The sequence below is a fragment of the Pseudomonas sp. UBA6276 genome, assembly GCF_002438365.1.
GTDB lineage: Bacteria > Pseudomonadota > Gammaproteobacteria > Pseudomonadales > Pseudomonadaceae > Aquipseudomonas > Aquipseudomonas coleopterorum.
Map to the genome: position 1 here is coordinate 1 of NZ_DJUS01000163.1, position 57,671 is coordinate 57,671.

36 protein-coding genes (1 of these 36 running past the window's edge) are annotated in these 57,671 nt (G+C 63.8%); 8 read left to right on the forward strand and 28 right to left on the reverse strand.

The window, feature by feature from the left end; all coding sequences use genetic code 11:
* From B2V21_RS18760 to B2V21_RS18860, 21 genes are all read right to left on the reverse strand, one after another.
* On the reverse strand, nt 1–746 hold a 746-nt coding region (locus B2V21_RS18760; RefSeq protein WP_286917681.1), incomplete at its 3' end, for a histidine kinase dimerization/phospho-acceptor domain-containing protein.
* 227 nt (nt 747–973) lie between these two features.
* A complete protein-coding gene (locus B2V21_RS18765) occupies nt 974–2,455 on the reverse strand; it encodes a sigma-54 dependent transcriptional regulator (RefSeq protein WP_056843548.1) in 1,482 nt (493 codons plus the stop codon).
* 150 nt (nt 2,456–2,605) lie between these two features.
* Complete coding sequence (locus B2V21_RS18770; protein WP_049858802.1) at nt 2,606–2,899, reverse strand: flagellar protein FliT; 294 nt, start codon at nt 2,897–2,899, stop codon at nt 2,606–2,608.
* 10 nt (nt 2,900–2,909) lie between these two features.
* The gene (fliS, locus tag B2V21_RS18775; protein WP_049858803.1) at nt 2,910–3,317 is read right to left on the reverse strand and encodes a flagellar export chaperone FliS; all 408 of its coding nucleotides are present in this window, start codon (nt 3,315–3,317) and stop codon (nt 2,910–2,912) included.
* A gap of 205 nt (nt 3,318–3,522) precedes the next feature.
* Nucleotides 3,523–4,986 carry a flagellar filament capping protein FliD gene (gene fliD, locus B2V21_RS18780; RefSeq protein WP_286917682.1) on the reverse strand — a complete coding sequence of 488 codons (1,464 nt, stop codon included), beginning with the start codon at nt 4,984–4,986 and terminating at the stop codon, nt 3,523–3,525.
* Nucleotides 4,987–5,066: 80 nt separating this feature from the next.
* Nucleotides 5,067–5,411 carry a flagellar protein FlaG gene (locus B2V21_RS18785; protein WP_082484643.1) on the reverse strand — a complete coding sequence of 115 codons (345 nt, stop codon included), beginning with the start codon at nt 5,409–5,411 and terminating at the stop codon, nt 5,067–5,069.
* A 71-nt stretch (nt 5,412–5,482) separates the two neighbouring features.
* Nucleotides 5,483–6,913, reverse strand: coding sequence for a flagellin (locus B2V21_RS18790; protein WP_286917683.1), 1,431 nt, complete (start codon nt 6,911–6,913; stop codon nt 5,483–5,485).
* 477 nt (nt 6,914–7,390) lie between these two features.
* Complete coding sequence (locus tag B2V21_RS18795; protein WP_049858805.1) at nt 7,391–8,317, reverse strand: ketoacyl-ACP synthase III; 927 nt, start codon at nt 8,315–8,317, stop codon at nt 7,391–7,393.
* Between the two features lie 275 nt (nt 8,318–8,592).
* Complete coding sequence (locus tag B2V21_RS18800; RefSeq protein ID WP_286917684.1) at nt 8,593–10,194, reverse strand: flagellar hook-associated protein 3; 1,602 nt, start codon at nt 10,192–10,194, stop codon at nt 8,593–8,595.
* Nucleotides 10,195–10,207: 13 nt separating this feature from the next.
* A complete protein-coding gene (gene flgK / locus B2V21_RS18805; protein ID WP_286917685.1) occupies nt 10,208–12,250 on the reverse strand; it encodes a flagellar hook-associated protein FlgK in 2,043 nt (680 codons plus the stop codon).
* Between the two features lie 11 nt (nt 12,251–12,261).
* A complete protein-coding gene (gene flgJ / locus B2V21_RS18810; RefSeq protein WP_049858808.1) occupies nt 12,262–13,464 on the reverse strand; it encodes a flagellar assembly peptidoglycan hydrolase FlgJ in 1,203 nt (400 codons plus the stop codon).
* 11 nt (nt 13,465–13,475) lie between these two features.
* Nucleotides 13,476–14,585, reverse strand: a complete 1,110-nt coding sequence (locus B2V21_RS18815) for a flagellar basal body P-ring protein FlgI (protein WP_049858809.1) — start codon at nt 14,583–14,585, stop codon at nt 13,476–13,478.
* A 12-nt stretch (nt 14,586–14,597) separates the two neighbouring features.
* Nucleotides 14,598–15,293 carry a flagellar basal body L-ring protein FlgH gene (gene flgH, locus B2V21_RS18820; protein ID WP_049858810.1) on the reverse strand — a complete coding sequence of 232 codons (696 nt, stop codon included), beginning with the start codon at nt 15,291–15,293 and terminating at the stop codon, nt 14,598–14,600.
* Nucleotides 15,294–15,363: 70 nt separating this feature from the next.
* The gene (gene flgG, locus B2V21_RS18825; RefSeq protein ID WP_049858811.1) at nt 15,364–16,149 is read right to left on the reverse strand and encodes a flagellar basal-body rod protein FlgG; all 786 of its coding nucleotides are present in this window, start codon (nt 16,147–16,149) and stop codon (nt 15,364–15,366) included.
* Between the two features lie 49 nt (nt 16,150–16,198).
* The gene (locus B2V21_RS18830; RefSeq protein WP_049858812.1) at nt 16,199–16,936 is read right to left on the reverse strand and encodes a flagellar basal body rod protein FlgF; all 738 of its coding nucleotides are present in this window, start codon (nt 16,934–16,936) and stop codon (nt 16,199–16,201) included.
* Between the two features lie 432 nt (nt 16,937–17,368).
* On the reverse strand, nt 17,369–18,679 hold the full coding sequence (gene flgE / locus B2V21_RS18835; protein WP_049858813.1) for a flagellar hook protein FlgE: 1,311 nt from the start codon (nt 18,677–18,679) through the stop codon (nt 17,369–17,371).
* 28 nt (nt 18,680–18,707) lie between these two features.
* Nucleotides 18,708–19,409, reverse strand: a complete 702-nt coding sequence (flgD, locus tag B2V21_RS18840; RefSeq protein ID WP_049858814.1) for a flagellar hook assembly protein FlgD — start codon at nt 19,407–19,409, stop codon at nt 18,708–18,710.
* Nucleotides 19,410–19,424: 15 nt separating this feature from the next.
* Nucleotides 19,425–19,868, reverse strand: coding sequence for a flagellar basal body rod protein FlgC (gene flgC / locus B2V21_RS18845; RefSeq protein ID WP_049858815.1), 444 nt, complete (start codon nt 19,866–19,868; stop codon nt 19,425–19,427).
* Nucleotides 19,869–19,871: 3 nt separating this feature from the next.
* Nucleotides 19,872–20,279 (reverse strand): flagellar basal body rod protein FlgB, encoded by a 408-nt coding sequence (flgB, locus tag B2V21_RS18850; RefSeq protein ID WP_049858816.1) that lies wholly within the window; start codon nt 20,277–20,279, stop codon nt 19,872–19,874.
* A 225-nt stretch (nt 20,280–20,504) separates the two neighbouring features.
* Nucleotides 20,505–21,332, reverse strand: coding sequence for a protein-glutamate O-methyltransferase CheR (gene cheR / locus B2V21_RS18855; RefSeq protein WP_049858975.1), 828 nt, complete (start codon nt 21,330–21,332; stop codon nt 20,505–20,507).
* A gap of 48 nt (nt 21,333–21,380) precedes the next feature.
* Entirely contained in the window at nt 21,381–22,307 is a 927-nt protein-coding gene (locus B2V21_RS18860) for a chemotaxis protein CheV (RefSeq protein WP_192001486.1), read from the reverse strand.
* Between the two features lie 58 nt (nt 22,308–22,365).
* Here B2V21_RS18860 and flgA point away from each other — a divergent pair, with 58 nt between their 5' ends.
* From flgA to B2V21_RS18880, 4 genes are all read left to right on the forward strand, one after another.
* Nucleotides 22,366–23,118: a flagellar basal body P-ring formation chaperone FlgA gene (gene flgA, locus B2V21_RS18865; protein ID WP_056843556.1), complete on the forward strand. Its 753-nt coding sequence runs from the start codon at nt 22,366–22,368 to the stop codon at nt 23,116–23,118.
* Nucleotides 23,119–23,267: 149 nt separating this feature from the next.
* A complete protein-coding gene (gene flgM / locus B2V21_RS18870) occupies nt 23,268–23,573 on the forward strand; it encodes a flagellar biosynthesis anti-sigma factor FlgM (protein WP_049858819.1) in 306 nt (101 codons plus the stop codon).
* A 49-nt stretch (nt 23,574–23,622) separates the two neighbouring features.
* Entirely contained in the window at nt 23,623–24,090 is a 468-nt protein-coding gene (locus B2V21_RS18875) for a flagella synthesis protein FlgN (protein ID WP_056843558.1), read from the forward strand.
* Between the two features lie 308 nt (nt 24,091–24,398).
* A complete protein-coding gene (locus B2V21_RS18880) occupies nt 24,399–25,145 on the forward strand; it encodes a flagellar brake protein (protein WP_049858976.1) in 747 nt (248 codons plus the stop codon).
* A 36-nt stretch (nt 25,146–25,181) separates the two neighbouring features.
* On the opposite strand, the gene B2V21_RS18885 is transcribed toward B2V21_RS18880, so the two are convergent.
* Both B2V21_RS18885 and B2V21_RS18890 read right to left on the reverse strand, forming a co-directional pair.
* Nucleotides 25,182–26,474 (reverse strand): MFS transporter, encoded by a 1,293-nt coding sequence (locus tag B2V21_RS18885; protein ID WP_082223528.1) that lies wholly within the window; start codon nt 26,472–26,474, stop codon nt 25,182–25,184.
* A gap of 114 nt (nt 26,475–26,588) precedes the next feature.
* The gene (locus tag B2V21_RS18890; protein WP_177327936.1) at nt 26,589–27,830 is read right to left on the reverse strand and encodes a glutamine synthetase family protein; all 1,242 of its coding nucleotides are present in this window, start codon (nt 27,828–27,830) and stop codon (nt 26,589–26,591) included.
* Nucleotides 27,831–28,140: 310 nt separating this feature from the next.
* Here B2V21_RS18890 and B2V21_RS18895 point away from each other — a divergent pair, with 310 nt between their 5' ends.
* Complete coding sequence (locus B2V21_RS18895) at nt 28,141–28,866, forward strand: winged helix-turn-helix domain-containing protein (protein WP_286917686.1); 726 nt, start codon at nt 28,141–28,143, stop codon at nt 28,864–28,866.
* A gap of 108 nt (nt 28,867–28,974) precedes the next feature.
* A complete protein-coding gene (locus B2V21_RS18900; protein ID WP_049858823.1) occupies nt 28,975–29,415 on the forward strand; it encodes a winged helix-turn-helix domain-containing protein in 441 nt (146 codons plus the stop codon).
* On the opposite strand, the gene B2V21_RS18905 is transcribed toward B2V21_RS18900, so the two are convergent.
* The 4 genes from B2V21_RS18905 to B2V21_RS18920 all read right to left on the reverse strand — a co-directional run bounded on the left by B2V21_RS18905 (nt 29,412) and on the right by B2V21_RS18920 (nt 53,449).
* A complete protein-coding gene (locus B2V21_RS18905; RefSeq protein WP_056843561.1) occupies nt 29,412–30,662 on the reverse strand; it encodes an HlyD family type I secretion periplasmic adaptor subunit in 1,251 nt (416 codons plus the stop codon). The two genes, B2V21_RS18900 and B2V21_RS18905, sit on opposite strands and share 4 nt — an antisense overlap.
* Nucleotides 30,663–30,680: 18 nt before the next feature.
* Nucleotides 30,681–32,858, reverse strand: coding sequence for a type I secretion system permease/ATPase (locus tag B2V21_RS18910; protein WP_090359239.1), 2,178 nt, complete (start codon nt 32,856–32,858; stop codon nt 30,681–30,683).
* On the reverse strand, nt 32,855–34,312 hold the full coding sequence (locus B2V21_RS18915; protein ID WP_376787036.1) for a TolC family outer membrane protein: 1,458 nt from the start codon (nt 34,310–34,312) through the stop codon (nt 32,855–32,857). Before B2V21_RS18915 ends, B2V21_RS18910 begins: the two co-directional genes overlap by 4 nt.
* A 135-nt stretch (nt 34,313–34,447) precedes the next feature.
* Nucleotides 34,448–53,449: a BapA/Bap/LapF family large adhesin gene (locus tag B2V21_RS18920; RefSeq protein ID WP_286917687.1), complete on the reverse strand. Its 19,002-nt coding sequence runs from the start codon at nt 53,447–53,449 to the stop codon at nt 34,448–34,450.
* A 612-nt stretch (nt 53,450–54,061) separates the two neighbouring features.
* On the opposite strand from B2V21_RS18920, the gene B2V21_RS18925 reads away from it, so the two are divergent.
* Together B2V21_RS18925 and zapE are read left to right on the forward strand one after the other, a co-directional pair.
* Complete coding sequence (locus B2V21_RS18925) at nt 54,062–55,204, forward strand: M14 family metallopeptidase (protein ID WP_286917688.1); 1,143 nt, start codon at nt 54,062–54,064, stop codon at nt 55,202–55,204.
* Between the two features lie 27 nt (nt 55,205–55,231).
* Nucleotides 55,232–56,335: a cell division protein ZapE gene (gene zapE / locus B2V21_RS18930; RefSeq protein ID WP_376787032.1), complete on the forward strand. Its 1,104-nt coding sequence runs from the start codon at nt 55,232–55,234 to the stop codon at nt 56,333–56,335.
* A gap of 8 nt (nt 56,336–56,343) precedes the next feature.
* Here the strand turns inward: zapE and B2V21_RS18935 are convergent, their stop codons facing one another.
* A protein-coding gene (locus B2V21_RS18935) for a propionyl-CoA synthetase (protein WP_286917689.1) crosses the window boundary here: on the reverse strand, nt 56,344–57,671 show its 3' portion. 550 nt of this gene lie beyond the right edge of the window; the window shows 1,328 of its 1,878 coding nt (coding positions 551–1,878); its start codon lies beyond the right edge, outside the window; the stop codon is at nt 56,344–56,346.

A 57,671-nucleotide genomic window follows, 5' to 3' on the forward strand; every position in this document is an offset into this window, starting at 1 on the left:
CGGGCGAACACCAGCATGTCGCGCACCTGATGCTCCAGCTCGTGCAGACGCTCCTTGAGGCGGCTGGCGAAACGCTGCTGGGTCTGGACCGGTAAAGGCTTATCGGTCAGGTGGCTGGCGTACAGCAGCGCAGCCGACAGCGGCGTGCGAATCTGGTGGGCGAGCGAAGCCATCATGCGGCCCAGCGACGACAGGCGCTCGCTGCGCGCCACCTCACTCTGCAGCCGACGTGTTTCGGTCAGGTCGGTGAGCAACACCAACTGGCCAGGCTCGGCATCCAGCGAGCGCGTGGCAATCGACAGGCGTCGCCCGTCGATCAAAGAGATCTCGTGGCCGTCATCCCGGCGCGGCGCGAAACTGCGCACGATCACCTCACGCCACAGCTCGCCTTCCAGCGGTGCACCCAGCATTTCCAGGGCTGCCGGGTTGGCCTCGCGTACGTGACCTTGACCATCGATGACGATGACCCCGCCAGGCAACAGATCGAGCAGGTTCTGCAGGCGATTGGCGAGGCGTTCCTTTTCCGCGAGCTCGGCCAGGCGCTGCGCGCTGACCACTTCCAGCTCACCCTTGAGCGCTGCCACACGCTCTTCGAGCAGGCTGTAGGAGTCGCTCAGGCGATCGGACATCTGGTCGAACAGAGCGAAGGCCTGATTCAGACCCTGGCGGCTGTCAGGCTGCGCTGCTGATGCGCTAACGTCGCGATGGGGCTGGGCAGCGGACGGCTGGATAGCGGCCTGTGGCATGGCTCTCTCTCACTTGGCTCACCGTCAAAAACGGTATCGTGACAGGGGCAAAAGCAATAGCCGTGCCGAATGGAACTCCAAAGGCGCAAGTCAGGGGAAAGAATGAGGCGGATGCGCTGGGTTAAAGCCCGCGATTTCAGCGGCTTGGCGCGGTTGACACGAAGTAGCAGATGGGGTGTAAAGCGCGGCCGCTGTCTTGCAAGCAGCGGCCGTTGCAGCCACAGGCGTCAATCGTCTGCCTGTTGCTCTTCGCCCTCACCTTCGCGCCGGCTCATGCCGTACTTGCGCATTTTTTCCACCAGCGTGGTGCGGCGGATGCGCAGGCGCTCGGCAGCCCGGGCGACGATACCGTTGGCATCGTCCAGCGCCTGCTGGATCAAGCCTTGCTCCAGGCCGCCGAGGTAATCCTTCAGGTCCAGGCCTTCAGGCGGCAGCATGGCACTGGAAGCGAAGTCGGGGGTATGGCCGTTGATTGCCACCCGCTCTTCCAGGTCGCTGCGCAGGCTGTCGACCAACTGCTCGTCTTCGTCGTCCACGTAGCGGAATTTCTTCGGCAACTCGACCACGCCGATGACGCCGTACGGGTGCATGATCGCCATGCGCTCGACCAGATTGGCCAGCTCGCGTACGTTGCCCGGCCAGCCGTGGCGGCACAGCGACATGATGGCCGCCGAGTTGAAGCGGATCGACCCGCGCTTCTCATGTTCCATGCGCGAGATCAGCTCGTTCATCAGCAGTGGAATGTCTTCCACACGCTCACGCAACGGTGCCATCTCGATGGGGAACACGTTCAGGCGGTAGTACAGGTCTTCACGGAACGTCCCGACCTCGATCATGCTTTCCAGATTCTTGTGGGTGGCAGCGATGATGCGCACGTCAATACTTTGGGTCTTGTTGCTGCCCACCCGCTCGAATGTCCGTTCCTGTAACACTCGCAGCAGCTTGACCTGCATCGGCAACGGCATGTCGCCGATCTCGTCGAGGAACAGGGTGCCACCGTTGGCCAGTTCGAAACGGCCGGCGCGACTGGTGATCGCCCCAGTGAAAGCGCCTTTTTCATGGCCAAACAGCTCGCTTTCGAGCAACTCGGCGGGAATGGCGCCGCAGTTGACCGGCACGAACGGCGCGTCGCGACGCTTTGAGTGGTAATGCAGGTTGCGCGCGACGACTTCCTTGCCGGTACCCGATTCGCCAAGGATGAGCACACTGGCGTCGGTATCGGCCACTTGCTGCATCATCTGCCGAACGTGCTGGATCGCGCGGCTGGTGCCGACCAGGCTGCGGAACAGGTTGGGTTCACGCTGACGGCCGCGTTCGCGGGCCTGGTCGTACATCTCGCGATAGACCTGGGCGCGGTGCAGGGAATCGAGCAGCTTGCTGTAGCTGGGCGGCATTTCCAGGTGGGAGAGCACGCGACGACGCAGGTCGTCGGGAAGCTCGACGGCGCCTGGATCACCCAGCAACAGCACCGGAAGGAATTCATCCCAGTTGGCAAGGGTCTTCAGCAGCCCGGCCAGATTGCCCGAAGACACGTCCCCCACCAGAACGCAGAGCGCCTCGCGGCTGGACGACAGCGAGTCGACCGACATCTGCCAGTCGCCGCTGCCGCAGGCCAGGTTCTCTTCGCCAAGAAAGTTCAGGATGACCGCCAGATCCCGGCGGCGAACGCTATCGTCATCGATCAGCAGAATTTTCGTTTCACGCCACATGCAATAGCAACTTCCCTAGTCAACTCGAAGCCCGGAGGGCGCTCTCGACGTTTTTGGCCATGGTTTCAGCTAACAGACGCCAGACGAATCACAACAGCCACTAGTAAAGGCAAAAAAATCGACTTAGTCAAATTTATGGCGCAATGGCTGTCAACGGAACAGATGGTAAACCTTTGCAGCGTTCTTCGCTTGGTTGAACTGTGACATTTCGTCGACAACCGACTGACGCGCTAAACGAGTGACGTTGAGTAATTGACGGTAGACCTCGAGCAGATCTTCCAGGTGGCTGCGCAACTGGGAAGGGTCTTCCGGGACTTCCTGCAGCACGCTGTCGACGCAGGCACGGCACTCGATGTCCAGCACGCCGATCGCATCCCAGTCTCCGGCTTGCATGGCGTCTACCAGAGCGTGGCGAGTCTGCTGAATCCGCTGTAGTGCACTCATGACGAACTCCTCAGGCCGGCAGTGCCGATTCGTGGCTGGCGATGGCATCCCAGCCGCTCTTGACGGTGATCATCAGGCGAGCGACTTCGTCGATCAGCTGTGGATCGTTCTTGATGTTGGCTTCGGTCAGGCGTCCAGACATGTAGGCGTACAGATCATCGAGGTCCTTGACAGACTGTTCGTTAGCCGCCTTGGTGGCATCCAACCCCTGGCGCAGACCGCCAATGATGGCGACGGCCTTGCCGAGCATCTCGCCCTTCTGTGCAACCTGACCACGGCTCAGCGCGCCCTTGGCCTGGGCCATGCGATCGAGGCTGCCCTGCATCAGCATCTGCACCAGCCGGTGCGGCGTGGCTTCGGATGTCTGGGCATGGGAATCGACCTTCTGGTATTGGCTCAGCGCTCTCATGGCGTTCATTGCGGTGGACCTCGTCACACAGTATTTGATGTTGTATCGCTTGGTTACTATGTCGTCGCGGGCGGGGAAAACTTTAGCGGGCTTGGGGGAATATGCGCATGAAACTGAGATCAGGCCGATAACGTCGGCGATATGGTGGCATTCGTGAAAAGGCTGGACACGCAAAAGCCCGGTATGAACCGGGCTTCTGGATGTTCACGAAGCATCAATCGCTGTCGGTTTTGTTCAGCGCATTGAGCGTGGTCATGATGCTTTTACTGGTGGCGTTCAGCTGCGCGACAAGGGTGTCCATCGCGGTGTACTTGGCATTCAAGGTGTCCGTGAGGTTCTTGATCCGGCGATCCAGGGCTTGCTGCTGCTCGGTCAGCTTGGTCAGCGTGCCGGAGAGCGAGTCCGAGCGCGCGGCAAGAATACCGCCCTTCACCGCGTAGGAATCAGTGGCGCTGGTCATGCGCGCAAGCAGGCCGTCCTTGCCGGTGAACATGTCCTGGATGGCAGCCACGTTCGCGGTATCGCCCATAGCCTTGGTCCACTTGGCGTCGTCCATTACCAGCAGGCCGGTCTTCTGGTCGGTGTTGATGCCGAATTGAGACAACGTCAGCTTGCTCGACCCCGAGGAAGTGACCAGCTCGTTGCGCATCGACTGGATCAGGTGGCGCACGGTGGAATCGCCGGTCAGCCCTCCCCCGCTGGTCGTGCCGTCGGCCGCTGTACTGACCTTGGTCAAGGTGTTGAGCTGGGTCATGAGCGCGTTGTAGGCGTCCACAAATCCGGTGGTGGCTTTTTTCAGGGTGTCGGTGTTGGTGGTGACGCTGATGGTCGATTTGCTGTTGGCCTCGAGCAATTTGATCGAGACACCACTGATAGCGGCCGCAACGGTGTTGGTCGACGACTCCATCTCGATGCCATCGATCTTGTAGGTCGCGTTGGTCGGTTCATTCACAGTGGTGGAAGCGGTCAGTTTGTCGAGCCCACTGGCCGCGTCGGCGCTCATGGAAATTTCGGTATCCTTGCCAGTGGTCGAAGAACTCAGAACCAGGCGCGAACCACTGGCATCGGTAAGGATGTTGGCACTGATGCCACGACCGACCAACTGGGTGTTGATCAGATCACGCGTCTGCGCCAGGGTCGCACCTGCGGGGATAGTGACCTTGCTATCCTTGTAGGACTGGGTGATCGTGAGAATCTGCGGCGACCCCGTGCTATTGACCACCGCCGTGCTCTTGTCGGCATAGACGCCGGAAGAAATCTTCGAGGCAGTGGCCAGAGTCGTCACTTCCAACGAATAGGTCCCGTCGGAAGCAGAGTCGGTCACCGTCATCGACGCTGACTTCTCATTGGACGAGGCACCGGTCAAACCACTGAAGGTCGAAGCCTTGTTCATCGCCGCGACGGCCGTGCGGTAGGTTTCCAGCGCGCTGGTGACGGTACCAACAGCAGTCAACGTCGTTGTCGTGGTTAGCGTCTGGGTATCGATCTGCTTTTGCTTGGGCGCTTTCTCGGCGTTCACCAAGGCTTTGACGATGGCATCGGTATCGATGCCCGAGCCCACGCCGCTGGATTTGATCGCACCGCTGGTACTGGTCGAGCTGGTGGTGCTGCTGGTACTTGCGGTGCTGGCAGCGGTGGTAGCGGCCGTGGTGCCAGTGGTGGAGGAAACAGTAGCCATCGCAATCTCCTAGAATCGAGTCAGGCGTGTTTTTGACGGATACCGCCCCAAGCACACCCAGCTACATTTTTCGTGCCAGTTCAGATCTTCGCGTCGAGCAGACCGCTACGACCGTCCGCGAGGCTCTGCGCTAGCTTGAGCGCGGCCTCGGTCGGCAACTGACGAATGATTTCACCGCTGTCCGTAGCGATGACCTTGACCACGACGTGATGCGTCGAGTCGTCGATGGAGAATTCCAGGTTGCGCTGTGAGGTGTTCACGTGCGCCTGGATATCCTTCACCGCTTGTTCCAATTCGGCCCGCTCGGGTGCAACGGGTTGCGCCGCGGGTTCGTCTTGCGTGACCTGCCGGGCAGGCAGGGAGGCGGCGCCGGCTGGCGCTGACGTGACGGCAAGAGGCGGTCTCGCTGTAACGCTCATGTCCATGTTCATCACCCCGGAAATCAAAAAACGGAAGGGTGCGTGGGCACCCTTCCGTCAGTCAGCCAAGTGGCGAATTACTGAAGCAGCTTCAGTACCGACGATGGCAGCTGGTTGGCCTGGGACAGGATCGCGGTGGATGCCTGCTGCAGGGTCTGCTGCTTGGTCAGCTCAGCGGTTTCCGAAGCGAAGTCGGCGTCCTGGATGCGGCTACGAGCGGCCGAGGAGTTCTCGGAGATGCTCTGCAGGTTGGCCACGGTGCTGTCGAAGCGGTTTTGCACAGCACCCAGGTCAGCGCGCTGGGAGTCGATGTTGGAAATCGCCTTGTCGATCGCGGCGAGTGCCTTCTGAGAATCCTCGGCAGTCGTGATCTTCGAGTCGCTGATGGTTTTCAGCTCGGAAGTCGTGGAAGTCCCGAAGTAGCTGGCAACCGTTGTACCGGTACCTTTTTCCAAAAGGGCGAATGATTTGGAAGAGTCAAGCTGAACCGAACCAGTTACTGCCACATCGTCGGCAATGGTCACAGCGGTTTTGGTAGTGTCGGCGCCGTTGGTTACCTTGATGTCGCCAGCAGTGCCCAAAGTGACGTTATCAAACGAGATGTTCTCGCCTGTAGCCGAGGTTATGCTCAGGCTGCTCTTGCTTTCGTCGTAGTTGACGGTTACGCCCAGCTTCGCAGCGTTGGACGAGAGCTGCTCCGCCAGACCACTCAGGGATGTAATGCCCTGAAGGCTAACTGTCGAGTCGCCAACCTTGATATCCATCTTCGAGGACGTCGTCAGGTTCTCAGAAGCCAGAGTGAAGGACGCAGTGGTTGTCGCCTTGGCGGACAAGCCTGGAACTGCCGAATTCAATGCCTTGGCAACGTCCTTGGCAGAGGCGCCAGCAGCGATGTCGACTTCTTTCTCTTGACCGTTACCCGTTACAACCATTGAGCCTGCTGCAGCGGTTACCGGAGTAGCCGAAGGAACGATGCCCTTGCTGGAAATCTGGTTGGTACCAATCTTGTTGGCCGAGATGTTGCCCAGCGTGACGTTGATGGTTTCGTTGGCATTCGAACCGATCTGGAAAGCGGTGGTGCCGAAAGAACCGTCAAGCAGGTTACGACCACCGAAGGTGGTGGTGGTAGAGATCCGAGTCAGTTCGGTGGTCAACTGCGAGTATTCGGACTGCAGGGAAGTACGGTCATCATCGCTGTTCGAACCGTTCGCCGATTGCAGGGCCAGTTCACGCATACGCTGCAGGATGTTGGTGGATTCCTGCATCGCGCCTTCAGCGGTCTGGGCGATGGAGATACCGTCGTTGGCGTTCTTCACTGCAACCGACAGGCCGTTGATCTGGCTGGTCAGACGGTTTGAGATCTGCAGGCCGGCGGCGTCGTCCTTGGCACTGTTGATTTTCAGGCCCGAGGAAAGACGGGTCATCGAGGTGCTCAGCGCATCGGAAGCCTTGTTCAGGTTTTTCTGAACGGTCAAGGAAGCGGTGTTGGTGTTTACGGATAAGGCCATGACAAATTCCTCGGGGTTGTTAGCTGTGGCTTCCGGCCCTGGCGAGCGCCGGGTGTGGCCTAGAGAACCTTCGTAGTAGTTATCGTCGGTTCAGCGCTTTGCTTGAGGGTGATTGCAATGTTTTTTCACCTTCGAGCCGCTGTAGCCGGAAAAAGCAAGCGTTGGCTTGATCTCTCTTGATAACTATTTCGTCCGGGGAAGGGGGAACTTGAGGGGGATGCATGGGAAAAGCGGGGATTTCTGGCGTCAACGGATAGACGGTCGCAGTGGCGTCGGTCGCGTTGGTAGATGCGCGGTGTGTATGGATGACCGCGGTGCGGCCGGACGCGGCTNNGCGCCGCTGCTACAGGGATCGTGTTGTCCGCGTGGACGGTCAACACGGCGGCGTGCAACGGGGTGGCCCGGATGAACACCGTGTCGGCAGGCGGCCCAGGTTTTGTAGCAGCGGCGCGAGCCGCGTCGGCAGGCGGCGCGGTATCAGGGGCGGTAGATGAGCGCGGAGCCCCAGGACAGGCCGACGCCGAAGCCGCTCAGGGCGACTCGCTTCCAGGAGGAGTCGAGGATGTGCTTTTCCAGCAACAGCGGAATGCTGCTCGATACCGTGTTGCCGGTCTCGACCATGTCCTTGATGAACTTCTCCGGCTCTTCCTCGAAGCGCCGCGCCACGGCGTCGACGATCGCCGCGCTGCCCTGGTGGATGCAATACGCGTCGACATCGGCGCTGGTCAGCCCCGATTCGTCGAGCAGTTCATGCAAATGTGCCGGCACCTTGAGCAGCGCAAAGTTGAACACCTGACGGCCGTTCATGAAGAATACGCCATCGGTCACCTTCAAATGCGGCGCGCCGGAACCGTCGGTACCGAACTTGGCCTTGCCCAACTGCCAGGGCGCGTCTTCACCCATCCAGGTGGCGGTGGCCGCGTCGCCGAAAAGCATGGTGGTGTTGCGGTCTTCAGGGTCGACGATCTTGGAGTACGGGTCGGCGGTGATCAGCAGACCGTTCTTCAGGCCGGCCGCTTCCATGAAGCCCTTGAGTGCATAGATGCCGTATACATAGCCCGAGCAACCCAGGCTGATGTCGAACGCTGCGACGTGGGTCGGCAGGCCGAGCTTGTCCTGAACGATGGCGGCGGTGTGCGGCAAGCCCTCCTCGTCTCCGTTCTGGGTCACGACGATCAACGCGTCGATGGACTCGCGCGACAGCTGCGGATTGCTGGCGAACAGCGCGTTGGCCGCTTCCACACACAGGTCGGAGGTTTCCTGGTCGGCAGCCTTGCGCGGCAGGAAGGCCGAGCCGATCTTGCCGATGATGAATTCTTCATCCTTGGCGAATTTGGCACCTTGGGCGTAGTTGTCCAGGCCTTCGGCAGGCACGTAACTCGCGATGCTTTTTATGCCAATCATTGTGGCTTCCCAATACAAAGGTAGCTGGAGGTCATCACGCGGGGCATTTGCGCGATGCCATCGAAAAGGGTGTCAGGCGGCGCCGACCTCTGCGGGACGGGGCCAGCGCTGCCGAAAAAACAAGCAGCTGCAGGCCGCTGATGCAGCGACCTGGCAATACATAAGGGTGAAGATGCACGATCCGACTCATTGGTCACAGGGATATTGTGCCATAGGCCGTAGGAAATGGCGCGACGCGGGGTGGTAGAGGAAAGACGGGGCTTGCGCCCCGCCGCTCACAGCTTGTTGAACAGACTGAGCTGGGAGATCTTCGCGAAGGCCAGCTGCGAGGCTTGCAACATGGTCTGTTGCAGGCTCAGGGTGACCGATGCCGTGGCGAAGTCGGTGTCGGCTATCGCCGACTGGGTGCCCTTGTTGGCAAGAGCCAGGCTGACGTTCTCGTCGTTCTGAATGGCCAGCGAATTGAGGCGTGCACCGATCTGCCCGCGGGAGATGTCGATGTTCTCGTTGGCGCTGGCCAGGTTGCCCAAGGCCGAATCGGTGGCATTCTTCAGCGCCAGCGCGGACTTGGCGTCCGTCACCGGTATCTCCAAAGCCGACTTGAGCTGGTGCAGGGTGTCCAGCACGTTCTGGGTCTTGTGGCTGTTGGCGTTGACGCTGAAGCTGTCACCCGCACCTGCCTCACCGGAGAGCTTGAAAGTCACGCCCGCAGCCGTGATCGTGCCGCCATTGGCCCCGACGACCACCGCACCCTTGCCGATGGCTCGGCTGGAATCGGTCAAGGGCTGGGCATAAACCTCGTACTCGCTGCTGCTGGTGAACTTGATCACCGCCCCCCCGGCCGGGAAACCCGCCGCATAGCCCTGGGTATCGGTCACGTTCGCACTGACCAACTGCGCCGTGGACGTGTTGGCCGCGTTGCGCGTCGAACTGATGCTATCCGGCTTGCTGCCCAGGCTGAACGTGCGCCCGGCGATGTCGGCATCGGTGACGGTGCCCAGCTCGCTTTGCTTGGTGGCCACATCGATGTCGAATTCCACACCGTACAGGCTGACGGTGGTGCCACCGTCGGCCTTCGGGTCGAAGGTGCCATTGCCGCTGACCTGGGACGTCACGTCCTTGCCGCTGCTGTTGGTGAGGGTGAACTGGGTGCTGCTGGTGAACGTCAACTTGTACGGCTGGCCATCGGTGAAGGCCTTGTTGTAGGTCGTCAGCGATTCCAGGCGGCCGTCGGACACCGTGACCAGACCGTCGTCGACCACCGTGCCGTTGGCATCCACCGGCGCAGTCATGGTGGTTTGCGTGCGGCTGGTGTTCACCGCCGTTTCCAGAATGCTGTAGCCGGTGTCGTTGGTGGCCAGTTGCAGGGTGTCGGACACCTGCAGGCTGAGCTGGGTCTGGTCGCCCTGATAGGTGTAGCTGCCGTCGCTGTTCTGCACATAGGGCGGCGTGCCGGTCTTGGACCCGGAGAACATGTACTGGCCGTTGGAATCCTTGGTATTGAGCAGGCCCAGGACGTTCTTTTCGATCTCGCCGATTTCACTGGCGATCGACGTCCGGTCGGCGTCGCTCAGGCCACCGTTACCGGCCTGGATGGTCAACTCCTGCGCCCGCTGCAAGGCTGTGGTGATGCTGTCGAGCACACTCTCTTCCTGGGTCAGCGAGTTGGTGACGCTGGTCATGTTGCCGCTGTACTGGGTCAGCAAGCTGCTCTGCTGCTGCAACTGCAACAACTTGGCCGCGCCGACCGGATCGTCACCAGCGCTCTGGATGCGGTTGCCCGAGCTGATCTGTGCCTGGGTCTTGGCGGTGTCCGAGAAATTCTGGGAATAGCCGGTCGCGCTGGTCTCGAAGTACTGAGAAGTGGAAATTCGCATGGTCGACTATTCCTTAGAGGGCGTTGATCAGGACGCTGAAGGTTTCCTGAGCAGCCTTGATGATCTGCGAGGACGCGGTGTAGTACTGCTGGAACTTCACCAGGGATGCCGCTTCGTCGTCCAGGTTGACGCCGGATACCGAGTCGCGATTGGTCTTGGACTGGGTCAACACGGCGCCGGTGGCTTTGGTGTCGACTGTGGCCTGGCTGGCCTTGGCGCCGACTCGTTCCACCAGCGAGGCGTAGGCACTGGTGAAGCTCATGCCGGGGTTGCCCGCCGTGGCGCCCACGGTGGCCTTGGTCTGCAACGCCAGCAGTTGCGTGGCATTGCGGTTGTCGGATTTGCCGTCGGCATTGAACGACACGGTGTAGCTGTCGTTGACCGCAGGCGAGCCACCCACGGTGGTTTCGAAGGTGAAGGTCAGTTGCTTGCCGTCGGCGCCGTTGACCGGTTGGCCATCGGCACCCACCACCGGCACGGTCAGGCTCAGGTTGTTGCTCTGGCCGGGCACGATCGTGCCGCTGCCGATGCTGGCGCCCGAGGCATTGAACAGGCTGTAGCTCTGCGCGCCGTCGGTGGTCTTGCCGAACACCAGCTTGACCGGCGACGAGGTTTCGATGCCGCTCTGCAACTGGCTCAGAGCCGTGCCGCTGTAGATGTCCAGCTTGCTGCTGAGCACCGGCTGGGTGAAGGTGCCGGTGCCCGAGTTGCCGACGGTCGCCGTGCCGGTAAGCGGTGCGGCAAAGGCGAGCTTGTTCGAGTCGGTCAGCGTATTGGTGATGGCGCTCGCGCCACTGCGGGTCGGCGTGACCACGAAGCTGTCGCCAGTCGCTACAGTGCCTTTCAGACCCAGGGTAACGCCATCGATCACCGGCGCAGGGTTCGTGCCCAAGTCGAAATTGCCCATGGAAGTGCCGTCGGAACGGGTCACGCTGTAGGCAGTGGCGCTGCTGAACTTGACGTTGTAATCGTAGATGGTCAGCTTGCTGGAATCGGCCACGGTGACATTGAGGTTGCCCGAACCTGCGCTGTTGTTGGACGACGCCAGGCTGCGGTTGGCAACGGCGGTCGCGCTGTTGATGCTGGAAAACAGCGACGAGCCGAAGTCACCGTTGAGGTCGATGCCTTTGCCCAACTGGCTGTTCAGGCTGTCGGCAACGACGATTGCCGTGCGCCCCAGTTCATTGATCGCCGGGTTCAGTGCGTCGCTGCGAAAACGCAACAGGCCGCCGATCTCGCCGCCGGTGGTCACCGAGGTCACGTCGGTGCTGTAACCCTGGTACTGAATGGTCAAGCCGTACTGGCTCTTGTCGGCCACGCCGGGCGTTGCCACCAGCGAGTTCGCCGAGCTACCGGTGACCAGCGACTGCCCCGAACCCAGGTAGACATCGTAGTTGCCGTCGCGCTGCTGCACGGTCACGCCGACCAGCTCGTTGAGCTGGCGGACGTTCTCGTTGCGCGCATCGATCAGGCTGTTGGGCGTGGAACCGCTGCCCGACATCTCGGTGATCTGCCGGTTGAGCTCGGCGATATTGCCGCTGAGCTTGTTGACCTGCCCGGTCAGGGTGGTCAGCGAGGCATTGATACTATCGTTCTGCTGACTGAACTGCGCGGAAATCGAGTTGAAGCGATTGCTCAGGGTCTGCGCCTGGGTCAGCAGCAGCTGCCGCGCCGAAGTATCGCTGGGGTTGGCCGATGCGGTCTGCACGGCCGAGAAGAAGCTGCTGAGCACGGCGCTGATACCCGTGCTGCCGTCGGACAGCAACTTGTCGATGCTGTTGATCTGGGTGCTGTACGCGGTCGCGTCGGCACTCAGTGCAGTACTGGTCTGCAACTGGGTGTCCATGTAGCTGCTGTAGATGCGGCGCACGTCGGAAATGGTAGTGCCGGTACCCAGGTAGCCCACGCCGATGTTCTGCAAGCCACTGGCAGTATTCACCACCGACTGCCGGGAATAGCCGGCGGTCGCGACGTTGGCGATGTTGTTACCGGTGGTCGCCAGGGATGCCTGGCTGGACGCCAGACCGGACAGCCCAATGGAGATCAGATTCGACATGGGTTCAAACCTTATAGATTCGTGGTAGCGCTGGTGCTGCTGCGAGCGTAGGTCTCATAGCCTTGCATCTGCTTGGCGATCGAGGAGATCTTGCTGGCGTAGTTCGGGTCGGTGGCGTAGCCGGCCTTCTGCAGTTCCTTGACGAATTGTTCGGGGTTGTCCGCGGACTTGACCACGCCCTGGTAGCGGTCGTTGTTCTGCAACAGGCTGACCAGGTCGTGGAAGCTGTCTTCGTATGAATCATAGGAGCGGAAATCGGCGGTTTCCTTGACCATCTGGCCGTCGCGGAATTCGCTGGTGATCGCACGGGCGTTCTCGCCCTTCCAGTTGCCGGTCGCCTTGATGCCAAACAGATTGTGGCTGTTGCTGCCGTCGTCGGCACGCATGATCGATTTGCCCCATCCGGTTTCCAGCGCCGCCTGGGCCACCAGCACCTTGGGATCGACACCGATGCGCGCAGCGGCTTTTTCAGCCATGGGCAACATGGTCGCGATGAATTCGTCGGACGATCCGAAGGCGCGCTTGGCCGGCGCCAGGGGCGGCTGGGCGACGCTTTTGGCCAGGCTGCTGCCCTCGACCGCGGCACCGCTGCGCACGGCATTGGCAATGCTGTTGGCCGGTGCGCTGGCCGGGACGTTGATGAGGTTCTTGCTGCCGGTGGCTGCGCTCGCATCGGTCGCCGTGGAAGGCACGATGCCGGCCACGAGACGGTCGGCCAGCTTGCTCGGCAGCGACAGGCGGCGCTGGTTCAGCAAGGCCATGTCGTTGTGCGCCGTGGTGCCGGCAGCCTTGGCATCGGCCGAGGCGTCGCGGGTGGCGCCCAGCGGCTTGGTCAGGCTGTTGTCGGCATGGGCGAACGGATTGGCCCCGGCACGGGCCACGCCCTTGGTCTTGGACAACTGGCGCATGAGCACGTCCTGCAGGCCAATGCCGCCGCCTTCCTTGGACAGGGTCACGGACAGCTGCTGGTCGTACATGGACTGGTATTGCTTGGTGGTTTCGGTGTTCAGCGGGTTGTCCTTGGCCAACACGTCATTTGCCGAGCGCATGGACTTGAGCATTTCACCGAGGAACAGCGACTCGAATTCCTGGGCCACCTTGCGCAGGTTGGCCTCGCTGTCGCGATCCCCGACTTTCAACGAGCTCAGGCGATTGAGGTCTGTGTAAGCCCCCGAATCCCGTGTTCCCGATACTCCGCCATTCGGCATTTCCATCAGCTGCTACCTCAAATCACGATCAGGTCGGCCTGCAAGGCGCCGGCCTGTTTCAGGGCTTCGAGAATGGCCATCAAGTCACCGGGCGCCGCGCCTACCTGGTTGACCGCGCGGACGATCTCGTCGAGCGTGGTGCCAGGGCCAAACTTGAACATCGGTTTGGCTTCCTGCTGGGCGCTGACCCGCGAACGTGGCACCACCGCCGTCTGGCCGCCGGACAGAGGCCCGGGCTGGCTGACGATCGGATCTTCGGTGATGGTCACCGTCAGGCTGCCGTGGGTCACTGCCGCAGGCGATACCTTGACGTTCTGGCCAATCACGATGGTGCCGGTGCGCGAATTGATGATCACCTTGGCCACCGCCTGGCCCACGTCGACGTCGAGGTTCTCGAGAATCGACAGGTAGTCCACACGCTGGCTGGGGTCGACCGGTGCAGTGACGCGTACCGAGCCCCCATCGACAGCTTGTGCAACTCCCGGGCCAAGTAGCTCGTTGACCTTGTCGACGATGTGCTTGGCCGTGGTGAAGTCAGGCCGGTTGAGGTTCAGCGTCAGGCTGTTGCCCTGGTTGAAGCCACTGGGCACGGAGCGCTCGACGCTGGCACCGCCAGGAATCCGTCCTGCCGACGGCACGTTGACGGTGATTTTCGACCCGTCGCGGCCTTCGGCGTCAAAACCACCGACGACCAGGTTGCCTTGGGCAATGGCGTAGACGTTGCCGTCGATACCCTTGAGGGGAGTCATCAACAAGCTGCCGCCGCGCAGGCTCTTCGAGTTGCCGATGGACGACACGGTGATGTCGATCACCTGCCCCGGCTTGGCGAATGCGGGCAGATCAGCGTGGATCGATACCGCAGCGACGTTCTTGAGCTGCACGTTGCCCGAGCCTGGCGGCACCTTGATGCCGAACTGCGACAGCATGTTGTTGAAAGTCTGCAGGGTGAACGGGGTCTGGGTGGTCTGGTCGCCAGTGCCGTTGAGGCCCACGACCAGGCCGTAGCCGATCAGCTGGTTGGTCCGCACGCCGGAAATGCTGGCGATGTCCTTGAGACGCTCGGCCTGAACGCCGAACGCGGCGGACATCAGCAGTGCAGCGGCGATCAGGTGCTTGAAGTTGAGCATGGACGGACGCACTCAGAAAGGAAACAGGGGGCTGGCGAAGAACCGGTCGAACCAACCCGGCTGACTGGCTTCGGCGAAGGAACCGGTGCCCGAATAGGTGATGCGCGCATCGGCCACGCGTGTCGAGGACACGGTGTTGTCGGTAGCGATGTCATCGGCCCGGACCAGCCCTGCAATGCGCACCAGCTCTTCGCCGGTGTTGAGCGTCATCCACTTTTCTCCGCGGACCGAGATGATGCCGTTGGGCAGCACGTCGGCCACCGTCACCGTGACCGAGCCGGTCAGGCTGTTGTTCTGCGCCGCCGCGGCGGTGCCGTTGGTGGCGCGCGTGCCGCTGTAGCCTGCGTTGAGGCTCAGATCACCACTGCCCAACGGGTTGTTGGTGTTAACACCGGCGCCGAACAGCGAGGTCAGGCCCAGGCTGTTGCTGCTGTCCTTGCCGACCTTGGAATTGGCACTCTTGCTGGCGCTCGTCCGCTCGTTGAGGGTGATGGTGATGATGTCGCCGACGCGGAACGCCTTGCGGTCGCTGTACAGGTTCTGCTCGAAGCCGGCCTGGTAGATCGAGCCGTTGTTGGCGGCGGCAGGCATCGGCGTGCGCGGCAGCACCGGGGCGTAGTACGGGTCGTTGGGCTTGGCCGGTGGCGCGACGCAACCGGTCAGCAGGGCCATTCCACTCAGGGCAAGAACAATCGAGACACGACGCATGACACAGACCTCACGGTGTAGCCGGCGCACACGGCGCCCAGGTAGCTTGGGGGTTACGGATAGCCCAGGGTTACAGGTTCTGGGTCAGGTTCTGCAGCATCTGGTCGGCGGTGGAGATCACCTTGGAGTTCATCTCGTAGGCACGCTGGGTGGTGATCATGTTGACCAGTTCTTCCACGGTGCTCACGTTGGAGTTCTCCAGGGTGTTCTGCAGCACGGTGCCCGCACCGTTCAGACCGGGGGTCGCTACCTGCGGCGCGCCGCTGGAGGCGGTTTCCAGGAACAGGTTGCCACCGATGGCCTGCAGGCCTGCCGGGTTGATGAAGTCGGCGGTCTGCAGGTTGCCGATCACCTGCGAAGCAGGGTTGCCGGCGGTAGTGATGGAGACGGTGCCGTCAGTGCCCACGGTGAAGGTCTGCGCGTCGTTGGGGACGACGATGGCCGGCTCCAGGGCCAGGCCCTGAGCGGTGACGATCTGGCCGTCGGAGTTCAGGTGGAACGTGCCGTCGCGGGTGTACGAAACGGTACCGTCAGGCTGCATCACCTGAAAGAAACCGCGACCGTTGATGGCCATGTCCAGCGGCTGCTCGGTGGTCTGCAGGCTGCCGGCGGTGAAGTTCTTCTGGGTGCCGACGATGCGCACACCGGTACCGACCTGCAGACCCGACGGCAATTCGCTGTCCTGGGTCGACTGGGCGCCGGGCTGACGCTTGATCTGATAGAGCAGGTCCTGGAATTCGGCGCGATCACGCTTGAAGCCGGTGGTCGATACGTTCGCCAGGTTGTTGGAAATCGTGGTCAGGTTGGTGTCCTGGGCCTGGAGGCCGGTCTTGCTGACCCAAAGTGCTGGAAGCATGTGTCATCTCCTGGAGCGCCTGGTTTACGGCGCGATCGCTACGCTGAAATTAGATTTGCAAGACCCGGGCCATGGCCTCGTCGCCTTCTTTGGCGGTGCTCATCATCTTGATGTGCAGTTCGAACTGCTTGGAGAGCGCCAGCACCGAGGTCATCTCCTCGACCGCGTTGACGTTGCTCGCCTCCAGGAAACCGGACTCGACCCGCACGGCGGCATCGGCAGGCGCCGGCTGGCCGCTGGTGGTGTGGATCAGGCCGTCCAGCCCCTTGGTCAGGGTTTTCACATCGGGATTGACCAGCTTGATGCGGTCGACCTGGGCCATGACGTTCGGCGCCTGTCCCAGACCGCGAATGCTTATGGTGCCGTCCATGCCGATCTCGATTTTCTCGTCCGGCGGAACGGCGATCGGACCGCCGTTGCCCATGACCGGCAAACCGTTGCCGGCGCGCAGTACACCGAGCGCATCGACGTTCATGCTGGCGGTACGCACATAGGCTTCGCCGCCGTCGGGTGTCTGCACGGCGATGAAACCGTTGCCGCCCACCGCCACGTCCAGGTCCCGCCCGGTTTCCTGCAAGGCGCCACCGCTGAAATCAGTTGCGGGACGTTCGGTCAGAGCGTAGGCCCGCGAAGGAAAGGTGTCGCCGAACACCGGCATGGAACGCGCCTGTTCCAGGTCACGCTTGAAGCCGGTGGTCGAAATGTTGGCCAGGTTGTTGGCATGGGCCTTCTGCGCCAGCGCGTTCTGGCTGGCACCGGTCATGGCCACGTAGAGCATCTTGTCCACAGGTCTCTCCATCGACGGGCGAATGCCGTCTACTGCTGTACTGAGAGAGGTAGAGCAATATGCGGGCCAACTTTCGACAGATACCTGCAGCCCCTCTGGGACGGGGCCTGCAGCGATTCTGGAGAGACCAACTGGAAGCTTGACGCCGAAAAGTCGGCGCGACATTGCCGCTAGCGGCAAAGGAAGAAAGGATTTACGTCACCCTGCCACGGCGAAGCGTGGCAGGTGTGCTGTCAACGACGGCAACCGGCGTTGCCGAAGGGCCCGGCAAAGCGACGGTAATGCGGCCCGGGGTCGACCTGACTGCACAGGTACCGACCGGTCTCCAGGCTCTGGTATTTGTACCAGGGCGCTGGCGCAGCGACCGCCATCGTACAGGTTGCCGCGATGACCAGGGCTGCACACAGACACCGCATCACTGCCCTGCCCTCATCAGGTCATCTGAATGATGGTCTGCATCACGGTGCTTTCGGTGGAGATGGTCTTGGCGTTCGCCTGGTAGTTGCTCTGCGCCTTGATCAGGTTCACCAGTTCAGCGGTCAGGTCGACGTTGGAGTCTTCCAGCGATTGCGATTGCAGGTTGCCCATGACGCCGGTGTCCGGAGTGCCGATCACGGCGGTACCGGACGCGAACGACTCCTTCCAGTTGGTGCCGCCGTTGGGCGCCAGACCCTGCATGTTGGCGAAGCTGGCCATGGCGACCTGACCGATGACCTTGTTCTGGCCGTTGGTGAAGTTGGCGAACAGGTTGCCGGTGCCGTCCACCGACAGGCCGGTGAGCTCACCGGTCGCATAACCGTTCTGAGTCTTGGCCGAGGTGGCGGAGGCCGAGTTGTATTGCGTGGTCGCAAGCATGTCCAGAGCGACGCCGCCGGCATTGGCCGTTGCGCCGTTGGGCGTCCAGGTACCGTCGGCGCCTTTGCTGGCAGGCACCCAGCCGGCCAGGTTGAAGCTCTTATCGGCGTTGATGCCCAGGCCGCCGGCTACCGGACCCTGATCGGGAACGATGAGGCTGCCATCGGATTTGAAGGTCAGCTTGTTCACCAGCGGTGTAGTGGACGTGGCATCGGCTGGATTGCGACCATCGATGGTGGTGTGCATGGTCCAGCTGTTGGCCACGTCGTCCTTGACGAAATACTGGTTCATCTGGTGCGCATTGCCTAGGCTGTCGTAGACGTCGGTGTTGAAGGTGTAGTTGTAGCTGCTGACGTTGCTCGGATCGAACGGGGTGATGGTCGGCTGCGCAGCGCTGGAATTCAGGTTGACGGTTTCGGCGATCTTGGAAGTGGCCTTGGGCTGCAGGTTGGACGAATCGATTTTCAGGTTGGTCAGCACGCCGGTCTGCACCACGCCGTCCTGTGCGTTGTAGCCCTGCAGGTTGTTGCCCGACACGTCGACGACGTTGCCGTCCTTGTCGCTGTAGAAGGCACCGGCACGGGTGTAGAGCTTCTGGCCGCCGTCGTTGAGCACGAAAAAGCCGTTGCCGTTGATGGCCAGGTCCAGGCTCTGCCCGGTCGAGGTGATGTTGCCCTGGGTGAACTGCTGCGATACGGCCGCTGTGGTCACACCGCTGCCGACGCTGGTCTTGCCGGCCGTGGCGCGGATCGACGCGGCGTACTGGTCGGCGAACTCCGCGCGCGAGGATTTGAAGCCGGTGGTAGCGACGTTGGCGATGTTGTTGCCGGTCACGTTGAGCGCCTTGTTGGCTGCCGAAAGACCGCTCAAGCCGATGTTGAAAGTCATGCTGTACTCCTGCGCCGAACGAAGCGGCTCAAATTCCGATGGTTTGGACTTTCGACAGCGCGACGCTACCCAGTCCAGCGAGGTTGAGGGTCAGTTCACCGCCATTGGTGCCCATCGTGACGCTGTTCACCGTGGCGGGCAGGTAAGTGCTCATGGCCGTGGCGGTACCGTCGACGGTGGCTGCGGCCTTGAAGGTGTAGGTGCCGGCGGCGGCGACCGCGCCGTTGCTGTCCTTGCCATCCCAGGTGAAGCTGGCGTTGCCGGCCGACTGGCTGCCCAGATCGATGCTGCGCACCAGGTCGCCTTTGCTGTCGTAGACGCCGACCGTGGTGTTGCTGCTCGACGAGGTCAGCGCCACGGAGCCGGTGAGGCCCTTGGTGGGGTCGACCACGGCGGTGTCGGTCTGGGCGATGACCGAGCGGCCGACCAGGGACGAGGCCTGCAGCGCCTGGGACGATTGGTAGTTGTTGGCGATGGTACTCACCGACGAATTCAGGCTCTGCATGCTTTCCAGGCTGCTGAACTGCGCGAGCTGGGCGACGAACTCGCCGTTGTCCTGGGGATCGAGCGGGTTCTGGTTCTGCATCTGGGTCACCAGCAACTGCAGGAACGCGTCCTTGCCCAGGGCACTGCCGGCGGTGCCGGTCGAGCTGTTGGTGCTGCTGGTGGTTTTCTGCAATGAGTCCAGGACCGAGGAGCTCACGCCGGTAGTACTGCTGGTAGTCGTCATCTGCGCTCGCCTCTATCACTGACCCAGGGTCAGGACCTTCTGCATCATGGTCTTTGCGGTGTTCATCAGTTCAGCGTTGGTCTGGAAGGAACGGCTGGCCGAGATCATGTCGGCCATTTCCTCGACCACGTTGACGTTCGGGTAGTAGACGTAGCCGTCCTTGTTCGCCGCCGGATGGTTGGGCTCGTAGCGCGCCTCGAGGTTGCTCTGGTCCTCGACCACGCCGGTGACCTGCACGCCCTGCCCCGCCGAGTCCTGGTCCTGGAACAGCGAACCGCTGTCGCCGTTTTGCTGGCCCTGGAGCATGGTGGCGAACACCGGGTGCCGCGCACGGTAGGTCTGGTCGATGCTGGACGACACGGTTTCGGCGTTGGCGATGTTGCTGGCCACGGTGTTCAGGCGCGTGGTCTGGGCACTCATGCCGCTACCGGCGATGTTGAATACACTGGCAAGGGACATGGCTTACTCTCCGCGAAGGGCCGATACCAGCCCTTTGAACTTGCTGTTGAGCAGGGTGAAACTGGCCTGGAAGTTCACCGAGTTCTCGGCGTAGTTCGATTGCTCGATCTGAGCATCGACGGTGTTCTGGTCCAGCGACGGCTGGGTGGAAATGCGGTACTGCAGCTCCTCGTCACCGGAGCTGAACCCTTGGGCGGCGATGTGCTTGCCGTTGGTGGTCTGCAGGCCGAAGGCACCTTTGCCGTTCTGCTCGCTCTGGGCAGCCAGCACCGAGGCGAAGTCCAGGTCACGAGCCTTGTAGTTGGGGGTATCGGCATTGGCGATGTTGTTGGCCAGCACTTCGGCGCGCTTGGCGCGAAACCCCAATGCCTGCTCGTGAATGCCCAGCGCTTTGTCGAAACTGATGCTCATGTTGGTACCTATGCGGCAGACCAGATGGTTCGTGCAGGATAGATAGCAATCACTGTGCCAAGTCTCGAAATGCCCGCCCTGTGCGGGTTGCGGGCCGGTCAGCCGAGGGGGGATGCCAGAAAAGCGGCAAGAAATTTCCGCTGGAGGGGAAAAGCGGCAACGCCGGCGTCAGAAAAATTGCCGCATGGCGCTGCAGTGGCGCACCTCGTCAGACGAGGCACGGGGTCACTTGGCCTGATAGATGATGCCGGGGCTGCACTGCACCATCTGGTAGAGCTCGGGCAGACCGTTCAAGGCTTCGGATGCGCCCAGAAACAGGTATCCACCTGGCTTGAGGGTGCCGTGGATGCGGGTGAGGATGTCTTTCTTCACCTGCGCGGAAAAGTAGATCAGCACGTTGCGACAGAAGACGATATCGAACTTGCCCAGGGCGGCGTAGCTGTCGAGCAGGTTGAACGCGCGAAACTCGACGCGACTGCGAATCGGCGCCTTGACGGCCCAGCGCCCCGGCCCCTTGGGATCGAAGTAGCGCTGCAGGCGCTCCTGGGAAAGGCCGCGACCGATCGCCAGGCTGTCGTACTCGCCGCTCTTGCAGTTGGTCAGCATGCTGCCGGACAGGTCAGTGGCTACGATCTGCACGCCCGACTTCAACTGGCCCAGATTGCTGCGCTCGAATTCGTCGATGGTCATCGACAGCGAATAGGGTTCCTGGCCCGAGGAACAGGCCGCCGACCAGATGCGCAGGCGCGCGCCGGGGCTGGCCTTGATGCTTTCGGGCAGGACCTTGTTCTTCATCACTTCGAACGGGTAGGTGTCGCGAAACCACAGGGTTTCGTTGGTGGTCATGGCGTCCACCACCTGCTCGCGCAAACCGCTGCGCGGCTGGTTCTGGATGCGTTGCACCAGCTCGCCCAGAGACTTGATGCCCTGCTGCTCCATCAGCTTGTTCAGGCGGCTGGCGACGAGGTACTGCTTGTTCTCGCCCAAGAGAATGCCACAGGCTTTTTCCAGGAAGACCCGGAATTGATCAAAATCCAAATTACCCGTAGACACGGTGCCGCCTCTTGCTGGTTCGGTAGGCCGGGCGCTGGCGCCCGGCATTCATACTGCTGCCTTGATGCGATCGACGACACGAGCCGCCAGATCGTCGGGGCGGAACTTGGCCAGGAAATCGTCGGCGCCGACTTTCTTCACCATGGCCTGGTTGAACACCCCGGACAGGGAAGTATGCAGGATCACGTGCAGTTTCTGCATGCGCGGGTCGCTGCGAATCTCGGCGGTCAAGGTGTAGCCGTCCATTTCCGGCATCTCGATATCGGAAATCAGCATCAGGAATTCCTCTTCCGGACGCTTGCCGTCGTCGACCAGCTTGCGCAGGTACTCCAGCGCCTGCCGACCGTCGTTGAGCGCTACCACTTCCACTCCGACCGTCTGCAGGCAACGGGTCACCTGCTTGCGCGCCACCGATGAGTCGTCGACGGTCAACACGCGCAGCGACACGGCCTTGCTGTGGGTCTCCTCGTCGACCACGCCGACCGAGATCGCTTCGGAAGTCGGCGCCACTTCGGCGAGGATCTTCTCGACGTCGATGATCTCGACCAACTGGTTGTCCACGCGGGTGACGGCGGTCAGGTAGTGATCGCGGCCGGTGCCCCTGGGTGGCGGATGGATCTCCTCCCAGTTCATGTTGACGATGCGCTCCACCGAGTGCACCAGAAAGCCCTGAATCTTGGTGTTGTACTCGGTGATGATGACGAAGGTGTCGGTGGATGCCTCAAGCCCCACGGAGCCTGTGGCCATGTCCAGATCGAGGATCGGAATGGTCGCCCCGCGTATGTTGGCCACACCGCGAACCACCGGGTTGGACTTAGGCAATACCGTCAGTTTGGGGCATTGCAGCACCTCCCTGACCTTGAAGACATTGATCCCGTAGAGCTGCTTGCCATTTAGGCGAAACAACAACAACTCGAGGCGATTCTGTCCAACCAGCTGCGTGCGCTGGTTCACCGAATCCATAACACCGGCCATGCCCAAACTCCTCTTGCGACCCTGACGATATCGGCACGGGCCTTGCTATTAGCACTGCATGAACGCAAAAACGACGGTTTCTCGACACATCGCTGCGTATTTATTCTGGGCCGTTGCCACGGTGGGTGGCGCGGTGCTCGGCAGTACGGCGCGCGCCGACAATGTCACATTGCCCGAACAGCTTATCGGTGTCACCCAGGGTTTTCTTGAGTTCACTGTCGAAGATTATCTGGCGACCTCGCAGATCCAGGGTCGCTACGAGATCGAGGTGAACAATCTCGACCCGCGTCTGCGCATGCCGGGTTGTGATCGGCAGCTGTCTGCGACCCTGGAAAGTCCGGCGCAGCCCCTGGGCCGGGTGACCGTGCGCGTGCGTTGCGAGGGCGGCGCGCCATGGACGGTATTCGTTCCGGCCCAGGTCCGGCTGTTCCGCGAGGTGGTCACCACCACCCGGCCGCTCAAACGCGACAGCGTGCTGACCGAAGCCGATGTGGCGCTGCGCGAACGGGACGTCGGGGCGATGGGGCAAGGCTTTCTGGTTTCGCTGGACGAAGCGGTGGGCATGAAGCTGATCCGACCGACGGTTGTCGATCAGGTGCTCACGCCGGTGTTCCTTGAACAGCAGGCACTCGTGCTCAAGGGTGACCAGGTGGTGATCATCGCCCGCAGCGGCACCCTGGCGGTGCGCATGCCGGGTGAGGCGCTGGCCCAGGGTGGCATGAGCGAGCAGATCCGCGTACGCAACCTGAACTCCAAACGGGTGGTCAAGGCACGGGTGACCGGCCCTGGCCAGGTGGAAGTGGCAATGTAAACGCTGGTCGGCTAAGCGGAGTTTTCCTACACTAGGGGGCTATACAAGCCCGTCGCCGCAGCATCGGGCATTTGCGAAATTGCGCCTAAAGTTAATCGGGATTTGGCCGAAAACAAGGCAAGCGTCCAAATACCCAGAGGTTCAGAACAATGGTTATCGACTTCAACCGAGTAGGAAACTCGCCGTCAGTGCAAGGTACGCCACGTACCGGCGCTGCCAAGGAAGTGGCCGCCGACACGCCCGTGCCAAGCACGCCAGCCGTGAAGAGCGGGGAACCGGTCACCTTGAGCGATCAGGCCCAGCAAATGCAGAAAATCACCGACAAGCTGAGCGATCAGCCAACTGTCGACAGCGCCCGCGTCGCCGAGCTCAAGCAGGCCATCGCCGAGGGTAGCTACAAGGTCGACAGCGAGCGCGTTGCCAGCAAAATGCTCAATTTCGAAGCCCAGCGCTAGTTCAGTCTAGGCGCCGGGGCTTCTGGACGCGTCAACGCCAGGGCTCACCATGCACGATCAAACGCTGTTGCAGCTGATTGAAGAAGACCTCCCTTACGCAGGGCAGCTGCTCGAGCTGCTGCGTGATGAGTCGCTGGCTTTGCAAAGCCGCGACATGGAGCTTCTGGAAACGATTCTGGCGCAGAAGCAGTCGTTGATCGTGTTGCTGGAACAGAACGGGCGGCGGCGCAGCCATTTGCTGATGCAGATGGGCCTGTCGGCCGATCGCGAGGGGCTGCAGGCGCTCGCGCGTCAGTCGCACCTGGGCGATGCGTTGCTGGCCAGGGGTGATGCGTTGAGTCAGTTGCTGGCGCAGTGTCAGGCGATCAATGCCCAGGTTGGCCAAGGTATCGCGCGCCAGCAGGTGGCGACCGCCAACCAAATCCGTATTCTCACTGGCGCAGAGCCACCGTCGCTCTACAACAGCCGTGGGTCGACCGCGAAGATGGCCACCTACCGGGCGCTCAGCCAGGCGTAATAAGCGCGTCGCCCCCGGACGCGGCTCGCGCCGCTGCTACAGGGATCGCGTACACCCACGCGATGCACACCGCACGCCTCCGCAACGACGGCGCACGTCGCGCCAGCAGTACACGCGGTTCCCGTGGCAACGGCGCACATTGCGTCGGCGGTACACGCGGTCTCTGTAGCAGCAGCGCGAGCCGCGTCGGCAGGCGATGCGGTGCGTGTTGGCAAAACGCAATGCGCGCCCGACATCTTTAAACCTTTTCAACGAGCTGGCAGAATGCCGCACCTGCGCAGTCGGCGCGATCCGGAGTGGACAAGAACGTGTCAAACGCATCGAACCTGGAAGACGCTCCGCAACCGCCAAAGGTACTGGCTACGCCTCTGGAAGTCGCCGCCAACCTGCGCCTGCTTCAGGAAAGCCATGACCCCCTGATCATCACCTTCCAGGACCGCCCCCTGCGCTGCCAGAGCTTTCTGGTGGAAGTGGACCGAGACAACCTGCGCATCGTGCTCGATGAAATGATCCCGCGCGAAGGCGAAAAGTACCTGGAAGCGGGCGAGCCGTTCAAGGTCGAAGGGTTTCATGAAGGTGTGCGCGTGGCATGGGAAAGTCATGGCAACTGGACCATCACCCAGAAGGAATGCGGACGCTGCTATGTCGGCGCGCTGCCGGGCCAGGTGGTCTATCACCAGCGACGCAACGCCTTTCGTGCAGCGCTCAAGCTTTCGCAGCTGGTGGATGTGGAAATTGCCGGCAGCCGACTGAAGAACACCCTGGTCGGCAAGCTGCTGGACATCTCGGCCCACGGTTGCAAACTGCGCTTCGAAGGCGACATCAGCGAGCGTCTGCAACTGGGGCAGATCTACGAGCGTTTCATGGCCGCCCTGCCCTTCGGCGCCATGACCACGTCGGTCGAGCTGCGCCACCTGCATTTCGAGGAACGCATCGACACCACCTTCGTGGGTGTGCGCTTCCACAACATTCCTGGCTTGGTACAACGCCAGATCGAACGTTTCGTGCATCAATTGCAACGTGAAGCGCAGCGCTTCGACAGAGACGACTTCTGAACCCAGGCCGCGCATCACGCGCGGCCCTGCCGCTCCCTACACGGGTTTGGCCGGCTCCTCGTCGGCAGGCTCGGTGTTCTGCATCTGCTCTTGCACCAAGTGCTCGTCGACACGGGGGTCCAGGGCCGCGGCCAGCGGCGAGTTGGCCGCGGGCATGGCGACGTGATGCAGCGGCGCATCGTCCACCACATGCAGGTTGGTCACCGCCTTCGGCCGGATGCGCCAGACCAGCACCACGGCGAAGAAGCAGAAGAAGGCATACAGCATCTGGCTGCCGAACTGCTTCATCAGCACGCCGGCCACCAGCGGGCCGACACTGGCACCCACCCCGTAGGTCACCAACAGCATCGCGGTCAGCGACACGCGCCGATCGGCTTCCACGTGGTCGTTGGAAAACGCCACGGCCAATGGATACAACGAGAACTGCAGCAACGATACCAGGAAGCCGGCGGCAAACAGCACTTCCAGCGGCACGGTCGGAATCAGCGCCAAAGGCAGTGCAGCAATGGCGATACCCACGGCCACGCATCGGATCAGCAGAGCACGGTCGTAGCGGTCCGACAGCCAGCCTAGTGGCCATTGAACCAGCAGGCCGGCAAAGATGCACGAACCCATGAACAAGCCCACCTGCTCGGTGCTCAACCCCTGCTGTGAGGCATACAGCGGTGCCAGGCCATAGAACGAGCCAACGATCAGACCGGATCCGAGCACGGTGCTCAGCGACTGCGGTACCCGACTGAGGAAGAAGCGCGGTTCCATGGGCGCCGGGTGCATCGGCGCCGGGTGAATCCGTCGCGTGAGCGCAACCGGTACCAGGCACAGGGCGAAGCACAGGGCAACCAGCATGAGCAGTTCCAGGCCCAGTTGCGGATGCACGACCAGGATCAGCTGACCCAGTACCAGGCCGAGGTAGGACGCGATCATGTAACCGCTGAACACCGCCCCACGCTGCTTGGTGTCAGCCTGCTCGTTGAGCCAGCTTTCGATCACCATGTACTGGCACATCATGCCCAGGCCAACGATGACCCGCAGGAACAGCCAGGCTGGCAGGTAATTTACCAGGCCATGGCCCAGCACGGCCGCGCCGACGATACCGGCGCAGGTGGCGTAGGCGCGTATGTGCCCCACGCGGGCGATCAGTCTGTGGCCGATCTTGCCGCCCAGAGCCAGACCGAAATAGTTGGCTGCCATCAGGGCACCGACCCACAGGCTGTCGACCTGCTCGGCCGACAGGCGCAGGGCCAGGTAGGTACTCAATAGACCAGAGCCGATCAGCATCATCAGTGAAGCGAAATACAGGGCTCGAAAGTTTTTCCAGATTTGGCGCATTGCAGGTCCGCGGTAAAGAGTGTCGGAACGATCAGGTCACGGGCGACGGCCCCCCCGCCACTTCGGCGGACCGCTGCGGGAAAGGAGCGTCACCTGCATCAAGCTGTTGCAGGATCAAGCCTGGGCCGCCAGTACCCGGCGCTCCCAAGGGGTGATTTCATCGAAGAAACTCGCCAGCTCCAGGGTCTTGGTCGCGATGTAGCCTTCGATGAACACATCGCCGAACAGTTCCCTGGCCAACAGGCTTCGTTTCAGACGCTCCAGAGCGGCATGCAAGGTACATGGCAAGGACAATTCATCGGGCACCGCGAGGTCGCCCTGCATGGGCGGGGACGGCTCCAGTCGCTGTTCGATGCCGTGCAGACCGGCGGCAAGGCTGGCGGCGATCGCCAGGTAGGGATTGGCGTCCGCACCTGGCAGGCGGTTCTCGACCCGCCGCGCACTGGCCACGCTGGCGGGGATGCGCAGCCCGGCGGCGCGATTGTCGTAGGACCAGCAGGCATTGTTGGGCGACGCATACGGCTGGCAGAGGCGCTGGTAGGAATTCACGTTGGGCGCCAGCAGCGCGGTGAAATCGGCCATGGCCGCCTGTTGCCCACCGATGAAGTGGCGGAAGGCATCGGTGGGCTGGTCGCAAGCGTCGCTGAACACGTTCAGGCCGCTGTCCACCGCTACCACACTCTGGTGTATGTGCATGGAGCTTCCGGCCACCCGCGCCAGCGGCTTGGCCATGCACACCACACTGAGCCCATGCTTGAGCCCGACTTCCTTGAGCAGGTGCTTGAACAGAAAGGTCTGGTCGGCCAACAGCAGCGGATCACCATGGAGCAGGTTGATTTCGAACTGGCTGACGCCCATTTCGTGCATCACCGTGTCGCGTGGCAGGCCCATCGCCGCCATGCTGCGATAGACCTCGGTGAAGAACGGCCGCAGACCGTTGTTGGAGCCGACGCTGAACGCGCTGCTGCCGTCCTCCCGTCGACCATCCAGGCCGATCGGCGCCTGGAACGGCAGCAACGGGTCGGGATTAGCGGCGAACACGAAGAACTCCAACTCGGTGGCCACCACCGGCGCCAACCCCAGACGGCCATAGCGGGCCAGGACTGTCTTGAGTAGGCCGCGGGTCGACAGCGGGGAGAAGCCACCGGTCAGCTCCTCGGCATCGCAGACCACCCAGGCGCGGGGCGGCTCGCTCCACGGCAGGCGGTGCAGCCGAGTCAGGTCGGGCACCAGCGCGACGTCGCCGTCATCGGCGCCGTAGTAGCGGCTGGGCGGATAGCCGCCCATGATGCATTGCAGCAATACGCCGCTGGCCAGCTGCAGCCGCCGCCCTTCCTGAAAGCCCTCGGCGGTCATCACCTTGCCGCGCGGCACGCCGTTGAGGTCAGGTGTGACGCACTCGATTTCATCGACACCGCGCAGGTGCTCGGCGACCGTACGCGGTCCTTCGATACTCATGTCTCTGTCCTTGACGTTGAATGCCGCACGCGGCGATGGGCACAAAATACGCAACGCAACAGGGGCGTGACAAGCCATCGGCAAGCAGAGCTACGACCAAAGTCGCTTGCCGATAGCGTAGCGCCAGTACACAGTGTAACGACTCGGATAAAAGCAGCTCGATGCTGCGCCTTGTTCGCCGGCTCGGCGGACATCAGGAATGATACACATGGATGTTTTGGCTGCACTGTTTCACCCGCTCGAACCACGCCTTCTCATGCTCTGCAGCGATACTTCACGGACCGACTCGCTCGAACGCTACCTTCAAGACCTTTCTCTACCCGTCGAGGGCCTGCAGCCGGAGTTGCAGCCGGCGTATGACTATGAATCGAGCCGGCACAAGGCCATTCTCGTCGAGCCTGGCCGTGGTGAACGCCAGAAAGGCATACGCTGGGTCGACAATATCCGCCGCGGCAACAGCTGGGCTTCGATACTGGTGGCCTTGACGGGCGCCGATGCGGCCATTCGCCAGGACTATCAGCAGGCTGGAGCCGACCATGTCTTGCGCCTGCCAAGCACTGAGCCTGCGCGCGAGACGTTTTACGTCGAACTGTTCCAGAACCCGGACTACTGGAACCTGACGCCGCCGGTGGTGGACCCCGCGCGTCTGTGTCTGGAGGATGAAACCCGGCGGCTGGACCTGACCTTTGCGCAGGTTCAGGTCGTCCTGGCGTTGCTGTACGCGCCGCATCACCAACTGAGCTTCGACGATCTGGCGCAACTGCTGGGGCTGAATCTGCGGACCTTCGACATGCGTGTGGTGGAGAAATTCGTCAGCCGGCTGCGCAGCAGCATCCGTCAAGTCTTCGGCACCAACGTGATCCAGAGTGTGCGCGGCAGCGGCTACCGGCTGAACCGTGGGTGCATTTCGCCGCCGCCCAGCGCTTTCCACTGAAAGGCGGTTTTCACCAGACCGATGGGCATTGGCGGTTTTTTCACGGCGTACTAGGCTTGGAGTGATACGACAACTGTATCCAGCTCTACGTTTTGAAGGAACGACCTCATGCCTACGGATCTTGGCGACAAATTTTCATCCATCAACAATCAGCTCTATACAGCCCACCAGACAACCGACGAAGCGCAGCTGGCGCGTGGTTTCTGGTGGTTCAATGACGTCGACTGCACCCTGACCCAGAACGGTATCACCGTGGGTCTGACACGTACCGAATGTTGGCTGCTGAGCCTGCTCGCCTTCAGCAGCGAGCGGGTCATCAGCAAGGAAGCGCTGATTGCCGGACTGGGCAAGGACCCCAGCCACTACAACGGCCTGGAAATGTCCCTGAGCCGCCTGCAAAGCAAGTTTGGCCAATGCAGCGGTGGTGAACGCCTGATCCGCTCGGTACGCAACCGTGGCTACTGCCTGGCCCAGGTGGTGCGTGCTGCCTATTGCCCGAGCTGGAAATCGCCGACGGGCCTGGCTGGCAAGCCCCCCTGCTGCTGCTAGCGTTCGCGCAGGGCTTCCTTGGCCCGGTTCAGTGGCTTGATCAGGTAATCCAATACCGTCTTGTGCCCCGTGGTGATGTCCACCGTGGCGATCATCCCGGGGACGATGGCGAAGGTCTTGCCGGCCTTGTTTTCCAGCGAGTCGGAATCGGTGCGGATGAACACGCGGTAATAGAACACTTCCGGTTTGACCTCATCCTGAAGGGTGTCGGGCGAGATGGTGACGACCTTGCCGTCAAGCCCGCCGTAGATCGAATAGTCGTAGGCGGTGATCTTCACCTTGGCCTGCTGGTCGGGATGGATGAAGGCGATGTCGCGAGGCGAGATGCGCGCCTCGATCAGCAGACGCTCGTCCAGCGGCACGATTTGCATGAGTTGGCCGTTGGGCGGTACCACGCCACCGATGGTGGTGACCTCGATATCCTTGACGATGCCCCGTACCGGCGAACGCAGGGTCAGGCGCGAGACTGAATCGGAGCGGCCCTTGAGCACGGCGGTGAGGGTTTCGACGTCGGCGTTGGCCTTGGCCAGTTCCTCGCGGGCACGCACCATGTAATCGGAGCGCGCCTCGGTGAGCTTGAGTTCGAGTTCCGACCGCTGCCGATTCAGGCGCAGGACTTCCACGCGGCTGGCCGCCCCGGTCCTGGCCAGGTTATCGGTGATCTGCAACTCGCTGCGCACCAGACGCAGCGACTCGTTGATGCCGGTCAGGGAATCGTCCAGGCCACGACGGCGGGCGTTGTACAGCTCGGTTTCAGCCTTGAGCAGTGCCGGGTAGGCATCGAGCTCGGGGGGAAATTTCAGCGGCTTGAGCCCGACCTCGGCCTGCAGCCGGGCGACGCTGGCCAACGTGGCCCGGTATTTGGCCGCGCTTTCGCCGAAGTTGGATTCGGTCTTGGTCGGATCCAACTGGGCCAGCACTTGCCCGCGCTCCACGATCGCCCCTTCGGTCACATTCATCTCGGCGATGATCCCGCCTTCGAGCGACTGGATCACCTGCTCCCGCGAGCTAGGAATCACCTTGCCGGTGCCGGTGGAGACTTCCACCACTTCGAAAAAGAAGGCCCAGACGAAGAACGCCAGGAGCATGGCGACCGATACCCACACCACGCGGGTCGCGCGCACCACGGTGGAGTCGTCGACACCGTCCTGATAATACGACTGGCCGGGCGCACCGTCTTCGCTGAGCAGCGGAATGCGCTTGAATTCACCGGAGCCCAGCACCTTGAAACCCTTGCCTGTGTCCATTTGCCCTGCCCTCCTTGATTAAGCCGCGCCCTTGGGACGCGACAGCGTGGCGATGGCGTTTTCCTTGGTGTCGTCGATGACCACCTGGCCGTTGTCGACCACGATGATCCGGTCGACCAGCGCCAGCACGCTGGTGCGGTGGGTGGCGACGATGATCGTGCGCCCCTGCCCCCAGGTGGCCAGGTTGTGGATCAGCCGGCGCTCGGTGGTCTCGTCCAGGGACGCGGTGGGTTCGTCGAGCAGCAGGATGTGCGGCTGACGGATCAACAGGCGCGACAGCAGCAGCGACTGGCGCTGGCCACCCGACAGGCCGAGGCCGCCTTCCAGGATCAAGTGATCCATGCCGGTCGGACACTGGCGGACGAAATCCAGCGCGCCAGTGATCTCCAGCGCCGCAATGATTTCCTGATCCGAGGCCTGCCCGGCGCCCATGATCAGGTTCTCGCGCAGGCTGCCGTGGAACAGCCGTGAATTCTGCGTGAGCAGGCCGATGTCACGACGCACGTCGGCCGGGTCTATGTGTCCCAGGGCCACACCGTCGAGCGTGATACTGCCGCCGCTCAGGTCCAGGCCACCGGCCAATGCCTGGAGCAGGGTCGACTTGCCTGCCCCGTTGCGGCCGAGGACGGCGATGCGTTCGCCGGGCGCGATGGTCAGGTCGTTGACGGTCAGCGCCGGGGTGCGCGATTCCTCACTGTATTTGAAGCTGGCACGCTTGAGCGCGTAGCGCCCGCCGATCACCGGCAGGTGCACGCGCTGGGCGCCTTCGGGGTGATCGACAGGCAGCAGCATCAGACGGTTGAGCCCTTCCAGGGCCACTTTGGCCTGTTGCCAGCGCGTCAGCACGTGGGTCAGTTGCGACACCGGCGCCATCATCCGCGAGGCCAGGATCGAGGCCGCCACCAGGCTGCCGGTGGTGAGGTCACCGGCGATCACCATGGGGGCGCCGAACACGATGACGATGGCGAACACCGCGCTCTGCACGTTCTGTGTCCAGGCCACCAGGCCGTTGGTCAAGGTGCGCAGGCGCAGGCTGCTGTCCGCTGCCACGGCGTTGTAGTGGTTCCACTGCTGCTGGAAGCGCTGTTCGGCCTGCAGGCTCTTGATGTCGTCCATGCCCTGCACGGTTTCCACCAGCATGGCGTTGCGCAGGGCCGACTCGCGCATGGACTCGTTGGCCAGACGCGCCAGCTTGCGTTGGGCCAAGAGCCCCGGCACCACCATGGCCACCAGCGCGCACAAGGGAATCAGCACCAGCGGCCCACCGATCAGGTAGAACACCACCAGGAAGATCAGGAAGAACGGCAGGTCGGCCAGCGCCGTGGCGGTGCTGGAGGTGATCAGGTCGCGCAGCGATTCCAACTCGCGCAGCTGCGAGATGAACGAGCCGGTCGACTTGGGCCGTGCCGAGTTGCGCAGGCGCAGGGCGTGACCGAACACCAGGTCGCTGACCCGCAGGTCGGCGCGCTTGCCCAGCAGGTCGGTGATCTTCATGCGCATGATGCGCATGATGAAGTCGAAGACGATCGCCAGCAGCACACCGCCGAACAGCACGTACAGCGTGGGCAGGGATTCGGCCGGGATGACCCGGTCGTACACCTGCATGGAGAACAGCACCCCGCCCAGCCCGAGCACGTTGGCCACCAGCGAGGCCAGCATGACGTGACCGTAGGGCCGCAGGTCGCGCAGGACGATCTTGCGGAACCAGTGCTCGTCGTAGGGCTTGATGTAGTCGTTGGTGCGCACGTCGCTGACCGGTCGAGCCGGACGCAGGATCACCGTACGCAGGGCGTTGTCCAGCAGGGTCTGGCGGTCGATGCTGCTCTGCAGTCCTAGGTCGCCGCTGTAGGCGATGCCGATCTGCTCGTCGTCGCCGAGCACCTGGATGATGCCCACCTGACCGTCCTTGAGCTGCACCACCAATGGCGTGCGCCATTGGGTCAGGGTGGTGGGGTCGTAGTGGGCGAACTTGATGGTCAGCCCGGCCTGACGGGCCATCTGCCGCAGCACGTCCTCGACGCTCGAATCGTCGGCGCGCATCGACGCGATGCGCACGTTTTCGGCCGAGCATTCCAGGCGGTAGTGGCGCGCCACCCCCAGAATCGCATCGAGCCAGACCTGGTAGTCCTGGCGCGAAAAGGTTTCGTGGGGTTGCGCCGTTTCCGGGTCCAGCGGCAGGTTCACGGCATCGTTCATGGCAGGATCTCCACGCCTTGGATGGTGCTCCGATCGATCCGGTAGGCACTGCGCAGGGCGCCGGTGCTGTACAGGCAGTCCACCTGCAGGCGGCGCAGGTCGGCTTCGGTATTGGCCAGGTCGAAACGTGATTGGTGGATTTCCTGCTCGGCGTTGAGCAGGTCCAGCAGCGGCCGCGTGCCCAATTCCAGGTACTGCTGGCCATACAACTCGCGGGCTTCGACGATGCTGGTCTGGCGGTACTGCAGCGAACCGAGTCGACGGTCCAGGCTGGCGGTCTGCGCCTGGGCTTCGAACAGCCCCTGGCGCGCCTGCAGCCTTGCGGCGTCTTCGGCCGAATCGGCGGCGGTCAGGGCGTAGGTGGCCGCTGCGGTGCGGGCGGTGGTGGCGCCGCCCTGGTAGAACGGTACGTCGAGGTTGATGAAGATGCCGGCCTGGGTCCGGTCGATGTTGGAATTGTTGCTGTTGTAATTGCTGTCCAGATAATGGTTAAGCGTGGGGTCGACCGACAGGGTCGGCAGTCCGTCGGCGCGGGCCTGGCGGATGGCCGCCTGGGCTTCGACCCGTTGCGCGTTGGCCACCAGAATCCCCGGCAAGGCGTTCATGTCCGGCTCGGCGGTGCTGCAGGAGGCCAGCAGTGAGGACGGAAAGTCGTCGTTGACGTCGAACGGCGCGGCGCGCCCTACCAGGTTGATCAGGTTGGCCCGCCAGCGGTTGTACAGCGCTTCATACTGCAACAGCGTGGCCCTCGCGCCGTCTTCGCGCGACTTGGCCTGGACCACGTCGGAACGGGTCGCGGCGCCCATGTCGCTGCGCTGACGGGCAAGCTCGGCGATGCCGGCGATGCCCTTGATCTGCTCGCGGGCGATCTCGAGCAGGCGCTTGTAGCGCTGCACCTCGATGTAGGCCTGGGAGGTGTCGCGCGCCACTTGATCGATGCTCAGCAGCACCTGCGCCTGGCTGCGGGCGACCCGCGCCTTGGCCACATCGACGGCGCTGTCGACCTTGCCGAAGTCATACAGCATCTGCTTCAGCGAAATGTTCACCGCCTGACTGGTGCCGTTACCGCCGTAGGAGCTGTCGAGGCCACCGCGCAGGCCGCCGGTGATGCGCGGGTAATAACCGGCGCGCGCGACGTTGATGCCCTCGCCCTGCTGGTAGAGGGTGCCGATCGCTTCAGCGATGCTCGGATGCCATTCCACCGCCAAGCGAACCGCCTGGGCCAGGCCCAGCTGGCTGCCGGCTATCGGCGCAGCCAGGTCGGTGTCATGCTGTTGAGCAGGACCAGGCACGGCTGCGGGCCGGGCAGTGGGGCGTGGATGAAGCCCGACGCGCGAGTCGGGGCGGGTTTCCAGACGGCTGGGGCTGATGATCCGCAGTTCGGGTTCGACGGTGTCTGCGGCCTGTGCCGACAGGGTGTACAGCGTTGTGCTACTCAAGGCCAGAACGGCCACCGAAAACTGTGCTGCCAAAAAGGTCCACTTCAAGCCAATCCTCCACTTCCTGTTGTTCCTGACACGCCCGAGACAGGCGACGTGCGACTTCCTGCCGCAACACCAGGCCCGAAGGCCTGACGTGGATTGCGAGTATCAGACGACACTGATACCGCTCTGCACCCATAGATGGTGCGATGGATCCTCCTGCGCAGTGTAGACGTTGTACTGCACGCCATTGTCGGTCTGGATGGCGCCCGGAGCCCAGGTCGCGCCGGTCATGTGCACGGTGTCGTGGCTGTCGCCCAGAATCAGCAGCTTGTCGGTGCTGGCGTCGGTGACCGAAAGCAGATCGCTCAGGCTCAAGGTCAGGTTGACCTTGCTCGACTGGTTCAGGTCGATGACCTCGATGTTGTTGATGCGCGCGGCCAGATTGCTCAGGTCGATGTCGGCATCGCCGCCATTCCACTTCAGGGTATCGATCCCGGCACCCCCATCCACCGAGGCGAAGGCCTGGTCGTAGATGACCAGAGTGTCGTTGCCTTCATGCCCCTGCAGGGTCAGCGCACCGCCCTGGGCTCCATCGAGCACATCGTCGGCCGAAGTGCCCTGCTGGTCGTGCAGGTCGCTGCCGGCAGCGGCGACGTGGACGGCGCTGACATCGTCGCTGTCGAAAGACGCCAGGCGCGCGAAGCTGGTCGGCGCAGCCGCGTTGCTGAGGCTGATGGTCAGGGTCGCGGTATCGCTGGCCCCGGTCGGATGGTTGAGCTGGTAGGTGAACACGTCGCTCTGCCCCACCGCCGTGCCGCTCTGGTTCAAGGTCGGCGTGTAGGCGTAGCTGCCGTCGGCGTTGACCAGCAGCGAGCCGTGGGCACCGGCGATGCTCACCCCGTTCACCCCCGGCAGCACGAAGGCCCCGGCGCTCAGCACGCTGAGCGAAGTGTAGGGAGAGCCCACCACATCAGCGCCCACACCGGTCAGCAGGTTGCCCGTGGCAGTGGTTGCGCTGCCGACGACGAAGGTGTTGGTCGAGGTGGCCTCCTGGCGCACGCTGGCGGTGTAGCTCGACGACACACCCAGGCCGCCGTTGGTGATGGTCAGGCGATAGGTGCCCGCCGTCTGGTCCTCGACCCGCACTCCCAGGCCTGCGCTACCGACCGCGATCAGATTGGCACCCGAGTAGGCCCCTACCTGCACGTAGCTGCCGTTGGCCTGCAGCTTGGACAACACGAAGTTGACCGGCGACAACAGCGACAGGCCGCTGCCGGTGACGGACAAGGTCAGATCGCTGGAGGTGTTGGGTGCCACGCTGAAGGTGAACTCGCCGCGACCGCCTAGCGTGCCGCTGGTGTAGCTACCCAAGGTGGCCGTGGTGTCGGTGAACTGGCCAACCAGACTCAAGGCGCTTGTCGCGGTGTCGTTGACGGCATCCACCAGCGTGGCGTTGGCAGCCAGGTTGTTGGGGTTCCACACCTCGGTGACGTTGGCGCTGTCGATGCGCACATACAGGTGAGCACTGGAAGTCAGGCCATTGGGGTGCACCAGCTGGTACTGGAAGTCCTCGACCTTGCCTACGGTGGCGACGGCACCGCTCGGGTTGTAGGTGTACTTGCCGGTGGCATCGATGGTCAGTTGACCGTACAGCCCCTGCACCACAGTGCCTGCACCGGCGCTCACGTAGGTGCCGTTCTTGAGCACCTGCAGCACTGCACCATTGTCCGGGCCGGTGCGGTCGGCCAGGCCGTTCACGCCGGGATCGGTGACGACGTTACCGTTGAGCGCGGTGGGCGTGCCGGTGAACTGGGTCAGGCTGGTGGTGGAGAACTGGATCTGGGTGCTCAGGCTGTCGAGCAGCGACACCAGGTTGCTGGCCACGGTCAGCCGGTAGTTGCCGGCTTGCAGCGGGCTGATGTCGGCCTGGACCTGGTTGGTGCCCAGTCCAATCAGGTTGAGCAACTGCGGATTGGTGACGCTGTTGGCCAGGGTGACCCAAGTGCCCGCAGCGTTCTGCACCTCCAGGGCGAAAGCCGAAGCGGGCAACACACCGAGCGCCGCATTGTTGGTCACTGTGATCAACGGATCGGTCACGGTACCGGAGGCGACAGTAAAGCCGAAGGCTTTGACTTGGCCCAGCAGCAGGCTGACGCTGGTGTTGGTGTAAGTGCTGTCCACCGTCACCGGGGTGATGTTGACGGTTGCCGTCGCCAGGTTGCTGGAAGCGATCACCGGTTCGTTGACGTCGATGTCCGGAGCCACCACCGCTGCACCGGCGCTGACGTTGCCGCGTGCATCGGTCAGGGTGACGCTCAGGCGTTCGCCGTTGATCTGCGCGGCGTTCAGGGCCACGGTGAACGTACCGTCGGTGCCGACGGTGACAGGCGCGACATTGAGCACGACGCCGTTGGCGGCTTTGACGCTGACAGTGGCGCCGGGCTCGCCGGTGCCGCTCAAGGTCAGGCCACTGCCAGCCACGGCCAGCCCGGTGGCCACGTTCGGCGGGGTCAGGTCCGGCGCCGTGGTGGTGGTCGCGGGCGAAACGTTGGCTGCAGCGTCGGCCTGAGTGACGGTCAGGACCTGGCTGTTGATCTGCGCGGCATTGAGCGTAACGCTGTAGGTGCCGTTGGCAGCGACCACGGCAGTACCCAGGACGCTGGCGCCGCTGCGCACGCTGACCGTGGCACCCGCCTCGCCTGTGCCCGAAACCACGGTGCCGCTGGCACTGATGGTCGCGGTGGGCGCAGACGGAGGTGTGGTATCGGCCACACCCAGTTGACCCGCGGCGGACACGTTGCCAGCCGCGTCGGTCAGCGTCACCCGCAAAGCGCCGCCGTTGAGCTGCGGTGATGCCAGGGTCACGCTGAACAGGCCCAGGCCATTCACCGGCCCCTCGGCCAGCAAGGCATTGTTGGCGCCGTAGACTTTCACGGTGCTGTTGGCCTCACCCACACCCGTGAGGCTGACGCCACCGACCAGCACCAGTGCGGTCGGTGCATTCGGCGCGGTCGCATCGCGGGCCGTCAGCGCAGTGACCGGCGATGTCAGCCCGGCGGCGTCGGTCTGCACTACAGTCAATTGCTGACCATTGAGCTGCGCGGCGCTGAGGTTGACGCTGAAATTACCGCTGGCGTCGACCACGGCAGTGCCCAGAGCCACGCCACCGACGCTGACGGTCACCCGTGCGCCCGCCTCGCCCTGCCCGGTCACGGTACTGCCACTGGTCGCCAGGGCCACATTGACCAAGGCAGCAGGAGGCGTGGTGTCGAGCGTGAGGAACGGCGTTGCCACCGACACGTTGCCCGCCGCGTCGGTCAGCTTGACGCTGAGCAACTGTCCATTGAGTTGCGGGCTGCTCAACGTCACCGCGAAGGTGCCATTGGGCAGTACGGTGGTGGTGCCGATGGCCACGCCTGCCGCGTTGTAGACGGTAGCAGTGGTACCCACTTCACCGGTGCCGCTGAGGGTCAGCCCGGCATTGCCCAGGCCGGTTACCACCGGCGCAACGGGCGCGATGATGTCCGGTGCGGGGACCGTCACACCTGTGGAGACGTTTTGCGCCGCATCGACCTGAACCGCCGTGAGTACGCCACCGTTCGCCTGTGCCACCGGCAGCAGCACGGCGAAGGTGCCGTTCGCGCCAACCAACCCGGTTCCGACCACCACGCCGGCGCCATTGCTGACCCGCACGGTAGCGCCCACCTCGCCGCGACCGGTGACCACGGTACCGGTACCGTTGACGTTCAGTTCGGTGATCGGGACCGGCGCGGTGCTGTCCACCGCGGTGAAGAAGGTCGCCACCGACGTCAGCGCGCCTTTGGTCGCGTGCAGTTCCAGCACCTGGCCGTTGGCCTGCGGCGGGTTCAGGGTCACGGTGAAGGTGGTACCGGTGGCGACCGCGCTGCCCAATACGGTTCCACCGGCGTTGCGCACGATCACCGTGGTGCCGGCCTCGGTGGTGCCGGTCAGGGTCACACCATTGCTGGTGATGGCGCTTGCCAGGGGCGCAGCGGGTGGCAGCTCCAGTGGAATGTTCAACTCAGCGCCCGCCGACGGATTGCCTGCCGCATCGGTCTGGATGACCGTGAGCAATTGCCCGCCCAGCGCAGCCGGCACCAGCGGCACTTGGAAGTTGCCGTTGGCATCGACCACAGCGGTGCCCAGCACGACAGGCGTCTGGCCAACCACCAGGCCGACACTGACGGTCGCCCCGGCCTCGCCCTTGCCGGTCAACAGGGTACCGTCGGCATTCACCACCAACTGCGTGGCCAGGCTCGGCGGGGTGATATCGGGAACACTCAAGCGCGCCAGTGCCGACTTGTTGCCGGCGGCATCCTGGGCATACACCTCCAGGGTCCCGCCGTTGAGTTGGGCCAGGCTCAGCGGAACGCTGAAGGTGCCGTTGGCGCCGACCAGGACATTGCCCAGCGACGCACCCTGCGCGTTGGTCACGAACACCCGCGCACCGGCTTCAGCCGTGCCGTTGAACACCAGCCCGTCGACGCTCAGACCCAGGCCGGTCGGCAGTGCCGGTGGCGTGAGGTCCGGGGCATTGACGGTGACACCGGCGGAGACATTTCCCGCAGCGTCGCGCTGAACCAGCAGCAAGGCCTCGAAGTTGGTCTGCGGCGTGCTCAGGGTCACACTGAACGTACCGTCGGCGGCCACGACTGCCGTGCCCAGCGATGCGTTGAGCGGGCCGGTGACGCTAACCGTCGCGCCGGCCTCGCCACGCCCGGTGACGATTCGACCGTCGGCGCTGACCGCCGCCAGCGTCAGGGCCACAGGCGCGGTGACGTCGGGTACCGAGAAGTTGACCGGCACCGAGACGTTGCCGGCCAGGTCGGCCTGGGTCACGACCAGCAACTGACCGTTGAGCTGCGGGGTGGCCAGGTTGACTGTGAAGAGGCCATTGGCATCGGCGGTCGCTGCGCCGATCTGCACGCCCAGCACGTTCTTGACCACGATGCGCGCCAAGGCTTCACCGCTGCCGGTGAGTTGCAGACCGTTGCTCGACACCGTCAGGTTGACCAAGGCGCTCGGGGCCTGGAGGTCGCTGGCGGTGACGGTGACGGCCACCGAGGCATTGCCTGCGGCGTCGACCTGGCGGACGCTGAGCACTTCGCCATTGATCTGCGGCACGCTCAGGGTGACGCTGTAGGTGCCGTCGGCGTTGACCGTACCGGTGCCCACCGAGACGTTGAGGTTGTTGCGCACGACTATCTGCGCGCCGGCCTCCCCTGTACCTGTGATCAAGGTGCCATTCGCGTTCAGCGCCAGGATGGTCGGCGCTGCTGGTTGTGTCACATCAGGGGCGGTCAGACTGCCCGGCCCCGACACATTGCCGGCCGCGTCGGTCAGGGTCACCACCAGCGATTGACCGTTTTGCTGCGCTGGCAAGGTGACCTGGAAAGTGCCATCAGCACCCACCGTGGTCGCCGCGCCCAGCGTTGCGCCTGCCGCATTCTTGACGATGACAGTGGCGTTTGCTTCGCCCAGGCCGCTGAGCACGGTGCCACTGGCATTGAGCGCCAGTTGCGTAGGGGCTGACGGAGGCGTCAGGTCAGGCGCGAAGATCGGCGTGCTCGCGCCGACGTTGCCGGACAGGTCCGTCTGCGCGACGGTCAGTGGTTGGTTGTTGATCTGCGCTGGCGACAAGGTCACCACGAAGCTGTTGTCGCCCGCCACCTGCGCGGTGCCCAGTACCACGCCCGCGGCATCCTTGACCGTCACGGTCGCCCCAGCCTCGCCACGCCCGGTCACGGTCGCCCCAGTGGTGAGGTTGATCGCGACCTGGGTCAGCGGATCGGGTGCAGTGGTGTCTGGCGAGTTGATCGTCGCGATCGGCGAGACGTTGCCCGCTGCGTCGACCTGCACCAGGTTCAACGGCTCGCCGGTGGTGACGGCCGGCGTCAGGATGATGTTGAAATTACCTGCCGCCGACACTGTGCCACTGCCCAGTTCGATCCCGTCCAGGCGTGTCACGGTGACGACAGCCCCCGGTTCACCCTTGCCGTTCAGCACGCTGGTCAAAGCGCCGTCGTTGCTGATGGTGATGTTGGTCAAGGCCACCGGCGCGGTGGTGTCGCCGGCCAGCACAGCGCCTGGCACCGACACGTTGCCCGCAGCATCGGTCAGGGTCACGCCCAGCGCCTGGCCATTGACCTGCGCCTGGCTCAATACAACCTGGAAGCTACCATCGAGCAGCACTGTGCCCGTACCCAACACGATGTTCTGAGCGTTGCTGACCGTGACCTGCGCACCGGGCTCCCCGCTGCCGGTGAGTACCAGACCTTGGTTGATCACGGCCAGATCGACAGGCGCCAACGGTGGCGTGCGGTCGCCGGCCAGGGCGACGAGCGCCGCCGAGGTGTTGCCGGCCGTGTCGGTCTGCACCACGCTCAAGGCTTGGCCATTGAGCTGCGGCGTGGTCAGGTTGGCGGTGAAAATTCCGGTCACGGCCACAACGGCGGTGCCCAGAATGACATTGCCGGGGCCAGTGACGACCACGGTGGCGCCGGCTTCGCCACGACCGGTCAACAGCGTGCCGTCAAGGCTGACCGACAGCTCGGCGAGGTTGGTCGGCGCCGTCACATCCGGCGCTACCAATTGGGCGGGCAGCGAGGTCAGCGCACCGTCGGCGGCAGTGACCTGAAGGATCTCGCCATTGAGTTGCGCGGTGGCAAGCTGGACCTGGAACGCCCCGTTGCCATCGACGGTCGCCGTACCCAGCACGGTGCCTTGCAGGTTGCGCACGGTGATCAGGTTGCCGATGTCACCCTGGCCAACCACCTGCAGACCGTCGGTGCTGAGCAACAGCGCCGTCGGTACGTCAGGGCCATTGATGTCAGGCGTGGTGACGGTGACGATTGATGAAACGTTGCCGGCCTGGTCGGCCTGGGTAACGCTGAGCAGGGTACGGTCTGCGGAGACCGGATCGAGGGTGACCGTGAAGTTGCCATTGGCATCGACCGTGGCCGTGCCTACGGACAGACCGCCCGCCCCCAGCACCGTGACTCGGGCACCGACCTCGCCCTTGCCGGTCAACAGCGTCCCATCGGCGCTGACCACCAGGTTGGTGACTGCGTCGGGCACAGTGGTGTCGGGCGCGACCACGACCGTGGTCGAGGACACGTTGCCGGCTGTATCGGTGGAGGTCACCAGCAGCGTCTGCCCATTAGTCTGCGCCGCATCGAGCACGACCTGGTAGGTGCCGTCGGAGGCGACCGTGGCGGTCCCCAGGACATTGCCTTGGGCATCGCTGACGATCACCGTGACCACGCTGCCCGGTTCGGCCGTGCCCACCACGGCGTTGCCGTTGAGCTCAACGGTGGCGCTCGGCGCCACGGGCGGTGTGCTGTCCACCGCAGGCACCAGTGCCGTCGGCGAAACGTTGCCCGCCACGTCGGTCTGCGACACCGTCAGGTTGCCGCCACCCAGCTGCGGCACCGTGAACGGCACGGTGAAGGCGCCGGTGATACCGATGACCACGCTGCCCAGTACATCACCATTGGGTGCAATGACCGTAACCGTCGCGCCCACTTCACCGCGACCGGTCAGTTGGGTGCCATCTGCACTGGCCACCAGATCGGTCAGCGCCCCCGGCGCGGTCACATCGAGCGCCTGGAACGGCGCAGGTATCGAGACCTGCGCACCCAGGCTGGCAATCACTTCAAGCTGTTCGCCGTTGAGTTGCGCGGTCGACAGAACGATCGTGAACGCACCGTTGGCGTCGGCCACGGCCGTGCCCAGCACCACACCAGTGGCACCGCGCACGGTCACGGTGTTGCCGGCGTCGGCCTGGCCGCTCAGTTGCAGGCCATCGGTAGTGAGCACCAAGGCGCTCGGTTGATCCGGACCGGTACCGTCCGGTGCAGTGATGTTCAGGGCAATGGACGGATTACCGGCGGCATCTTGCTGCACCACCGAGAGCACGGCGCCAGGAACGACGGGGGTAGTCAGGGTGACGATGAAGCTGCCGCTGGCACCGACCAGGCCGGTACCGATGGGGTTCCCGCCAGCATCGCGCACGGTCACTTGAGCACCTGGCTCGCCGCGCCCGGCCAGCAGGTCGCCGTCGGGGCTGATGACCAGACCGGTCACCTGCGCCGGTGGCGTGATGTCCGGCGCAAACAGCGTGGTGGTTGCCGATACATTGCCTGCCGCATCGGTCGAGGTCACCAGCAAGGTCTGGCCGTTGGCCTGGGCTTCAAGCAGATCGATCTGATAGCTGCCATCGGGCGCCACGATTGTGGTGCCGAGTACGTTGCCCTGGGCATCGCTGACGATGACCCTGACCACGGTACCCGCCTCGGCAGTGCCGCTGACCGCCGTGCCGCCAGCATTGAGAATCGCTACCGGAGCATCGGGCAGCGTGCTGTCGCGAGCAGTGACGGTGGCTGCAGCCGAAGGGTTGTTGCTACCGTCGACCTGCACGGCCGTGAGCACCTCGCCGTTGGTTTGCGCGTCGTTGAGCGTCACACTGAATGCGCCAGTGACGCCCACCGTCGTCGTGCCCAGTACGGCGTTGTCAGGGCCACGAATGGTCACGGTGGCTCCTGCTTCGCCGCGCCCGCTGACCTGGGTGCCGTCGAGGCTGACCTGCAGGTTAGTGATGAGACCGGGAGGCGTGATGTCGGCCACGGTGATCAGTGCTGGCAACGACACCAGGGCGCCGCTGGTGGCGACGACTTCCAGCGTCTCGCCGTTGGTTTGCGCCGCGCTCAGTGCAACCAAGAAGTTGCCGTTGGCGTCGACCACAGTCGTGCCCAGGACTACGCCGGTCACGCTGCGTACAGTGATGGTGTTGCCCACATCGCCCTGCCCGCTCAGGCTCAAGCCGTTGCCGCTCAGGAGCAGTGAAGTGGGTTGATCAGGACCGTTCACGTCCGGCGCCACGACGGTTGCGGCCGTCGAAACGTTGGTGGCCGCATCGGTCAAGGTGACGTTGAGCACCTCGTTTTCAGTGGCAGCGCGATTGAGCGTGATACTGAAGGTGCCATTCGCACCCACCCGACCGATGCCGAGCAGATCGCCATTGGCAGCGCGCACGTTGACGGTAGCGCCTATTTCGCCCTGGCCTGCCACGGTCAGGCCATCGAGGCCGACCACCAGCGCGGTCGGTGCGTCCGGAGCGGTGAGGTCGGCGGCGATCACCGTGACACTGGTCGAGGTGTTGCCGGCGGCATCGGTAGAAGTGACCAGCAGTGTCTGGCCGTTGGTCTGCGGGAACGCCAGCTCGACCTGGAAGGTGCCGTTGGCGGCCACGATAGCGCTGCCCAGCACATTGCCCTGGGCGTCGCTGACCACCACCGATACCACGGTGCCGGGCTCGGCCTGGCCAATGACCGCACCGCCTTGGGGACTGAGCACGACATTGGTCGGTGCGGGCGGCGCTTGCAAGTCCGGGGCATTCAGGGTGACGTTGGCGGAGAAGTTGCCTGCCCCATCGACCTGAGTGACGGTCAGTTGCTGCAGGTTCACCTGCGCAGTGTTCAACGTGACCGAGAATTGACCGCTGGCGTCGACCTGGGCGCGGCCCAGTTCGGTATTCCCTACCAGTACGCGAACCAGCGCACCAGCCTCGCCACGCCCGGTGACCACCACACCATCGCCGCTGATGAGCACAGCGCTGAGGGCCGTGGGCGGTGTGATGTCCGGCGCGGTGAGCGCCACGGGTACTGAAGCATTGCCAGCCGCATCGGTCTGTAGCACGTCCAGAAGCTGGCCGTTGGCCTGCGCCGGGTCGAGCGCCACGCTGAAGGTCCCGTTGGCGGCAACCAGGGCCGAGGCGAGCACGGTACCGGTGACGGTGGTGACCGTGACGGTCGCACCCGCCTCGCCACGCCCGCTGATCAAGGTGCCATCGGCGTTGATGACCGGGGTGATCACGGCCAACGGCGCCAGGGTATCGCGGCCGATCACGCTGCCCGCCAGGGACACGTTGCCTGCAGCATCGCTCAGCGTGACCCGCAACGCACCGCCGTCGATCTGCGGGGTGTCCAGGGTAATCTGGAAGCTGCCGTTGGCGCCCACGATGCCTGCGCCGACCTGGGCGCCCACGGCATTGCGTACCACTATGTTGGCGCCTGCCTCGCCGGTGCCGGTCAAGACCGTACCGACATCGTTGAGCACCAGGGCGACCGGCGCTTCGGGTGCCGTGAGGTCCGGTGCGGTCACGGCCACACCCGGCGACAGATTGCCGGCCGTATCGGCCTGGGTCACGTTGAGCACCTGCAGGTTGGTCTGGGCTGGCGTCAAGGCGACCGTGAACGTGCCATCCGCTGCCACCGTCGCGGTGCCCACCGACTGGTTCAGCGCATCGCGCACCGTCACTTGCGCACCCGCCTCGCCCGTGCCGGTGATCAAGGCACCATTGGCGCTGATCTGCACATTGGCCAGGGTATCGGGCGCGGTGGTGTCAGCGGCCGCGAAGGGTACTGCAATCGACACGCGGCCGATCGCGTCACTGGCTTGCACGCTGAGCACTTCGCCGTTGCGTTGCGGGGTATCGAGCAGAATACTGAACGCACCTGACCCATCGACCGTGCCAGTGCCCAGCAGCACGCCGGTCGTGCTGGTGACACGAATGATCGCACCGGCCGAACCGGTGCCGGTGAGAATGGCGCCCTCCAGCGTCAGCAGCAGATTGGCCGGCGCGCTCGGGGCACCGCCATCCGGACCGTTGACCTGGGCCGGCAACGACGGATTACCCGCCGCATCGGTTTCGATCACGGTCAGCACGTCGCCCAGCGTGGCCGGCCGGTTCAAGGTAATCAGGAAGGTACCGCCCGCGTTCACCGTGCCGGTGCCGAGCAGATCGCCATTGGCGGCGGTGACACGCACCGTGGCATTGGCCTCGCCCGAACCGCCGAGCACGTTGCCGTCGGCGCTGACCACCAGATTGCTGACCGCGACCGGTGGCGTGATGTCGGCAGCCACCAGGGTGCCTGGCAGCGAGGTATTGCCAGCACCGTCAGTGGCTGTGACCCGCAGTGTCTGGCCATTGGCTTGGGCCGACGCCAGCGTGATGGCGAAGGTACCGTCAGTGCCGGCCACACCTGTGCCGAGCACCTGGCCCTGCGCGCCGGTAATGCTGACAGTGGCGCCCGCTTCGGTGAAACCGGAAAACAGCGTACCCGCCCGGCTCAACGACAACTCGGTCGGCGCGGCAGGCGCGGTGATGTCGGCGGCCTGCAGGGTAAACGTGGGTGAAGCATTGCTGGCGGCATCGACCTGCACCAGCGACAACGTCTGGCCATTGATTTGCGGACTGCTGAGGATGACGTTGAAACTGCCATCGGCGGCCACTAAGGCGCTGCCCAGGGGCACGCCAGCAGCGCTGCGTACCGTCACGTTGGCACCGGCTTCACCGGTACCGGTCACCACCCGTCCATCGCTGCTCAACGCAACGTTGATCAGCACGGTCGGTGGCGTAATGTCCGCTGAGGTCACGGGTGTGGAAGGTGAAGTATTACCGGCCGTATCGCTCTGCGTGACGGCCAACAACTGCCCGGCGACCTGTGGCGTGTCCAGGGTAATCTGGAAGCGACCATTGGCGCCTACCACCCCGCTGCCGACAACGTCACCGTTGGCATTCCTGACCTGCACGCTCGCGCCCGGCTCACCAATACCACTGAGCAACAACCCGCTGCTGTCGAGTACCAGCGCAGCGGGCGCCAGGGGAATCGAGGTGTCGCCGGCCTGCACGTTGACGACCGGCGATTCATTGCCCGCCAGATCGCGCTGCAACAGGGTCAGGGTCTGGCCGTTGTTCTGTGCCTGGTTGAGGTTGACGCTGAACACGCCATTGCCATCGACCACGCCGCTGCCCAGTACCACGCCATTGCTGGCGAACACGGTGACTGTCGCACCGGCTTCACCGCGCCCGGTGACGACCAGGCCATCAGCGCTTACCAGTGGCTGCAGCACCCCTGCAGGCGCCGTCAGGTCTGGCGCGGTCACGGTGGACGGCGTCGAGCTGTTGCCGGCCGCATCGACCTGGTTCACTTGCAAGCGTTGCGCGTCGATCTGCGGCGGCGTCAAGGTCACGCTGAACTGGCCAGTGACGCCAACGGTGGCGGTGGCAATCGCCACACCGACCGGGTTGAGCACGGTCACCGTGGCACCGGCTTCGCCGCGCCCGGTGATCAGGCTGCCGTCGTTGCTGATGGCCACGTTGGTCAACGCCGGCGCGGTGCTGTCCACGGCCGTGACTTGGCCAGGCAGCGAGTTGAAACCACCGGTGCTGGCAACCACATCCAGCAACTCGCCATTGGTCTGCGCAGCACTCAAAGTCAGTTGGAACGTACCATCGGCATTGACCGTGGTGGTGCCGAGCACGCCATTGGGGCCGCGTACGGTTATGGTATTGCCCGCATCGGCGAGACCGCTCAGGCGCAGGCCATCGGCGCTGAGCACCAGCGCGGTCGGTTGATCGGGTCCGTTGGCGTCGGGCACGGTCACCGTGGCCGGCAACGAAGCATTGCCAACACCATCGGTGAGAATCACGCTCAATACGGCGTTCTGCGCTACCGGCGTCACGTTGACCAGGAAGCTTCCGTTCGGCCCGACGGTACCGGTGCCGATCTGCGTGCCCTGGGCATCGAACACCGTGACCGTGGCACCCACTTCACCTTTACCGGCCAACAGCGTACCGCCCGGGTTGACCGCAAGGTCGGTGGCCTGGGTGGGCGCCGTGAGGTCGGCGGCAATCACCGTGATGGATGTAGACACATTGCCAGCGGCATCGGTGGACGTCACCAGCAGGGTCTGGCCGTTGGTTTGCGGCGTGGTCAGGTTGACTTGGAAAGTGCCGTTGGCGGCCACGGTTGCACTGCCCAGGATATTACCCTGGGCGTCGCTGACCACCACCGACACCACCGTGCCAGGCTCGGCCAGGCCGGTCACGGCCGAGCCTTGCGCGGTCAGCACGACATTGGTCGGCGCGTTCGGCGCCTGCAGGTCGGGCGCGAGCAGGTTGACGTTGGGCGAGAAGTTGCCAGCGCCATCGGCCTGGGTCACGGTGAGCGACTGCAGATTGATCTGCGGCGTCGTCAGAGTGATCGAGAAGCGCCCATCGGTGCCGACCGTCGCCGTGCCCAGTTCGGCACCGGCGCTGGTCAAGACCCGCACCGTGGCACCCGCCTCACCCACCCCGCTGACCACCGCGCCGTTGGCACTGATGACGACGTTGTTCAAGGCGCTTGGGGCGGTGACGTCGGCGGCAATCAGTGCCACCGGCAACGATAGATTGCCGGCCGCGTCCGTCTGCTGCACATCGAGCAGCTCGCCATTGGCCTGCGCGGGCACCAGGTTGACCACGAAGCTGCCGGTCGCGCCGACCACGGCAGTGCCCAACACGGTGCCATCGGCTGCGGTCACGCTGACCGTCGCGCCCACCTCGCCCTTGCCGGTCAGCACCGTGCCCGCGACGTTGAGCTGCAGGCCGGTCACCACGCCGGGCGCGGTGACATCCGCCACTGGCAGAGCAGCGACGGGCGAAATGTTGCCGGCCGTGTCGGTCAAGGTCACCTGCAGGGTGGTGCCGGTCAACTGTGCCGGGCTCACGCTGATCTGGAACGTACCGTCGGCTGCGACGGTGCCGTTGCCGACAATCGCACCGGCCGCATCGCGCACCACGACCGTGGTCCCGGCTTCGCCAAGACCGTTCAGAATCGTGCCCTGAGCGTTCAGGCTCAAGCCCGAGGGCGCGGGCGGCGCCGTGAGGTCCGGCGCGGTCAGGCTGACCGCCGCAGACACATTGCCGCTGGGGTCGCTCTGGGTAGCCGTCAGCACCTGCCGGTCAATCAGGGCCGGAACGAAGGTGATACTGAAGGTGCCATCGGTGGCGACCGTGCCGGTACCGAGCAGTTGGCCGTTGGCATCGCGGACATTGACCGTGGCGCCGGCTTCACCGGCCCCGCTGAGCGTGCTGCCATTGGCGCTGAGCAGTACATTGTCCAGCGCCTGCGGCGGGGTATCGTCGAAGGCAGTGAGCAAGGTCGGTACCGACACGCGGATACCGTCGCTGGCTTGCACGCTCAGCAACTCGCCGTTGATCTGGGCGGGCGAGAGGGTCACGCTGAACTGCCCGGCGGCATTGGCGACGGCCGAGCCCAGCAACGCGCCTTGTGCATTGACCACGGTCACGGTGTTGCCGGCCAGCGAGGTGCCAGTCAACGTGGATCCGTCGAGGCTTATCACCAGGCTGCCTGGCGCGACCGGTTCGCTGCCGTCCGGGCCGTTGACGGTGACAGGAGTCGATGCATTGCCAGCCGCATCGGTCTCGATCACGTTCAACACGTCACTCTGCAGCGCGGCGCGGGTCAAGGTAATCAGGAAGATGCCATTGGCCCCCACGGTACCGGTGCCGATCAGATCGCCGTTGGCCGCACGTACCGCCACGCTGGCACCCGCTTCACCGGTGCCCGACAGCGTCAGGCCATCGGGACTGATCGCAAGGTTGCCGACCGGAACTGGCGCTGTGGTGTCTGCAGCGACCAGGGTACTGGCCGCCGAGCTGTTGCTGGCCGCGTCGGTGGCCACGGCCTTGAGGCTCTGGCCGTTGGTCTGCGGCGCGCTCAAAGTGATGCTGAACGTGCCGTTGGCGGCAACCGTGCCAGTGCCCAGCAGCGTGCCCTGGGCGTTGGTGATACGCACCGTGGCGCCGGCCTCGCCGGTACCGGTCAGCACCAGGCCGCTGGCGTCCAGCGCCAGCGTCGCCGGAGCGCCGGGTGGGGTGACATCGGCGGCGGTAACGAACGTGGTCGGCGACAGATTGCCACTTGGGTCGGCCTGGGCCACACCCAAGCGTTCGCCATTGACCTGCGCACTGGCCAGCTCGACGCTGAAGGTGCCGTCCGTGCGCACTACGGCGCTGCCGAGCACGGCGCCGTTAGCCGCGCGTACCGTGACCGTGGCGCCGCTTTCACCGGTGCCGGTCACGCTCAGCCCATCGCGGCTCAGGGCCACATTGGCCAAGGCGCCTGGCGCCGTGCTGTCGCCAGCGGTGATTGCCACCGGTACCGAGGTCTGCCCGGCGCCATCGGTCTGGGTAACTTCGAGCAATTGGCCGTTGGCCTGGGCCGGAACGAGGGTGACCTGGAAGGTGCCGTTGGCGCCGACCACGGCAGTGCCCAGCGCAACGCCATTGGCATCCACCACGCGCACGGTAGCGCCCGCCTCGCCTAGGCCGTTCAACACGGTGCCGCTGCCGTTGAGCTGCAGTGCGCTGGGCGCGGCAGGCACATCGGTGTCAGGTGCCTGCGCGAGGGCGATCGGCGAGCGGTTGCCGGCGGCATCGCTCTGGCTCACGCTCAGGCTCTGGCCATTGGTCTGTACCGTGTTCAAGGTGACGCTGAACAAACCGTCGCCGCCCACCGTCGCGGTTCCCAAAGCCACACCGTTGGGTGCCAGCACCGTGACCGTCGCGCCGACCTCGCCACGTCCGGTCAGGGTCAGGCCATCAGTGCTCACAGCCAACTGCGACAGCGCGGCAGGCGCGGTCAGGTCAGGCGCGATCAGATCGACAGCGTCAGCACTGTTGCCCGCTGCATCGGTCTGCGTGACTTGCAGCAACTGCGCATTGAGTTGCGGCGTGTTCAACGTGACGCTGAAGGTGCCATCGGTGGCCACCGTGGCCGTGCCGATCACGGCACCGTTGGCGCCACGTACAGTAACGGTGGCGCCGACTTCGCCGGTACCGGTCACAGTCGTACCGTTGGCGCTGATGGTCACGCCACCCACGGGGTCGGGCGCAGTCGAATCGAATGCGGTGATTTCGACCGGTACCGAGTCCTCGCCTCGCGCATCGGTGGCGACCACCGACAACACTTCGCCATTGGTCTGGTCCGGGTTGAGGGTAATGACGAAGGTGCCATTGGCGCCGACGATGGCGGTGCCCAACAGGTTGCCTTGGGGGCCGAACACATTGACCGTGTTACCCACGCTGCCGGTACCGGTCAGCTGTACACCGTCACCGCTCAGGGCCAGATTGCCAGGCGTTTCGGGGCCGATGGCATCGGGCGCAACGACGGTCGCCGGTAGCGAGACATTGGTCGCCGCGTCGGCCTGCACGGCGGTGAGTACATCGCCTTCGACCACAGCGGGAGCCAGGCCCGTGCTGAAATTACCGTTGGCACCGACCGTAGCGGTGCCGACGATCGCGCCACTGGCGTTGGTGATGGTGACCGTGGCGCCGGGCTCACCGCGACCGGTCAGGGTCAGGCCATCGGCGCTGACCAGCAGGTTGGTGACCGCATTCGGCGCGGTCGTGTCCGGCGCCGTGAAGGGTACCGCAGGCGAGCTGTTGCCAGCGGCATCCACGGCACTCACCGTCAATGCCTGGCCGTTGGCCTGAGCCCCTGAAAGCGTGACCTGGAAGGTACCGTCCGCAGCGACCAGTGCCGTACCCAGCACCGTGCCCGCAGCGTTCTTGACCGTTACCGTAGTACCAGCCTCGCCGAGGCCCGAGAGCAGCGTACCGGTGGCGTCCAGCGCCAGGTTGCCAGGCGCCACGGGCGCTTCCAGGTCCGGTGCGGTCAGGCCAACAGTGGCCGACGCATTGCCGGCCGCGTCCTGTTGACCGACCAGCAGCGCCTGGCCGTTGGTCTGCGCCGGATCGAGGACGAGGCTGAAGGTGCCGTCGGCGGCAACCGGGCCGCTGGCCAGGACCACCCCGCCCGTGCCGGTGACGGTAATGGTGTCGCCGGGCTGGCCACGGCCGCTGACCAGAGTGCCGTCAGCACTGATGGTCACCTGGCTCGGCTCCACGCCAGCGGTAATATCGGGCGCCGTCGTTTGCACCGCGGCCGAAATGTTACCCGCCGCGTCGGTCTGGGTAACGCTGAGTACTTGCCCATCGGCCTGGGCCGGAGCCAGCGCCACGACGAAATTGCCGGCCTGGTCCACCGTAGCGGTGCCGATCACGTTGCCTTGCGCATCGCGCACGGTCACCGTGGCACCCGGCTCGCCGGTGCCGGTCAGGGTCGTCCCGTCGGCGCCAAAGCCAACGTTGCCGACGATGGCCGGAGCCGTGCTGTCGGCAGCCACGAACGGCACGGGCACCGAGTTTTCGTTATCGAAATCGGTGGCAATGAGGGTCAGGATCTCGCCATTGGTCTGAGCCTGGCCGAGGGTGATCGAGAACGTGCCGTCGGCATTGACCAGCGCACTGCCCAGCAACACGCCCTGGCTGGTGAAGACACGTACGGTGTCGCCGGCAGTGCCAGTACCAGTCAGGGTCAGGCCGTCCTGGCTGAGGCTGAGGTTGTCCGGAGTGCCAGGGCCGATGTCATCGGGCACCAGCGCGCTGAGCGTGGAGGTAACGTTGCCGTTGTCATCGGTCTGCGTGGCGGTAATGGGCTCGTTGGGGGCCAGACGCAGCGCGAAGCGAATGAAGAACCGACCGAATGCGTTCACCTGCGCGCTGCCGACCACATCCCCGGCCGCGTTGGTGATGGTTACGGTATCGCCCGCTTGGCCACGGCCGCCGCAGGAGAACCCGTCGGCGCTGATGACGAACTCGGAAATAGGTTCGGAAACCGTCAGGTCCGGCACCTGCAACTGGCCGGGCAGCGACGCATTGCCCGCCGCGTCGGTGGCCACCACGCTGAGGGTTTGTCCGTCGACCTGAGGGGTATTCAAGGTGATCTGGAAACTCCCGCTGGCATTGGCCGTGCCCGAGCCGAGCAGAGTGCCCGCCGCGTCGCGCACCACCACCGTGGCACCGGCTTCGGCGCGTCCGCTGAACACCAGGCCTGTGCCATCGATGCTCAGGCCGGTAGGTGCTGCAGGCGCTTCGATGTCCGGCGCGACGACGTTGCCCGGCGCCGAGACATTGCCCGAGGCGTCGGTCAGGGTCACCTCCAGACCCTGACCGTTGGCCTGGGCGGGATTGAGGTCCACGCGGAAGTTGCCATTGGCGTCCACGGTCCCGGTGGCGATGAGGTTACCGCCAGCATCGGTGACGTTGACAACAGTGCCCGCTTCACCACGGCCGACCATTACACCGCCGTTGGCACTGACCGCGAGGCCCGTCGGCACCGCCGGAGCGGTGGTGTCGGGTGTTGGATCAGGGGTCGGATCAGGCGTGGGGTCAGGCGTAGGATCGGGTGTTGGATCAGGCGTAGGGTCTGGTGTCGGATCAGGGGCGGTGTCAGGTGTCAGATCGGGTGCGACCAGGCTGGCGGCCGGCGATAGGTTGCCCGCTGCATCGGTCTGTGTTGCGCTCAACGCTTCACCGTTGACCTGCGGCGGGTTCAGGACCAGGCTGAACGACCCATCGGCCGCCACCACCGCCGAACCCAGCACCCCGCCCGAAGCATTGAGCACGGTGATCGTGGCACCAGGCTCCCCCGTGCCGGTCAAGGTCGCGCCGTCGCCGGTCAACGCCAGCCCGGCGGGCGCTGCAGGCGCCGTGGTATCGGGTGCGGTGATCACCAGCGGATCGGAGCTGTTGCCTGAAGCGTCGGTGATGACGACCTGCAACGGCTGGCCATTGGTCTGAGGCGCCGGAAACGCCACCTGGAAATTGCCATCGGCATCCACCGTACCGCTGCCCACGACGTTGCCCTGAGCATCGCGAACGACTACGGATGCGTTGCTCTCGCCGCGGCCTGAAACACCACTGCCATCGGGCGCAAAAATGAGCCCGGTGGGCGCGCCGGGCGCCGTGGTATCGGTCGGTGGCACCGGAGTGACGGGTGATGCTGTCCCGCCACCGCCACCTCCACCACCGCCGCCCGACACCGCGGCACCCGTGGCACCCACGCCCGCCAGACCGAACGCGGCCAGCATCCAGCCAGGCGTGGAACCGCTGGCGGCCGCGCCAGCCAAGAGCAATTCATCGGCGGTCGAGGCTTCCGAAAAGGTAAAGCCGGTGAAGGGCTCGCCGTAGTTGGCCTGCCAGAGAAAACCATCCTGGCCTTCGAACACCAACTCGCTCTGCTGACCCGCCGCATCGACCTTGAAAAAGTCGCCGATGGTGACTTGTTCGCCAGATTTGAGGGTGACGATCAGGTTGTTGCCGGAACGCGCAGTGGAAGCGACATCGCTGGGGTCCACTGGCAGTTTGACCAGGCTGGTATCCAACAGCTTTATATTGCCCCACGCCATTTCCGAGGTGCTTTGCGCCGACTTCGCAGCAACAACGATACTGTCCATATTTGCTCCTAGCAGATTCTTGCAGTGCACCAGAGGGCACCGCACACGCAACTTCACCTGCACGCGGCGATTGCCAGCGCCAGTGATTCAAGGTGTATTCCAATAAGTATCCCGAACGGGAAGTCGCTAGACGAAACGATTCATCCGTAGCAATCCCGCTGCATGATGAATAATTGACATGATTCCATGGCGAGCCCACCTTAAACTTCTAACTGCCTGTCCTAGGTCGACTTTTCTGAAAACCTTATATGTTGTCGACGTTATGGCTCTGCGCCATATAAGCAATAGGCTAGTACGTCAGGGCGCTCGGGGGCTGACGATTTATAACAATTTCACGATATCAGACCGCTATCACCCAACATCGTTAATCCGGAAAAAAACAGCACAGCATTAGTTTGTGCAAAAAATAAAAAGACCTCTCCGACTTCGCCTCTGCCCAGCATTGACCCCGACTTCAAGTTGCACGAACCATCCCTTAACCGGCCTGTCATCGATTCAGCGACATCGCACCTCATTGCGAAAAGCATGAAAGAAGTTCGTGCGCTAGTTGCGGGATGGCCCACTGCTCGGTGTACAGTGGCGGTACAAGAACTCAGGTACAGGAACACAACCGTGACCCGCCCCTCCCCGCAGATCAGTGCCGACTTCGACAGCGGCAACATCGAAGTCATCGACGCACGCGATCCGCTCGACGTGCACCTGGCGATTCGCCCGGACCGTCAGAGCGCGCACTTCCAGTGGTTTCACTTCAAGGCCGCAGCGCTGCAGATTGGCCAACGCTACGAATTCAGGTTGCAGAACGCCGCCCAGTCTTCCTATGGTCACGCCTGGCACGGCTACCATGCCGTAGCCTCCAGCGATCAGAAGCACTGGTTCCGCGTCCCCAGCACGTTCGATGGCCAGGCCCTGCGCTTCGGCCTCGAAGCGCAGAACAGCGACATGTGGTTTGCCTATTTCGAACCTTATAGCCGCGAGCGTCACGACGCCCTGATCGATCGCGCGGTGATGGAGGCCGGTTTGCAGCTGCTTGCCGTGGGCCAAAGCTGCGAGGGGCGGGAAATACCGCTGCTGCGCAAGGGCGATGGTGCGCCGGGCAAGCGTCGGCTGTGGCTGATCGCCCAGCAGCATCCGGGCGAGCACATGGCCCAGTGGTTCATGGAAGGCGTGATCGATCGCCTGCAGGCCAATGATGCCGAGGTCCAGGCGCTGCTGGAGAAGGCCGACGTGTACCTGGTCCCGAACATGAATCCCGATGGCGCCGTGCACGGTCATCTGCGCACCAACGCCCGCGGTCGCGACCTGAACCGCGCCTGGCAGGATTCAAGCGCCGAATACACGCCCGAAGTGTTCTTCGTTCAGCAGCAGATGGACAAGCATGGCGTCGACCTGTTCATCGACGCCCACGGTGACGAAGAAATCCCCTACGTGTTCACCGCCGCCTGCGAAGGCAACCCTGGCTATACCCCACGCATCGCCCAACTGGAACAGACCTTCCGCGACCTGTTGTGCGCCCGTACCCCTGACTTCCAGGCAGTGCACGGCTACACCCGCGACAAGCCGGGCGAGGCCAACATGACCCTGGCCTGCAACAGCGTCGGCGAGCGATTCGACTGCCTGTCGTTGACCCTGGAGATGCCGTTCAAGGATCACGACGACGCACCGGACAGTCATACCGGCTGGAACGGCCAGCGCTCCGCGCGACTGGGCGGCGATGTGCTGAGTGTGCTTGCGCAAATGGTCTCCGGTCTGCGTTGACCCACGGTTCGTCATGGAGCACCCCGATTGACCGCATTACCGTCGCTGCACGCCCTGTACAAACGCCTGTTCAAACCCGAGCCGAAGGCTGAAACCGGCGACGCCGCTGTGGCGTTGCAGACTTGGTTCGACGAGCGGGCCAGGCAATCGGGCTACACCCTCGGTGCCGATCAAACGCGGGTCATCGCCAGCATGGCCGAGCGCATGCCTGCCTTGCTGCAGAGCACGGCAGTACGCAGTCTGTACCTGCATGGCGCCGTGGGGCGCGGCAAGAGCTGGCTGCTCGATGGCTTGTTCAGGGCGGCTCCTTTGGAAGAAAAACGCCGCCTGCACTTCCACGATTTTTTCGCCCAGTTGCATCAGGGTATGTTCCGCCATCGGCAGGCCGTCGACCCACTGGCTAGCACCCTGGATGAGCTGCTGGAGAACTGCCGTCTGCTGTGTTTCGACGAATTCCATGTGCACGACATCGGCGACGCCATGCTCATCACGCGGCTGTTCAAGGCCCTCTTCGAGCGTGGCATCCTGCTGGTCGTGACCTCCAACTATCCACCCGAAGGCCTGCTGCCCAACCCCCTCTATCACCAGCGTTTCCTGCCCGTTATCGAACTGATCAACGCCCGGATGGATGTACTGGAAGTCGGCGGCGCCACCGATTACCGCAGCCTGTCCCAGGACCGACCGCAACAACGTTTCACCCGCGGCCACTATGTATGGCCCGGAACCCCGGCGCAGCGGGCGCGGCTGCAACTGCCGCCAGCGGATCTGGAGCCGGTGCCGCTGGACGTCGGCAACCGCCAGCTACGCGCGCGCCTGATCGACGACGACCGTGTCCATTTCAATTTCGCCGACCTCTGTGAAGAACCCACGGCGGTCATCGACTACTTGGCGTTGTGCAAACGTTTCGAGCGGTGGAGCATCGACCATCTGCCGCTACTGGACGAGTGTTCGACCGCTGTGCAGCAACGCTTCATCAACCTCATCGACGTGCTGTACGACCAGGACAAGACCTTGATACTGGTCGGCGAACGCCCGCTGGCCGAGAGCCTGGCGGGTTCGGTCATCGACCTGATGCGCACACGCAGCCGACTGGGTCAGTTGATCCTGCTCGATGAACAACTGCCCCGATAACGGCTCGGCTAACGCGCAGCGAGTACCTGGGCGATCTCCTCCAGTATCGCCGGGTCGTCGATGGTCGAGGGGGCGACGAACACTTCCTGCGCGGCAATCTTGCGCAGCACCGCACGCAGAATCTTGCCAGAGCGCGTCTTGGGCAGGCGCTTGACCACCAGCACCCGCTGCAAACACGCCAGCGCGCCAATGGATTCCCGTACCTGCGCTACCAGTTGCGTCTGCAGCACGCTGGGGCTCACGTCACTGCCGTCCTTGAGCACCACCAGCGCCAACGGCACTTCGCCCTTGATTTCATCGCTGACGCCGATCACGGCGCACTCGGCCACGTCGGCATGGCGGGCAACCAGGTCTTCCATTTCACCGGTCGACAACCGATGGCCCGAGACGTTGATGACATCGTCGGTGCGCCCCATGATGTGCACATAGCCGTCGGCGTCCAGGTAACCACCGTCGCCGGTGTGGTAGTAGCCGGGGTAGCGTTCCAGGTAGCTTTGCAGGTAGCGCGAATGATCGCCCCACAGGGTCTGGCTGCACCCCGGCGGCAACGGCAGCGCGATGACGATGGCGCCCTGCTCGCCCGGCGCCAGCAGCTCGCCTTGCTCGTCCAGCACCTGCACGTGATAGCCCGGAACCGCCCGGTTGCTCGAACCCACACGCACTGCCGAACCCTCCAGGCCCATGCAGGGCGCGGTCACCGGCCAGCCTGTTTCGGTCTGCCACCAGTGGTCGTGGACCGGCTTGCCGGTCTGCTCTTCCAGCCAGCGGTGAGTACTGGAATCGAGCTTCTCGCCGGCCAGGAACAACTGGCGCAACGAGCTCAGGTCATAGTCGCGCAACAACCGCCCTTCCGGGTCTTCCTTGCGAATCGCGCGCATGGCGGTGGGCGCGCAGAACAGCGCATTGACCCGGTATTGCTCGATCACGCGCCAGTAGCTGCCGGCATCGGGCGTGCGAATCGGCTTGCCCTCGTAGAGAATGCTGGTGCAGCCGCACATCAACGGTCCGTAGACGATCAACGAGTGACCCACTACCCAGCCGACGTCGGAAATCCCCCACCAGACATCGCCCGCGCGCATACCGTAGATGGCGCCCATGGTGAAAGTCAGGGCGACCGCGTTGCCACCGGTTTCACGGACGATGCCCTTGGGTTTGCCGGTGGTGCCGGAGGTGTACATCACGTACAGCGGATCGCCGCTGGCCATGTCCACGGCTGCGACCGGTTCTGCATCCTGCAACTGCGTCTGCCAGTCCAGATCGCGCCCGCTCTGCAGGTGCGCCAGGGCCTGCGGCCGTTGCAGTACCAGCACTTGCTGCGGGGCGTGATGTGCCAGGC

Excerpts from the sequence above, each read along its gene's own strand:
- flgB (WP_049858816.1), bottom strand. The coding sequence starts at position 20,279 with ATGAGCATCAGTTTCGACAAAGCGCTGGGCATTCACGAGCAGGCATTG.
- B2V21_RS18920 (WP_286917687.1), bottom strand. The coding sequence starts at position 53,449 with ATGGACAGTATCGTTGTTGCTGCGAAGTCGGCGCAAAGCACCTCGGAA.
- B2V21_RS18765 (WP_056843548.1), bottom strand. The coding sequence starts at position 2,455 with ATGTGGCGTGAAACGAAAATTCTGCTGATCGATGACGATAGCGTTCGC.
- fliS (WP_049858803.1), bottom strand. The coding sequence starts at position 3,317 with ATGAACGCCATGAGAGCGCTGAGCCAATACCAGAAGGTCGATTCCCAT.
- B2V21_RS18895 (WP_286917686.1), top strand. The coding sequence starts at position 28,141 with ATGGATGTTTTGGCTGCACTGTTTCACCCGCTCGAACCACGCCTTCTC.
- flgM (WP_049858819.1), top strand. The coding sequence starts at position 23,268 with ATGGTTATCGACTTCAACCGAGTAGGAAACTCGCCGTCAGTGCAAGGT.
- B2V21_RS18785 (WP_082484643.1), bottom strand. The coding sequence starts at position 5,411 with ATGGACATGAGCGTTACAGCGAGACCGCCTCTTGCCGTCACGTCAGCG.
- flgK (WP_286917685.1), bottom strand. The coding sequence starts at position 12,250 with ATGTCGAATCTGATCTCCATTGGGCTGTCCGGTCTGGCGTCCAGCCAG.
- B2V21_RS18890 (WP_177327936.1), bottom strand. The coding sequence starts at position 27,830 with ATGACCGCCGAGGGCTTTCAGGAAGGGCGGCGGCTGCAGCTGGCCAGC.
- flgC (WP_049858815.1), bottom strand. The coding sequence starts at position 19,868 with ATGTCCCTTGCCAGTGTATTCAACATCGCCGGTAGCGGCATGAGTGCC.
- flgG (WP_049858811.1), bottom strand. The coding sequence starts at position 16,149 with ATGCTTCCAGCACTTTGGGTCAGCAAGACCGGCCTCCAGGCCCAGGAC.
- flgD (WP_049858814.1), bottom strand. The coding sequence starts at position 19,409 with ATGACGACTACCAGCAGTACTACCGGCGTGAGCTCCTCGGTCCTGGAC.
- flgH (WP_049858810.1), bottom strand. The coding sequence starts at position 15,293 with ATGCGTCGTGTCTCGATTGTTCTTGCCCTGAGTGGAATGGCCCTGCTG.
- B2V21_RS18885 (WP_082223528.1), bottom strand. The coding sequence starts at position 26,474 with ATGCGCCAAATCTGGAAAAACTTTCGAGCCCTGTATTTCGCTTCACTG.
- B2V21_RS18770 (WP_049858802.1), bottom strand. The coding sequence starts at position 2,899 with ATGAGTGCACTACAGCGGATTCAGCAGACTCGCCACGCTCTGGTAGAC.
- flgE (WP_049858813.1), bottom strand. The coding sequence starts at position 18,679 with ATGACTTTCAACATCGGCTTGAGCGGTCTTTCGGCAGCCAACAAGGCG.
- fliD (WP_286917682.1), bottom strand. The coding sequence starts at position 4,986 with ATGGCTACTGTTTCCTCCACCACTGGCACCACGGCCGCTACCACCGCT.
- B2V21_RS18795 (WP_049858805.1), bottom strand. The coding sequence starts at position 8,317 with ATGATTGGCATAAAAAGCATCGCGAGTTACGTGCCTGCCGAAGGCCTG.
- flgJ (WP_049858808.1), bottom strand. The coding sequence starts at position 13,464 with ATGGAAATGCCGAATGGCGGAGTATCGGGAACACGGGATTCGGGGGCT.
- B2V21_RS18905 (WP_056843561.1), bottom strand. The coding sequence starts at position 30,662 with ATGGACACAGGCAAGGGTTTCAAGGTGCTGGGCTCCGGTGAATTCAAG.
- B2V21_RS18800 (WP_286917684.1), bottom strand. The coding sequence starts at position 10,194 with ATGCGAATTTCCACTTCTCAGTACTTCGAGACCAGCGCGACCGGCTAT.
- B2V21_RS18860 (WP_192001486.1), bottom strand. The coding sequence starts at position 22,307 with ATGGCCGGTGTTATGGATTCGGTGAACCAGCGCACGCAGCTGGTTGGA.
- flgA (WP_056843556.1), top strand. The coding sequence starts at position 22,366 with ATGAACGCAAAAACGACGGTTTCTCGACACATCGCTGCGTATTTATTC.
- B2V21_RS18910 (WP_090359239.1), bottom strand. The coding sequence starts at position 32,858 with ATGAACGATGCCGTGAACCTGCCGCTGGACCCGGAAACGGCGCAACCC.
- B2V21_RS18815 (WP_049858809.1), bottom strand. The coding sequence starts at position 14,585 with ATGCTCAACTTCAAGCACCTGATCGCCGCTGCACTGCTGATGTCCGCC.
- B2V21_RS18900 (WP_049858823.1), top strand. The coding sequence starts at position 28,975 with ATGCCTACGGATCTTGGCGACAAATTTTCATCCATCAACAATCAGCTC.
- B2V21_RS18790 (WP_286917683.1), bottom strand. The coding sequence starts at position 6,913 with ATGGCCTTATCCGTAAACACCAACACCGCTTCCTTGACCGTTCAGAAA.
- B2V21_RS18875 (WP_056843558.1), top strand. The coding sequence starts at position 23,623 with ATGCACGATCAAACGCTGTTGCAGCTGATTGAAGAAGACCTCCCTTAC.